The 54894-nt window shown below is 62.4% G+C and carries 54 protein-coding genes (1 of these 54 only partly in view); 21 read left to right on the forward strand and 33 right to left on the reverse strand.

Annotated features, from left to right (window positions below):
• Positions 1-485, forward strand: partial view of an NAD(P)H-quinone oxidoreductase gene (locus AC1RGE_RS20100; RefSeq protein ID WP_011062662.1) — the 3' portion only. The gene continues 478 nt to the left of window position 1, outside the view; 485 of the gene's 963 nt are visible here — the last part of the coding sequence; its start codon lies beyond the left edge, outside the window; the stop codon is at positions 483-485.
• A 106-nt stretch (positions 486-591) separates the two neighbouring features.
• Here the strand turns inward: AC1RGE_RS20100 and AC1RGE_RS20105 are convergent, their stop codons facing one another.
• The 6 genes from AC1RGE_RS20105 to AC1RGE_RS20130 all read right to left on the reverse strand — a co-directional run bounded on the left by AC1RGE_RS20105 (position 592) and on the right by AC1RGE_RS20130 (position 5899).
• Positions 592-1245, reverse strand: coding sequence for an HAD family hydrolase (locus tag AC1RGE_RS20105; RefSeq protein ID WP_011062661.1), 654 nt, complete (start codon positions 1243-1245; stop codon positions 592-594).
• Between the two features lie 40 nt (positions 1246-1285).
• Positions 1286-2275: an ABC transporter ATP-binding protein gene (locus tag AC1RGE_RS20110; protein ID WP_011062660.1), complete on the reverse strand. Its 990-nt coding sequence runs from the start codon at positions 2273-2275 to the stop codon at positions 1286-1288.
• A complete protein-coding gene (locus tag AC1RGE_RS20115) occupies positions 2272-3072 on the reverse strand; it encodes an ABC transporter permease (RefSeq protein WP_011062659.1) in 801 nt (266 codons plus the stop codon). Before AC1RGE_RS20115 ends, AC1RGE_RS20110 begins: the two co-directional genes overlap by 4 nt.
• Positions 3059-3904: an ABC transporter permease gene (locus AC1RGE_RS20120; protein WP_011062658.1), complete on the reverse strand. Its 846-nt coding sequence runs from the start codon at positions 3902-3904 to the stop codon at positions 3059-3061. Before AC1RGE_RS20120 ends, AC1RGE_RS20115 begins: the two co-directional genes overlap by 14 nt.
• Entirely contained in the window at positions 3901-4707 is an 807-nt protein-coding gene (locus AC1RGE_RS20125; RefSeq protein WP_492584888.1) for an alkaline phosphatase family protein, read from the reverse strand. The genes AC1RGE_RS20120 and AC1RGE_RS20125 overlap by 4 nt, the downstream gene beginning before the upstream one ends.
• 124 nt (positions 4708-4831) lie before the next feature.
• Positions 4832-5899, reverse strand: a complete 1068-nt coding sequence (locus tag AC1RGE_RS20130; RefSeq protein WP_072442800.1) for an ABC transporter substrate-binding protein — start codon at positions 5897-5899, stop codon at positions 4832-4834.
• A gap of 362 nt (positions 5900-6261) precedes the next feature.
• Between AC1RGE_RS20130 and AC1RGE_RS20135 the strand changes: the two genes are divergently transcribed.
• The gene (locus tag AC1RGE_RS20135; RefSeq protein ID WP_011062655.1) at positions 6262-6975 is read left to right on the forward strand and encodes a UTRA domain-containing protein; all 714 of its coding nucleotides are present in this window, start codon (positions 6262-6264) and stop codon (positions 6973-6975) included.
• Between the two features lie 39 nt (positions 6976-7014).
• Here the strand turns inward: AC1RGE_RS20135 and AC1RGE_RS20140 are convergent, their stop codons facing one another.
• The 7 genes from AC1RGE_RS20140 to minC all read right to left on the reverse strand — a co-directional run bounded on the left by AC1RGE_RS20140 (position 7015) and on the right by minC (position 13677).
• Complete coding sequence (locus AC1RGE_RS20140) at positions 7015-9171, reverse strand: mechanosensitive ion channel family protein (protein WP_492584890.1); 2157 nt, start codon at positions 9169-9171, stop codon at positions 7015-7017.
• Positions 9172-9249: 78 nt separating this feature from the next.
• A complete protein-coding gene (locus AC1RGE_RS20145; protein WP_011062653.1) occupies positions 9250-9426 on the reverse strand; it encodes a hypothetical protein in 177 nt (58 codons plus the stop codon).
• Between the two features lie 111 nt (positions 9427-9537).
• Positions 9538-10827 carry a M18 family aminopeptidase gene (locus AC1RGE_RS20150; protein ID WP_041119454.1) on the reverse strand — a complete coding sequence of 430 codons (1290 nt, stop codon included), beginning with the start codon at positions 10825-10827 and terminating at the stop codon, positions 9538-9540.
• Positions 10828-10947: 120 nt separating this feature from the next.
• Positions 10948-11583 (reverse strand): RluA family pseudouridine synthase, encoded by a 636-nt coding sequence (locus tag AC1RGE_RS20155; RefSeq protein WP_041119453.1) that lies wholly within the window; start codon positions 11581-11583, stop codon positions 10948-10950.
• Positions 11584-11675: 92 nt separating this feature from the next.
• A complete protein-coding gene (gene minE / locus AC1RGE_RS20160) occupies positions 11676-11930 on the reverse strand; it encodes a cell division topological specificity factor MinE (protein WP_007898843.1) in 255 nt (84 codons plus the stop codon).
• On the reverse strand, positions 11930-12742 hold the full coding sequence (minD, locus tag AC1RGE_RS20165) for a septum site-determining protein MinD (protein WP_011062650.1): 813 nt from the start codon (positions 12740-12742) through the stop codon (positions 11930-11932). Before minD ends, minE begins: the two co-directional genes overlap by 1 nt.
• A 200-nt stretch (positions 12743-12942) precedes the next feature.
• Positions 12943-13677, reverse strand: a complete 735-nt coding sequence (gene minC / locus AC1RGE_RS20170) for a septum site-determining protein MinC (protein ID WP_011062649.1) — start codon at positions 13675-13677, stop codon at positions 12943-12945.
• 122 nt (positions 13678-13799) lie between these two features.
• On the opposite strand from minC, the gene AC1RGE_RS20175 reads away from it, so the two are divergent.
• The 3 genes from AC1RGE_RS20175 (at position 13800) to AC1RGE_RS20185 (ending at position 19395) form a co-directional block, all read left to right on the forward strand.
• On the forward strand, positions 13800-14732 hold the full coding sequence (locus tag AC1RGE_RS20175) for a lipid A biosynthesis lauroyl acyltransferase (protein WP_072450669.1): 933 nt from the start codon (positions 13800-13802) through the stop codon (positions 14730-14732).
• Between the two features lie 50 nt (positions 14733-14782).
• On the forward strand, positions 14783-15949 hold the full coding sequence (locus tag AC1RGE_RS20180) for a patatin-like phospholipase family protein (protein WP_011062647.1): 1167 nt from the start codon (positions 14783-14785) through the stop codon (positions 15947-15949).
• 254 nt (positions 15950-16203) lie between these two features.
• The gene (locus AC1RGE_RS20185) at positions 16204-19395 is read left to right on the forward strand and encodes an autotransporter family protein (RefSeq protein ID WP_011062646.1); all 3192 of its coding nucleotides are present in this window, start codon (positions 16204-16206) and stop codon (positions 19393-19395) included.
• Between the two features lie 76 nt (positions 19396-19471).
• Here AC1RGE_RS20185 and denD read toward each other — a convergent pair whose 3' ends face one another.
• Together denD and AC1RGE_RS20195 are read right to left on the reverse strand one after the other, a co-directional pair.
• Positions 19472-20446, reverse strand: a complete 975-nt coding sequence (gene denD, locus AC1RGE_RS20190) for a D-erythronate dehydrogenase (protein ID WP_011062645.1) — start codon at positions 20444-20446, stop codon at positions 19472-19474.
• A gap of 15 nt (positions 20447-20461) precedes the next feature.
• Complete coding sequence (locus AC1RGE_RS20195) at positions 20462-21772, reverse strand: MFS transporter (protein ID WP_011062644.1); 1311 nt, start codon at positions 21770-21772, stop codon at positions 20462-20464.
• A gap of 160 nt (positions 21773-21932) precedes the next feature.
• Here AC1RGE_RS20195 and AC1RGE_RS20200 point away from each other — a divergent pair, with 160 nt between their 5' ends.
• The gene (locus AC1RGE_RS20200; RefSeq protein WP_019093447.1) at positions 21933-22718 is read left to right on the forward strand and encodes a FadR/GntR family transcriptional regulator; all 786 of its coding nucleotides are present in this window, start codon (positions 21933-21935) and stop codon (positions 22716-22718) included.
• A 56-nt stretch (positions 22719-22774) separates the two neighbouring features.
• On the opposite strand, the gene AC1RGE_RS20205 is transcribed toward AC1RGE_RS20200, so the two are convergent.
• The 7 genes from AC1RGE_RS20205 to puuE all read right to left on the reverse strand — a co-directional run bounded on the left by AC1RGE_RS20205 (position 22775) and on the right by puuE (position 30216).
• Entirely contained in the window at positions 22775-23560 is a 786-nt protein-coding gene (locus tag AC1RGE_RS20205) for an outer membrane protein OmpK (protein ID WP_011062642.1), read from the reverse strand.
• 638 nt (positions 23561-24198) lie between these two features.
• Entirely contained in the window at positions 24199-25557 is a 1359-nt protein-coding gene (locus AC1RGE_RS20210; RefSeq protein ID WP_019093448.1) for a nucleobase:cation symporter-2 family protein, read from the reverse strand.
• 168 nt (positions 25558-25725) lie between these two features.
• Positions 25726-27048 (reverse strand): urate hydroxylase PuuD, encoded by a 1323-nt coding sequence (locus AC1RGE_RS20215; RefSeq protein ID WP_492584892.1) that lies wholly within the window; start codon positions 27046-27048, stop codon positions 25726-25728.
• Between the two features lie 51 nt (positions 27049-27099).
• Positions 27100-27603: an ureidoglycolate lyase gene (locus tag AC1RGE_RS20220; RefSeq protein ID WP_011062639.1), complete on the reverse strand. Its 504-nt coding sequence runs from the start codon at positions 27601-27603 to the stop codon at positions 27100-27102.
• Between the two features lie 83 nt (positions 27604-27686).
• The gene (alc, locus tag AC1RGE_RS20225; RefSeq protein ID WP_103289480.1) at positions 27687-28682 is read right to left on the reverse strand and encodes an allantoicase; all 996 of its coding nucleotides are present in this window, start codon (positions 28680-28682) and stop codon (positions 27687-27689) included.
• A gap of 95 nt (positions 28683-28777) precedes the next feature.
• A complete protein-coding gene (uraD, locus tag AC1RGE_RS20230; protein ID WP_011062637.1) occupies positions 28778-29293 on the reverse strand; it encodes a 2-oxo-4-hydroxy-4-carboxy-5-ureidoimidazoline decarboxylase in 516 nt (171 codons plus the stop codon).
• A complete protein-coding gene (gene puuE / locus AC1RGE_RS20235; RefSeq protein WP_011062636.1) occupies positions 29290-30216 on the reverse strand; it encodes an allantoinase PuuE in 927 nt (308 codons plus the stop codon). The genes uraD and puuE overlap by 4 nt, the downstream gene beginning before the upstream one ends.
• A 423-nt stretch (positions 30217-30639) precedes the next feature.
• On the opposite strand from puuE, the gene uraH reads away from it, so the two are divergent.
• Positions 30640-30993, forward strand: coding sequence for a hydroxyisourate hydrolase (gene uraH, locus AC1RGE_RS20240; RefSeq protein WP_011062635.1), 354 nt, complete (start codon positions 30640-30642; stop codon positions 30991-30993).
• Positions 30994-31230: 237 nt separating this feature from the next.
• On the opposite strand, the gene AC1RGE_RS20245 is transcribed toward uraH, so the two are convergent.
• Together AC1RGE_RS20245 and AC1RGE_RS20250 are read right to left on the reverse strand one after the other, a co-directional pair.
• The gene (locus AC1RGE_RS20245) at positions 31231-32580 is read right to left on the reverse strand and encodes an NCS2 family permease (protein WP_015636600.1); all 1350 of its coding nucleotides are present in this window, start codon (positions 32578-32580) and stop codon (positions 31231-31233) included.
• 287 nt (positions 32581-32867) lie between these two features.
• On the reverse strand, positions 32868-33311 hold the full coding sequence (locus AC1RGE_RS20250) for a MarR family transcriptional regulator (protein WP_011062633.1): 444 nt from the start codon (positions 33309-33311) through the stop codon (positions 32868-32870).
• A gap of 82 nt (positions 33312-33393) precedes the next feature.
• Between AC1RGE_RS20250 and AC1RGE_RS20255 the strand changes: the two genes are divergently transcribed.
• Both AC1RGE_RS20255 and AC1RGE_RS20260 read left to right on the forward strand, forming a co-directional pair.
• Entirely contained in the window at positions 33394-34560 is a 1167-nt protein-coding gene (locus tag AC1RGE_RS20255) for an aminotransferase-like domain-containing protein (RefSeq protein ID WP_011062632.1), read from the forward strand.
• A gap of 10 nt (positions 34561-34570) precedes the next feature.
• Positions 34571-35173, forward strand: a complete 603-nt coding sequence (locus tag AC1RGE_RS20260; RefSeq protein WP_011062631.1) for a glutathione S-transferase family protein — start codon at positions 34571-34573, stop codon at positions 35171-35173.
• A 60-nt stretch (positions 35174-35233) separates the two neighbouring features.
• Here the strand turns inward: AC1RGE_RS20260 and AC1RGE_RS20265 are convergent, their stop codons facing one another.
• Positions 35234-36127 carry a LysR family transcriptional regulator gene (locus AC1RGE_RS20265; RefSeq protein WP_492584894.1) on the reverse strand — a complete coding sequence of 298 codons (894 nt, stop codon included), beginning with the start codon at positions 36125-36127 and terminating at the stop codon, positions 35234-35236.
• Between the two features lie 131 nt (positions 36128-36258).
• Here AC1RGE_RS20265 and AC1RGE_RS20270 point away from each other — a divergent pair, with 131 nt between their 5' ends.
• The 3 genes from AC1RGE_RS20270 to AC1RGE_RS20280 are packed head-to-tail and all read left to right on the forward strand — an operon-like array spanning position 36259 to position 39237.
• Complete coding sequence (locus AC1RGE_RS20270) at positions 36259-37554, forward strand: CitMHS family transporter (RefSeq protein ID WP_492584896.1); 1296 nt, start codon at positions 36259-36261, stop codon at positions 37552-37554.
• Position 37555: 1 nt separating this feature from the next.
• Positions 37556-38914, forward strand: coding sequence for an acyclic terpene utilization AtuA family protein (locus AC1RGE_RS20275; RefSeq protein ID WP_492584898.1), 1359 nt, complete (start codon positions 37556-37558; stop codon positions 38912-38914).
• Positions 38911-39237, forward strand: a complete 327-nt coding sequence (locus AC1RGE_RS20280; protein WP_011062627.1) for an AtuA-related protein — start codon at positions 38911-38913, stop codon at positions 39235-39237. Before AC1RGE_RS20275 ends, AC1RGE_RS20280 begins: the two co-directional genes overlap by 4 nt.
• 18 nt (positions 39238-39255) lie before the next feature.
• Here AC1RGE_RS20280 and AC1RGE_RS20285 read toward each other — a convergent pair whose 3' ends face one another.
• From AC1RGE_RS20285 to AC1RGE_RS20305, 5 genes are all read right to left on the reverse strand, one after another.
• Positions 39256-39627: a glutathione S-transferase N-terminal domain-containing protein gene (locus tag AC1RGE_RS20285; protein WP_011062626.1), complete on the reverse strand. Its 372-nt coding sequence runs from the start codon at positions 39625-39627 to the stop codon at positions 39256-39258.
• Positions 39628-39730: 103 nt separating this feature from the next.
• Entirely contained in the window at positions 39731-40276 is a 546-nt protein-coding gene (folE, locus tag AC1RGE_RS20290; protein WP_011062625.1) for a GTP cyclohydrolase I FolE, read from the reverse strand.
• A 77-nt stretch (positions 40277-40353) separates the two neighbouring features.
• The gene (locus AC1RGE_RS20295; protein ID WP_011062624.1) at positions 40354-40911 is read right to left on the reverse strand and encodes a Smr/MutS family protein; all 558 of its coding nucleotides are present in this window, start codon (positions 40909-40911) and stop codon (positions 40354-40356) included.
• 75 nt (positions 40912-40986) lie between these two features.
• Complete coding sequence (locus AC1RGE_RS20300) at positions 40987-41307, reverse strand: hypothetical protein (protein WP_011062623.1); 321 nt, start codon at positions 41305-41307, stop codon at positions 40987-40989.
• Between the two features lie 129 nt (positions 41308-41436).
• Positions 41437-42027: a cysteine hydrolase family protein gene (locus AC1RGE_RS20305; protein WP_011062622.1), complete on the reverse strand. Its 591-nt coding sequence runs from the start codon at positions 42025-42027 to the stop codon at positions 41437-41439.
• A 239-nt stretch (positions 42028-42266) separates the two neighbouring features.
• Here AC1RGE_RS20305 and prmB point away from each other — a divergent pair, with 239 nt between their 5' ends.
• Positions 42267-43175, forward strand: coding sequence for a 50S ribosomal protein L3 N(5)-glutamine methyltransferase (gene prmB / locus AC1RGE_RS20310; RefSeq protein ID WP_011062621.1), 909 nt, complete (start codon positions 42267-42269; stop codon positions 43173-43175).
• A 51-nt stretch (positions 43176-43226) separates the two neighbouring features.
• Here prmB and AC1RGE_RS20315 read toward each other — a convergent pair whose 3' ends face one another.
• Complete coding sequence (locus tag AC1RGE_RS20315; RefSeq protein ID WP_011062620.1) at positions 43227-44018, reverse strand: hypothetical protein; 792 nt, start codon at positions 44016-44018, stop codon at positions 43227-43229.
• A gap of 99 nt (positions 44019-44117) precedes the next feature.
• Positions 44118-45071 carry an alpha/beta hydrolase gene (locus tag AC1RGE_RS20320; RefSeq protein WP_015636592.1) on the reverse strand — a complete coding sequence of 318 codons (954 nt, stop codon included), beginning with the start codon at positions 45069-45071 and terminating at the stop codon, positions 44118-44120.
• Positions 45072-45212: 141 nt separating this feature from the next.
• On the opposite strand from AC1RGE_RS20320, the gene aroC reads away from it, so the two are divergent.
• The 3 genes from aroC to AC1RGE_RS20335 are packed head-to-tail and all read left to right on the forward strand — an operon-like array spanning position 45213 to position 48032.
• Positions 45213-46304 carry a chorismate synthase gene (aroC, locus tag AC1RGE_RS20325; protein ID WP_011062618.1) on the forward strand — a complete coding sequence of 364 codons (1092 nt, stop codon included), beginning with the start codon at positions 45213-45215 and terminating at the stop codon, positions 46302-46304.
• 34 nt (positions 46305-46338) lie between these two features.
• The gene (locus AC1RGE_RS20330; protein ID WP_011062617.1) at positions 46339-47487 is read left to right on the forward strand and encodes an MFS transporter; all 1149 of its coding nucleotides are present in this window, start codon (positions 46339-46341) and stop codon (positions 47485-47487) included.
• Complete coding sequence (locus AC1RGE_RS20335; RefSeq protein WP_011062616.1) at positions 47487-48032, forward strand: 1,2-dihydroxy-3-keto-5-methylthiopentene dioxygenase; 546 nt, start codon at positions 47487-47489, stop codon at positions 48030-48032. Before AC1RGE_RS20330 ends, AC1RGE_RS20335 begins: the two co-directional genes overlap by 1 nt.
• Positions 48033-48105: 73 nt before the next feature.
• Here AC1RGE_RS20335 and AC1RGE_RS20340 read toward each other — a convergent pair whose 3' ends face one another.
• The gene (locus tag AC1RGE_RS20340; RefSeq protein ID WP_019093389.1) at positions 48106-48384 is read right to left on the reverse strand and encodes a DUF3509 domain-containing protein; all 279 of its coding nucleotides are present in this window, start codon (positions 48382-48384) and stop codon (positions 48106-48108) included.
• Positions 48385-49065: 681 nt separating this feature from the next.
• Between AC1RGE_RS20340 and AC1RGE_RS20345 the strand changes: the two genes are divergently transcribed.
• The 5 genes from AC1RGE_RS20345 to AC1RGE_RS20365 all read left to right on the forward strand — a co-directional run bounded on the left by AC1RGE_RS20345 (position 49066) and on the right by AC1RGE_RS20365 (position 54842).
• Entirely contained in the window at positions 49066-50904 is a 1839-nt protein-coding gene (locus tag AC1RGE_RS20345) for a long-chain-acyl-CoA synthetase (RefSeq protein ID WP_492584900.1), read from the forward strand.
• A gap of 97 nt (positions 50905-51001) precedes the next feature.
• Complete coding sequence (locus AC1RGE_RS20350; protein ID WP_011062613.1) at positions 51002-51520, forward strand: ankyrin repeat domain-containing protein; 519 nt, start codon at positions 51002-51004, stop codon at positions 51518-51520.
• 109 nt (positions 51521-51629) lie between these two features.
• On the forward strand, positions 51630-52160 hold the full coding sequence (locus AC1RGE_RS20355; RefSeq protein WP_011062612.1) for a hypothetical protein: 531 nt from the start codon (positions 51630-51632) through the stop codon (positions 52158-52160).
• Positions 52161-52245: 85 nt separating this feature from the next.
• Positions 52246-52437 (forward strand): PLDc N-terminal domain-containing protein, encoded by a 192-nt coding sequence (locus tag AC1RGE_RS20360; RefSeq protein WP_011062611.1) that lies wholly within the window; start codon positions 52246-52248, stop codon positions 52435-52437.
• A 317-nt stretch (positions 52438-52754) separates the two neighbouring features.
• A complete protein-coding gene (locus tag AC1RGE_RS20365) occupies positions 52755-54842 on the forward strand; it encodes an LTA synthase family protein (protein WP_011062610.1) in 2088 nt (695 codons plus the stop codon).
• The last annotated feature ends 52 nt before the right edge of the window (positions 54843-54894 follow it).

Here is a 54894-nt window from a genome sequence, read left to right on the forward strand (position 1 = left end):
ACCCGTGCTGGGTGAGCGTTGGTTCAGCCGATCGCCTGGCCTACTGCGAGAGCCTCGGTGCCCAGGGCGGTGTGGTGCGTACCGATGGCATTGAGGCGCTGCGGGACTTTGGGCCTTTTGATGTGATTCTCGACCCGGTGGGCGCCAATTATGTGGCCAACAACCTCAAGCTGCTGGCCCTGGATGGACGTTGGGTACTGATCGGCTTGATGGGCGGGCGCGAAGCGCAGCTGGACCTGGCCCAGGTGCTGGCCAAGCGGATCCAGTTTCTGGGGTCGACCCTGCGCAGCCGCAATGACCAGTTCAAGGCCGACCTGTTGAGCGACCTTGGACAGAATGTCTGGCCGTTGTTCAGCGAAGGGCGTCTGAGCCCGCAATTGGCCAGGACCTTTGCGATCCAGGATGCAGAAGCCGCTTTTGCGGAGCTGGCGACCAATCAGGTCTCGGGCAAGCTGGTGCTGGTGATCGACCCCAGCCTGACCTGAGCCCTGCAGGAGCCGGCTTGCCGGCGAAGGGGGCGCCAGGCCTGGCGGTCTGTTCGCTGGCAAGCCAGCTCCTACACAAGCCAGCTCCGAGGATCTCTGGGGCGGGTCACTTCCAGTGGTGGATCGGCCAGCCGGCTTTCTGCGCATGTTCACGCAGCACCGGATCCGGGTTCACCACCTGCGGGTGGTCCACGCGCAGCAGCAACGGCAGGTCATTGCGCGAGTCGGAGTAGAAGGTCGCGCCTTCCAGGTTTTCTTCCTCGGCATCCAGCCATTGCAGCAGGCGGGTGATCTTGCCCTCGCGGTAGGTCAGGGTGCCAACGGTGCGGCCGCTGTAGACCCCATGCTGCACCTCCAGCTCGATTCCCAGGACTTCGTCGATACCCAGGCGCGCGGCAATCGGTTTCACCAGGTGGGTGCCCGAGGCCGAGATCACCAGGATCCGGTCGCCGGCCTGGCGGTGGGCGGCAATGGCCTTGCAGGCGTCGCTGAAGATGATCGGCTCGATCACCTCTTCGACCCAGGGTTCGACCAGGTGCGCGACCTCTTCCGGGGTGCGTCCGCTCATGGGTTCCAGGCTGAAGTCCATGAACTCCTCCATGGCCAGCTTGCCATGGCTGTAGGCGTCCATCAGCTCATGGTTGCGGCGCATGAACGACTCGCTGTCGACCCAGCCCAGGCGGCCCATCTGTTCGCTCCAGAGGGTGGCGCAGTCGCCGTGAATCAGGGTTTCGTCCAGATCAAAAATTGCCAAGGCCATCAGTGCCGCTCTCTCTTCAGGATCAATTGCGTGAATGCCATCAGGCTACCTCACACAGGGCTGTCGGATCGATGCTCAATGCCAGACGCTGGCCGTCGGCGTGCAGATCATCGGCCGAGCGGTTGAGTACATCCACCACCAGCTCCACGCCTCGGGCCTCGACCCGATAGCGGATCACGTTGCCCAGCAGGCTGTGGCTGCGTACCAGCGCATCCAGTGGGCCTTCCTTGCGCAGTTCGATGGCTTCCGGGCGGATGGCGATGCGGCCGCTGACCGGCCGCTGCAGCAGCTTGCTGGCGCTGTCGGCATCCAGCAGGTTGTAGTTGCCGATAAAGCCCGCGGCGAAGGCGTCCACCGGGGCGGTGTAGAGGGTTTCGGCATCGCCGCTCTGGACGATCCGGCCCTGGTTCATCAGGAAGATCCGGTCGGACATGGTCAGGGCTTCTTCCTGGTCGTGGGTGACGAAGATCGTCGTCAGGCCCAGTTCCCGCTGGATGTTGCGGATCTGTTCGCGCAAGTGCTTGCGGATCCGTGCATCCAGGGCCGACAGCGGTTCGTCCAGCAACAGCAGGCGCGGGCGGGTCACCAGGGAGCGGGCCAGGGCGACGCGCTGGCACTGGCCACCGGACAGCTGGTGCGGGTAGCGGCTGGCGAAGTCGTTGAGCTCCACCAGTTGCAAGGCTTCCTGGACCCGCTTGCGGCTGTCTTCGGCGCCGACCTTCTGCATGCGCAGGCCAAAGGCGACGTTCTGTTCCACGGTCATGTTAGGAAACAGCGCGTAGCTCTGGAACACCATGCCGATCCCGCGTTTCTGCGGGCTCAGGGGCACGATGTCCTGGCCGTCGAGGAGGATCTTGCCGCCGTCCACCGGGGTCAGGCCGGCGATGCAGCGCAGCAGGGTCGACTTGCCGCAGCCGGAAGGGCCGAGCAGGGTAACGAACTCGCCCTTGCGGATTTCGCAATTGATGTCGCTGAATACCGTGGTGCCCGCATAGTTCTTTTGCAGGTGTTGGACGCTGACGAAGCTCATTGGCTTTTGTCCTTGTTCAAGATGTTGGCGGCCCAGGTCAGAAGCAGCACGAAGAAGAAGTAGGAAATCACCAGGGCGCTGGTGAAGTGGCCGCTGCTGTTGCGCATGTTGTTCAGGTAGACCTGCAGGGTTTCATAGCGGGTGCCCACCAGGATGTTGGCGAACACGAACTCGCCGAACAGGAACGAGAAGGACAGCAGCAGCGCCACCATCAGGCCCTTGCGCAGGTTCGGCAGGACCACCAGGAAGGCCGCCTGCCAGGTACTGGCGCCCAGCAGTTGGGCCGCGTCCATCAGGTCCCGCAGGTTGATCGCCTGCAAGTTGTTGGTGATGGCCCGGTACATGAACGGCAGTGCCACGGTGAAGTAGCAGCCGATGAGGATCCAGGGCGTGCCGACCATGGCGAAGGGCCCCGAACCATAGAGTTGCAGCAGGCCCACCGAGGACACCACCGGCGGCACCGCGAAGGGCAGCAGGATCAGGATGTTCATCAGCGCATCGAGCTTGGGGAAGTGATAGTGCACCACGAACAGCAGCGGCAGGATCAGCACCACTGAAAGCACCAGCGCACCCACGCAGACCAGCAATGACTGGCCGAAGGCATTGAGAAAACGTGGGTCGCTCCACAGCTGCAGGTACCACTTGAAGGTGAAGCCGCTGGGCAGGATGGTCGCCGACCAGCTGCTGGCAATCGAGTAGACGAAGGTCCCCAGCAGCGGCAGCAGAAGGATGGCAAACAGCAGGTAGACCATCACTCGGTGGTAGAGCGCGGCGGAGCCGGGTTCAGCGCGAGACATGGTAGCTCCTCTTCAACAGCAGTTGATGGACGATGGTCACCAGGGTCATCAGCGCCACCAGCACCACGGCCAGGGCGCTGGCCATGTTCGGATCCAGGGAGATGTCCCCGGAGACCATGGCGGCGATGCGGATCGGCAGGACGTTGAAGTTGCCGGTGGTCAGCGCGTAGACCGTGGCGTAGGCGCCCAGGGCGTTGGCCAGCAGGATGACGAAGGTGCCCAGCAGCGCCGGGGTCAGCACCGGCAGGCCTATATGCCGCCAGAACTGCCAGCCGTTGGCCCCCAGCAAGGCGGCGGATTCACGCCAGTCCTCGCGCAGGGCGTCGAAGGCCGGGTAGAGCAGCAGCACGCCAAGGGGGATCTGGAAGTAGGTGTAGAGAATGATCAACCCGGTCTTGGAGTACAGGTTGAAGTCCTGAATGATCCCCGACTGCTTGAGCATGATGGTGATGGTGCCGTTGAAGCCCAGCAGGATGATGAAGGCGAAAGCCAGGGGCACCCCGGCGAAGTTGCTGGTCATGTTGGCGAAGGCATTGACGAAGTTGCGCAGGCGCGAATCCACCCGGCGCAGCGAGTAGCTGCCCAGCACCGCGATGATGATGCCGAACACGCTGGACCAGAAACTGATCTCCAGGCTGTACTGGATGGCCTGCAGGTAGAACTTCGAGCTGAAGATCCTGGTGAAGTTGGCCAGGCCCCAGCCGAACTCTTCCGATTGCAGGCTGTTGATCAGCACCCACACCAGGGGGGCAATCTGGAACACGATGAAGAACAGGGCGAAGGGCACCAGGCACAGGGCCGCCAGCCATTTGCCACGGGTGACTGAATTCACTTCAACAGCTCCCGGCAGAAAGGTTTGTCATGGGGCGCGCCCAGCAATTGGCAGACGGTGCCGCACAGTTCGGTCTGTTTCGGCGCGGCAGCGGGGTCGAGGCTGAAAGCGTCGCCGAGAACGAACAGCGGGATCTCTCGCTCCTCGGCCAGCAGGCCATTGTGCGAGCGGTCGTTGTTCATGCCGTGGTCGGCCGTCACCAGCACCTGGTAGCCGGCGTCGAGCCAGCCTTGCAGGTAGTCGGCGAGAATGATGTCCGCCGAGCGCGCGCTGTTGCGGTACTGCGAACTGTCCAGGCCGTGCTTGTGTCCGGCGTCGTCGATGTTCATCGGATGCACCAGCAGCAGGTTGGGCTGATGGCGCAGGCGCAGGTCCTCGGCGTCGGCGAACAGATGGGAATCGGGGTAATGATCGCTCCAGTAGAAGTGGCCGTACTGGATCGGCAGTTCAGGGTTTGCGGTGTGCCGGTCTTGCGGGGCGTTGAAGGGCGAACGGTTGTACAGCTCGCTGACCCAGTGATAGGCCGCGGCGGCAGTGCTCAGGCCGGCCTCGCGGGCGTAGTGGAACAGGCTGCGCTGGTTGGACAGGCGCGAGACCTGGTTGTGCACGATACCGCTGTCGATCGGCCGCACGCCGGTGAGGATGCATTCGTACAGCGGGCGGGAGAGGGCAGGTAGTTCGCATTGCAGTTTGTACAGGGCGGCGCGGCCAGCACCGACGTAGGCTTGCAGGTGCCCCATGGCGTGTCGGGCAACTTCGTGGTTGAGGCCGTCGAGCACCACAAGGATGACGTTGTGCTTCATGAGGTGGAGGACTCCGGGATCGGGTGTGCAGGCGCCAGCTTGTCGGCGAGTGGCCTGTGTGCGCTTGTCTGTGCAGCGCCTTTGAGCCATTCGCCGGCAAGCCGGCTCCTACAGGGATGCAGCCTTACTGCATGTTGATGATCACTTCTTCCTGCCACTTCTGCGGCAGGCCCTTGGAGGTTTTCTCCCAGGCATCGGCGTCCTTGATCGGTGTTACGTGCTTGTACTGCTCGTTGGGCAGCAGGTTGGCCTGTACGTCCGCTGGCAGGGTCAGGTGCTCGGCACGGATCGGCCGCGCATTGCCGCGGGCCAGGTTGGTCTGGCCGGCGTCGCTGAAGATGTACTCGCGGGTCAGCTTGGCGGCGTTGGGATGCTTGGCGTACTTGTTGATGATGGTGGTGTAGCCGGAGATCACCGAGCCGTCCGACGGGATCAGCACGATGTAGTCGTCCTTGTTGACCATCTTGTTGCGGTAGCTCAGGCCGTTGAAGTCCCAGACCACGCCCACTTCCACTTCACCCTTTTCCATGGTGGCGATGGTCGGGTTGGCCAGGGACAGGCGCCCCTGCTTGGCGATCTCGGCGAACATCAGCAGCGCCGGCTGGATGTTCTTCTCGTCACCACCCTTGGCAATGGCGGCGGCCAGTACGCCGTTGGCGGCCTGGGCGGCGGTGCTCACGTCACCGATGGAAACCTTGTACTTGCCCTTTTCCAGGTCGGCCCAGCTCTTAGGCGCTTCGGAGCCGTGCAGCAGCTTCTTGTTGATGATGAAGGCGATGGTGCCGGTGTAGGCCAGCGCCCAGTTGCCGTCCTTGTCCTTGGCCCAATCCGGGACCTGGGCCCAGGTGCTCGGCTTGTAAGGCTGGGCCACGCCCTGCTTGACCGCGATCGGGCCGAAGGCCGCGCCAACGTCGCCGATATCGGCGCTGGCATTGTCTTTCTCGGCGGCGAACTTGGCGATCTCCTGGGCCGAGCTCATGTCGGTGTCGATGTGCTTGAGGCCATAGGTCTTGGCCAGGTCTTCCCAGGTGCCTTTCCAGTTGGCCCAGTCATCGGGCATGCCGACGCTATTGATCGCGCCTTCTGCTTTCGCAGCGGCTTCCAGGGTTTTCAAATCGTTATCAGCAGCCATGGCGGCAGTGCACAGGGCAATGGTCGAGCCTAACAGTGATGCCAGGAAAAGCTGTTTCATCCGAAGCTCCTTTGGGCGTGTTCAACGCTGCGTTTTATCGACAGTCTTGCGGTGGGTTGGTCTAGGTCAGCAATACCTGAGCCAATTTAGGCGGGTTGGATGACACTTTGATGTCGGTGCCAACGATCGGCGCGTGGATTAGGGCGCAGGTCCGGGGCTGCGAAATAAGCGTAGACCATGGCCAAACACGCGCAGAACAAGGATCTGGCTGGTAATTTGCAAGTTGGTGGCAGGCCCGCTGAGCGCCTTTGTCATCTGTCAGTCATATGCATTGCCTAGGCTTTGGGCACGGATGCAGAGCACTGCCCCGGCCATTGCGCTGCCCTGAAACAGTGCTGGTCTAGTCCAGATAGGTAACGTTGATGCGTATTGATGCAACCAAAGCGGTGACAGCCATCGGCCAGGTCCTGCAGGAGCAGATCGCCCACGGGCTGTTGGCGCCCGGTAGCAAGCTGCCGGCCGAACGCAAGCTCAGCGAGCTATTCGCCACCACCCGCATCACTGTGCGTGAGGCCCTGCTGCAACTGGAGGCCCAGGGCCAGATCTACCGTGAAGAGCGTCGTGGCTGGTTTGTCTCGCCGCCGCGCTTGGCCTACAACCTGATGCAGCGCAGCCACTTCCACGCCATGGTCAGCGCCCAGGGGCGGGTGCCCTCCACCGAGGTGATTTCCGCGCGCCTGCAACCGGCATCGGCGGCGGTCTGCGCCTGGCTGCAATTGCCAGCACTGTCCAGCGTGATCCAGATCTGCCGCGCACGACGCATCGATGAGCGGCTGGTGCTGTATGTCGAGCACTACCTGAACCCCAAGTATTTTCCGAAGATTCTCGATCTGGACCTGAACCAGTCGATCACCGAACTCTATGCCCGGCATTACGACCTGCACTACGGACGGGTGCGCTTTGAAATCGTGCCCACCTCACTGCAGCCGGAAGCGGCGGCGGCCTTGAAGGTCTCGGTGGGCAGCCCGGGGCTGCGGATTGCCCGGGTGAACTATGACCAGCACGAGCGGCTGATCGATTGCGACCTGGAGTTCTGGCGCCATGACGCGATTCATGTCGGTGTTGACGTTCTTTAGGCGCCAGTGTCGTTAGCCGGCAAGCCGGCTCCTACAGGATCACTCCTTTTCCGCGCCGCCGCCTGCGGTGATCACCTGGATGCTCATGCGCGGCGTAGCCAGGTCCAGCCCGGCTTCGTCGAGGTGACGCTTGAGGGACAGGTTGAACGCCCGGGACACTTCCCACTGCTTGATTGGTGCGGTCTTGAAACGGGCCCGGAGGATGGCGCTGCCGGACTCGAAACTCTCCACCCCCTGGATTTCCAGCGGCGACCAGATATTGCGGCGCTGCAGGGGGTCGGTGCGCATCTTCTGGCCGACATCGCGCATCAGCTTGATTGCGTCGTCGATTTCCATGTTGTACGGGATCGCCACGCGGAAGATCGCGTAGCCGAACTCCCGGGAGTAGTTCTTGATGCTCTTGATTTCGCTGAACGGGATGGTGTGCACGATGCCGTCGATGTCCCGCAGGCGCACGGTACGGATAGTTAGGCCCTCGACGGTGCCCAGGTGGCCGCCGACATCGACGTAGTCGTCGATGGCCAGGGAGTCCTCGATGATGATGAACAGGCCGGTGATCAAGTCCGCCACCAGGGACTGGGCGCCGAAACCGATGGCCAGGCCGATGACACCGGCACCGGCCAGCAGCGGCGTGACGTTCATGCCCATGTTCGCCAGGGCAACGATGGTGGCAATGATGAAGATCGCCACGAACAGCACGTTGCGGATCAGCGGCATCATGGTTTGCGCGCGCGCGTTGGCCAGGCCCTTGCGCGAACGGGTCAGGGCGTGATGCACCGCGGTGTCGCTGAGAATCCAGATCAGCCAGGCAAAGATCAGGGTGCCGCCGAGGCTGAACAGCTTGACGCTGACTTCATGGCCATCGCCTTCGGTGAAGCGGATCAGCGACATGCCCCAGACCCGCAGGCCGAGCTCGATGAATGCCAGCCAGACCGCCAGGTGAGCCAGGGTGTAGAAGAAGCTTTTCAGCCGCTCGGAGTACAGCGCATGGCGTTTGTGCCCGCGCTGGGGCTTGAGGGCATGGCGGCGTACCAGGCCGTTGATCACCATGCACAGCACCAGCAGTACCGTGCACAGCAACGACTGGCGCAGGGCGGTGCTGGTGTCGCCGGCGGAAACGAAGGTGGCGAACAGCGAGATACCTACCAGCACCAGGGCCGGCAGGTACCAGAAGGTGCCAATGATCTCGATGGTGTCGCTCAGGGCCCGGCGGGTCAGGCGCCGTGACAGCGGCTGGTTGCGGATCAGGTGGGCGATGGGGCGGCGGAAACGCAGGATGAACACGCCGGTGGACAGCGCTGCCATGACATTGGCGAAGGTCGCCGCGGTATGGGCCAGGTGCTGGCCCAGGCTGGCCACCATGCGTGGGTCGCTCAGGGCCTCGCCAAAGGCGGCGAAGCTGCCGATCCACCACAGCGGGCGGAAGGCCTGGCGCCGCAGGATGTACAGGGCGCGATGGCGGTGCGGGCCATCGAGTACGGAGAACGCCACCACGCAGATCGCCGAGAAACAGGTGCCGACCACCAGGGCGTAGGCCAGGACCATGGCTAGGTCCTTGCCCAGGGAAGAGGGCAGGGAGTAGGTCATGTAGACCGTGATCAACAGGGCGATCAGCCAGGGGCCGAGCTTGCGCAGGGCAAAGCGCAGCAGGTCCCAGGTCTTGGGGTGCTGGGGCAGGTCTTCGGTCAGGCCGAAGCGCAGGCGCACCCGGTGGCTGAGCCAGATCAGCGCTGCTGCCAGCAGGCTCCAGACCATGAGGATCAGGGCAAAGGCAAAGATGATCGGCAGCCACTGGCTGGCTGGCAGCATCAGTGCCGAGAGTTCTTCCTTGGCCAGGTCGAACTCGTCGGACCAGCGGGTAACCGGGCTGTCGACCCCGGAGAATTGCTTTTCCAGGTTCGACAGAGTGCCGCCGATCAGGCCCAGTACGCCTTCTTCTGGCGTGGGCTGGGCTTTTTTCGTGGCATCCCGCAGTTTCTTCAGGTCCGCCAGCAGCTTGGCCCGTTGCTGGTCGTTCTCCAGGGACTTGATCACCTCGTCCAGGGATTGCCCCAGGGGTTCCTCAGCCTGGGGCTGCGCCTTGGTCTGGTTGCCCAGCAAACCAGGCAAGCCCACCGCCTGGGCGCTCCCCAGGGGCAGCAGGGTCAGCAGGCAGGCGAGCACATAGCAGGGCAGGGCAAAAAGACGAGCGAACACTGGGCGGTCAACCTCGGGGAAAATGGATCGACCGAGTGTACGAGGCCGCCAAATTCAATGCGAGGGTGAGTGCTGCATTTATTCCGCGAGCTTGGCCAGGATCTTGTAGACCACGGTGCCGAGAATCAGCAGCATGCCGATCCACATGCTGAACACACCGAGGTTCTTGTCCCGGAAGTTGAAGCCGATGGCCAGCAGGATCATGCCCGTGAGAATGGGGATGAGCATGGAGTGGAACGAAGACATCGAGATCATGGCGACAGCCTTGTCAGGAGGAGTAACTGTAAGTCTAGGTCGCTTTGTCGCGGCCCGGGTTGATGTGCATCAGAAACAGGCGGGCGTGTGTCCACGCGCCCGCCCTCTGCCTCATGGCAGTTCGTGGCTAGCGTAGAAGGCGCTCAGCACTTTCACCAGATGAGCCAGGTCATGGCTGCCACAGAGCTCGCGGATCGAGTGCATGGCGAAGGTCGGCAGGCCGATGTCCACAGTGCGTACCCCCAGATGGCTGGCGGTGATCGGGCCGATGGTCGAGCCGCAACCCATGTCGCTGCGCACCACGAAGCTCTGTACCGGCACTTCTTCGGCCATGCACAGGTGGCGGAAGAAGCCGGCGGTTTCGCTGTTGGTGGCGTAGCGCTGGTTGCTGTTGACCTTGATCACCGGGCCGGCATTGAGCTTCGGCCCGTGGTTGGCGTCGTGCTTGTCGGCATAGTTGGGGTGCACGCCGTGGGCGTTGTCTGCGGAGATCAACAGCGACTTCTGAATGGTACGGACGAATTCGTCACCTTCGGGCAACAGGCGGCGCAGGGTCTGTTCGAGCATCGGGCCGTCGGCGCCGCAGGCCGAGCAGGAGCCGACTTCTTCGTGGTCGTTGCACACCAGTACGCAGGTTTCATCGCTGTCGGCCGTCAGCAGGGCCTGCAGCCCGGCGTAGCAGGACAGCAGGTTGTCCAGGCGTGCACCGGCTATGAAGTCACCGTGCAGGCCTATCACCGCGGCGCTCTGGGTGTCGTAGAAGCTCAGTTCGTAGTCCAGCACCACGTCGGCGTTCAAACCATGCTCGCGGGCCAGTTGGTCGGTCAGCACCGCGCGGAAATCCACCCGCTCGTCACCGGCGAACTGGGCCAGGATCGGTGGTAGTTCGTTCTGCGCGTTGATCGCCCAGCCCTGGTTGGCTTCACGGTTGAGGTGAATGGCCAGGTTGGGAATGATCGCGATCGGTGCCTTGAAGTCGATCAGCTGGCTTTCCACCTTGCCGTCGCGGCGGAAGGTCACGCGGCCGGCCAGGGACAGGTCGCGGTCGAACCACGGAGCCAGCAATGCGCCGCCGTAGACTTCGACGCCCAGTTGCCAGAAGCCCTGGCGTTGCAGTTCCGGCTGGGGCTTGACCCGCAGGCAGGGGCTGTCGGTGTGGGCGCCTACCAGGCGGATACCGCCTTGCAGGGGCGAATGCCGGCCCAGTTTGAAGGCGACGATGGAGGAGTCGTTACGGGTGACGTAGTAGCGGCCGTTGGCTTCGGTGGTCCATGGCTCGCGCTCGTCGAGGCGCTGGTAACCCGCCGCTTCCAGGCGCTGAACGAGGCTGGCAGTGGCATGGAAAGGGGTAGGGGAGGCCTTGAGAAAGTCGATCAGGCCTTGGTTCAACTCTTCGCGCATAAGTAGCTCCAGACAGCAGTGGCGCGAGTTTAACGTATAGGAGTGCCTTGTAGGAGCCGGCTTGCGGGCAAGGGCCGCTGGGGCGGCCTTTGCCCGCAAGCCGGCTTGGGCGGCGTGCGCTCAGAACGGCGCGGGGCAGTCGAAGCGCAGGCGCTCGCCGGTCTGGGGGTGGGTGAAGCTGAGCATGCTGGCGTGCAGGCACAGGCGTGGCCAGGCCGCCAGCGCCTGGGGGTGGGCGTACAGGCCATCGCCCAGCAGCGGGTGTCCGATGGACAGCATGTGTACCCGCAACTGATGGGAGCGGCCGGTGATGGGGGTCAATTCGACCCGGCACCAATCGCCGCAGCGTTCCAGCACTCGCCAGAAGGTCAGGGCGTGCTTGCCGAATTCGTGGTCCACCACATGCCGGGGTTTGGTTGGCGGATCATAACGCAAGGGCAGATCGATGCTGCCGCTGTCCAGTTCCGGCTGGCCCCAGCACAGGGCGGTGTAGGCCTTTTCGGTTTCGCGGTCATGAAACTGTCGCGACAGTTCGCGATGGGTATCAGCGTCCCGGGCCAGGAGAATGATGCCCGAGGTTTCCCAATCCAGCCGGTGGACGATACGGGCTTCCGGGTAGCCGTTTTCCTGCAGGCGGGTAATCAGGCAATCCTTGTTGTCGTCGGCACGGCCGGGGACGGAGAGCAGCAGGGTGGGTTTGTTCACCACCAGGACGGCGGCGTCCTGATGCAGGATGTGGATATTCGACAACGGCATTGAAACAGCCTCGTAACAAACGCCAACGGCGGCTCGCCGACCTCGATGCAATGCATGAGGCCCGCGAGCCGCCGTGGCTCCCGTCGGATCAATCAGCGATCAGGCAGGGTGATATTGAGTTCCAGGATCGAGCAGCTGCCCTGGTTTTCCAGAGCGACGTGCACGTCGTCGGACCCGATATTGACGTACTTGCGGATCACTTCCACCAGTTCCTTCTGCAAGGCGGGCAAGTAATCAGGGGTGCTGCGCTGGCCGCGTTCATGCGCCACGATGATCTGTAGACGCTCTTTCGCTACCGACGCGGTGCTGACCTTTTTGCTGGCACGAAAGAAGTCAAAAAGATTCATTATCTACCTCCAAACAGGCGCTCGAAGAATCCCTTCTTCTCGACATCAAGGAACCGGTGCTCCACGGTTTTGCCCAGCAGGCGGTCAACCGCATCGCTGTAGGCCTGGCCAGCATCACTCTGGTCGTCGAGAATCACCGGCACGCCCTGGTTGGAAGCCTTGAGCACTGCCTGGGATTCCGGAATGACGCCGAGCAGGGTCACTGCCAGAATTTCTTTGACGTCTTCAACACCGAGCATTTCGCCATTGCTGACACGCTCCGGGTTGTAGCGGGTCAACAGCAGGTGTTCCTTGATCGCGTCTTCGCCCTTTTCGGCGCGACGGGATTTGCTGGCCAGCAGGCCGAGCATACGGTCGGAGTCACGCACCGAAGACACTTCAGGGTTGGTCACGACAATCGCTTCGTCGGCGAAGTACATGGCCAGGTGCGCGCCTTTCTCGATACCGGCCGGGGAGTCGCAGACCACGAACTCGAAGGTTTCCTTGAGTTCCATCAGGACCTTTTCCACGCCTTCCAGGGTCAGCGCGTCTTTGTCGCGGGTCTGGCTGGCGGCCAGTACGTAGAGGTTTTCCAGGCGCTTGTCTTTGATCAGGGCTTGCTGCAGGTTGGCTTCGCCGTTGACCACGTTGACGAAGTCATACACCACGCGACGCTCGCAGCCCATGATCAGGTCGAGGTTACGCAGGCCGACGTCGAAGTCGACGATCACTGTTTTGTGGCCGCGCAGAGCGAGGCCGGTACCGATAGCGGCGCTGGTGGTGGTTTTACCCACACCACCCTTGCCGGATGTAACCACGAGAATCTTGGCCAAGGTGTTTCACCCCTAAGGAAAAAGGACTTTTAGCCCCTGAAAAACATCTCTTGAAAACTACTGCAGTCGGACAGCCTTGGCTGGAGCTCGGTCAGCGACAGGGTTTATCGTCGATAAACACTGCTGATTGCCAATTTCCTACTTCGTTTGAGCCGTTTTCGCTACGTTTTAGAGATGCTTGGAAAATGCGGCAGTATCCGTTAAAGACGTGTGATGTTCAACACGTCACCTGACAGGCTGACCTGGACTCCGGAGCCCCACAGAGGGTCGCGTCGCAGGTCCTCGGAAACCTTGTACTGGCCTGCGATGGAGATCAGTTCAGCGCTCAATTGCTGACAGAAAATCCGCGCCTTGGTGTCACCCTTGACTCCGGCCAGGGCGCGACCGCGCATGGGGCCGTATACATGGATATTGCCATCGGCGAGAAGTTCCGCACCGGGGCTGACCGAGGACACCACTACCAGATCGCCACCCTGGGCATAGATCTGCTGCCCGCCGCGTACGGGCGAGGTGATGATGCGAGTCGGTTTGATGGTGGGTTCCGGCGGTTTTTCCGGCTTCTTGATTTCACTTTCCGGTGGTTCCAACGGCCGCTCCCGGGCGCCGGAAGGCGGCAGCACCGGCAGGTCGACGGCAATCGCCGCGGCAATGTCTTCGATGCGGCTGGCGCGGATCGCCAGGGTCCGCAGGCCGTGCTGGCGGCAGACGCGCATCAGCCCGGGCAGATCCACCGAGCCTTCGCCAGCAGGCAGCTTGTCCAGGGCCAGTACCAGCGGGGCGTTGCTGAAGAAGTTCGGCGCCTGGGCGACTTTCGCGGCCAGTTGGCGATCGAGGCCTTCTAGGTCGTTGCGGGCCAGTTCCAGCACGGTGATGGCGAGCATGCTGCCCTTTAACTGGAACACAGGATCTTGGTCTAGCGATTCGGTTTGGCTCATGGTCTGCAGAAGGCGGCTTGTCACTAAAAGTGCCGAGACTTATAACGAGATCGCCCGCGCCCCGCAAGCCAGGTCGAACCGATGTAGAATGCGCGACCTTGTTGTCTGTCCCGGAATCTGTAATGGATCGCCCGCGTTTTCGAGCTGCATTCTTGTCTCCACGTTTCTGGCCGCTGTGGCTGGGGCTTGGTGTGTTATGGCTGATTGTCCAGTTGCCCTATGCCGCACTGCTGCACATCGGTCGAGCCCTCGGGGCGCTGATGTACCGGGTGGCCGGTGAGCGCCGGCGAATTGCCAAGCGCAACCTGGAACTGTGTTTCCCGGAAAAGTCCGCCGAGGAACGCAAACGCCTGCTCAAGGAGAACTTCGCCTCCACCGGGATCGCCTTCTTCGAGATGGCCATGAGCTGGTGGTGGTCCAAGCCGCGGCTGGCTCGGCTGGCCCATGTCGAAGGGCTGGACTACCTCAAGCAGGCCCAGCGCGACGGTCATGGGGTGATTCTCATGGCCCTGCACTTCACCACCCTGGAGATCGGCGCGGCGCTGCTGGGCCAGCAACACACCATCGATGGCATGTACCGCGAACACAAGAACCCACTGTTCGACTTCATCCAGCGCCGCGGGCGCGAGCGCCACAACCTCGATTCCCTGGCGGTGGAGCGCGACGACGTGCGCGGCATGCTCAAGCTGCTGCGGTCCGGGCGGGCGATCTGGTATGCGCCGGACCAGGACTATGGCGCCAAGCAGAGCGTTTTCGTGCCGCTGTTCGGTATCCAGGCCGCGACGGTCACCGCTACTAGCAAGTTTGCCCGCCTGGGCAAGGCGCTGGTGGTGCCTTTCACCCAGGAACGCCTGGCCGATGGCAGTGGGTACCGTCTGGTGATCCATGCTCCCCTGACGGATTTTCCCGGCGCCACCGAAGAAGAGGATTGCCTGCGGATCAATCAGTGGGTGGAAACCGCTTTGCGCGCCTGCCCCGAGCAGTACCTCTGGGCTCACCGTCGCTTCAAGAGCCGGCCGCCAGGCGAGCCCAAGCTCTATAAGAAGCGCGGCTGATCCTCTGGCCTTGATGAGCGGCCCTGGTACGCCATGGATGGAGTGAAGCAATGAGTGCTGGACCGGTAACAGGTTTGATTCTTTCCGGCGGTGGCGCCCGGGCCGCTTATCAAGTCGGCGTGCTGGCGGCGATTGCCGAGTTGCTGGGCCCGGGGGCGCGCAACCCGTTCCCGGTGATCGTCGGCACTTCAGCGGGGGCCATCAATGCCGTCAGCCTGGCCAGTGGCGCCGCGGACTTTTCTGCGGCGATCCAGCGCCTCACGGCGTTCTGGCGCAATTTTCGCAGTGATCAGGTAATGCGCAGCGACTGGCCCGGGGTCATTCGCCAGGCCAGCCGCTTTGTCGGCCACAGCCTGCTGGGGCTGGGTGCCCAGGTGCCGGTGGCGCTGATCAACAACTCGCCGCTGCGCGAGCTGCTCAACGAACACATGCACCTGTCGGGCATCAACGACGCGATTGCCCAGGGCCAATTGCACGCTGTGGCGGTAACCGCGTTCGGCTACGAATCCGGCCAGGCGGTGACCTTCTATCAAGGGGGCGGGGTGATCGATCCCTGGCTGCGGCATCGACGGATCGGCATTCCCACCCATCTGACGGTGGATCACTTGCTGGCCAGTTCGGCGATCCCCTTGCTGTTCGCGCCGGTGAAGCTCGACCAGGAGTATTTCGGCGATGGGGCGGTGCGCCAGTCGGCGCCCATCAGCCCGGCCCTGCACCTGGGGGCCAGCCGTGTGCTGGTGGTGGGCGTCAGCGGCAACCCGCGGGGCAACGATCCGGAGAGTGCCGGGCAGCGGACCTATACCGGTCAGGAGCCGACCCTGGCGCAGATTGGCGGGCACATGCTCAACAGCACCTTCATTGACAGCCTGGAAAGCGATATCGAATTGCTGGAGCGGCTCAATCACTTCAGCCGGTTGCTGCCCGGCAGTGCTGCCGACCGCGCCCTGGGCATTGCTCCAGTGGAAGTGCTGGTGATTGCCCCCAGCCAGCCCATCGATGAGATTGCCGCTCGTCATCGGCATGAGCTGCCGGCAGCGTTGCGTGTATTCCTGCGTGGGCCCGGGGCGACCCGCACCAGCGGCGCAGGGGTCTTGAGCTATCTGCTGTTTGAAGCGGCCTACTGCAACGAGCTGATCGAGCTGGGACGCAGTGACGCCCTGGCCAAGCGCGAGGAGCTGGCGCGCTTCCTTGGGCTGGCGCGCGCGCCACGGGCCTGAATCCGCTTGGGAGCATGCATGCGCCTGCGTGCGGAACAATGCGCGTAGCCCTTCCTGCTCTCTATTGCCGGCGCTACCGAGTGCCGGTGCAGTCTTTTAAGATCAATCTGATTACAAAGGTTCGGGATCGCTTGGATGATGGTGGAGATCAATGTCGATCATCATCGCGGTTCCTCCTGCTTTCTACGGCCATTTGCTGTCAATTGTGGACATTGTCTTGAGGAGCCTGCGACGCAAATGTGGTAGGTAGTCTCATGCAACGATTGGTCCGCTCGACGCTGTCGGGCCTTTTTACGATGTCCCTCGTGGCTGTGTCGATCCAGGCGCGAGCTGCTGAGTACGGCCAGATTGATCTCTCCAATCCGGCTGGCGGTGATTCGATGAACCTGCATCCGGGCGACTCCGTGATCTATGACGGCCCGGGGGCGGCGATCAACATTTCGGCCAAGGGCAATAACCTGAATGCCGAAGGGGTTGATATCCAGGCCGGTTCCCCGGGCGGCAACTTCACGGTCGGGGTCAGCGCCAGCGATGGTGGACACGTGACTCTGGTGGATAGCCAGGTACTGAGCCACCGCACTTACGCGCTCGAGGCCCGTGGTCCTGGCAGTGAAATCGTCGCCACCGGCACCTCGCTCACTTCCCGGCAGTCATTTGGTGCCTACGCGTACGGTGGTGGCCGTATCACGCTTGACGGTGGCAGCATTACCACCCTCGGCATCTATGGCTATGGCGTGGTCGCCTCGGGTGCGGGAACGGCTCTGGACGCTCGTAACCTGAGCATCTCTACCAGTAATGCCAGCGGATATGGCGCCGAGGTGTCCCAGCGCGCCTCAATGACGCTGGAGGCGGTCACCATCAATACGGCGGGCGAGGACGCTTCGGTTCTGTATGTCAGGGGGGCCGGGTCAAGCCTGGCCTTCATCGACAGCCATGGCACTTCTGCCAGCTACTCCGGCGCCCGACTTTATGGTGGCAAATTCTCGATGCTTGGCGGCAGCCTCACCGCCCACGAGGACGCAGTATTTCTGGGGTACGACTTCGACGGCGTTGGCTCGTCAGCCGATATTCGCGATGCAACGCTGAGCTCCAGCAATGGCTATGGGCTCAACCTCAATGGCGACGCCGCCAGCGCCACGTTGAATAACGTCCGCATCAGCTCCTCTGGAGCTCAAGCAGGCGGAATATGGATGTTCATGCCCGAGACGAAGCTGGTGGCCGATCGCTTCAGCATCGACACCTACGGCGCCCAGTTTGCCCACGGGCTGGATAACCGGGCCGGCCAGGCGACGCTGAGCAACGGCAGCATCACCACTCATGGTGCGAATTCGCTGGGTTTGTACCTGTACAACCAGTTCGACAGCGATGCCAGCATTGAGGCGAGCAATATCAGGATTGAAACCTTTGGCGCCGGATCCTTCGGCGCCCTGGCACAAACTACGGGAGCCGACCTGCGCCTGGCACAGTCTGAGGTCGTCACCCATGGGCAAGCGGCCCATGGTCTGTTCGTGCGGGCGGACGATGCGCGTCTGGCCGTCAGTAGCACCGAGGTCATCACCAACGGCAACGGTGCGTCCGCCCTGGCACTGGGCAATGGTGCGGTGGCAACTTTGGAGAACTCCCGGCTGGCCACTCACGGGGACCTGGCGTCTGGCGTCTGGAGTTATGTCAACAGCGGGACGGCGAGCAATAGCCTTTCGCTGACCGGCAGTCAGATCAGTACCCAGGATGGCGCAGGCTTGCTGGCCAGTGGCGGCGATCATCAGTTCACTCTGATGAACTCGAGCATTGTTGCGCGTGCCGATGGGCAGGAGGCCCGGGGCATCTTTCTGCAGACCCGCCAGGCAATGTTGAACAATGTTCCCGTCGATACCGGCCAGGTCAGTGTCGAGGCCAGCGGCTCGACGCTGGTGGGCGATGTCTTTGCCCAGAACGGCAGTGTGGACCTGAGCCTCAGCGCCGGCTCGGAATTGACGGGGGCTCTGCGGGCCGAGAGCGGAGGGCGGATCAACAGCCTGCTGCTCGATGACAGCAGCCGCTGGAACATACGCGGTGACTCGACACTGGGCACCTTGACCAACAACGGTACGCTGGTGTTCGGCGCAGCCGGTTTCCAGACCCTGACCGTTAACGACTACATCGGTAATGGCACGATGGTATTCAACACCCACCTGGGCGACGACACGTCCCCCAGCGACCGGCTGGTCATCGATGGTGGAACGGCCAGTGGCCGAACCGCAGTGCGAGTGCTCAACGCTGGCGGTAAGGGGGGGCTGACGCAGGAAGGGATCCCCCTGGTGCAGGCGATCAATGGCGGAACCATCGCAGCCGACGCCTTCTACCTGGACACGGGCTCCAGCGGTTATCGTTGGAGCGTCGGCAGCCTTTCGATCAATGGCTATGAGTACAGCCTGGTGCAAGGTGGCATCTCGGGCAACACGAATGACTGGTACCTGACCTCAGAAGCCAGCCAGGTGGCACCGGAAGGCGGGGCATATATCGGCACCCAGCAGGCCACCAGGACAATGTTCGACCATGGCCTGCAGGACCGTGCAAGCAAGCGCAGCCTGGGGGCCGACCGCCAGGATTCGGGACTCTGGATGCGGGCCCAGGGGCGGCATGACAAGGGCATGCGCATGGCCGAAGGCAAGGTCGATATCGATTCCAGCAGCGATGTGGTGCAGATGGGCGGGGCGGTGCTGCGCCGGCCTGTGGGCGCGCAAGGTGCGCTCTATGCCGGGCTCATGGCGGGCTATGGCGACGCGCGCATCGACTCGACCTCCACATTGATGCGCCGCGACACCAATACTGCTGTTCGCGCGAAGGCCCATGGCAAGGTCTCGGGTTATTCGGCGGGCGTGTATGGCACTTTCTATGCGGATGACGTGAACCGGCTGGGCGCCTATGTCGACACCTGGTTGCAGTATGGTCGCTATACCAACCGGCTGAGCAGTGAACTGGGGTCCGCCGATTATGATTCGAACCTATGGTCGGCCTCCCTGGAGTCCGGGTATGCATTGGCGCCATTTGCCGCTGATTCTCCCTTCCGGGCCTGGGTGGTGGAGCCTCGCGGGCAGCTGATCTATAGCCGTTATACCGCCAGCGCCGCAGACTTGCGGGATACGCGGTTGCGCAATGGCACTGCCGATGCCTGGCGTTCCAGTATTGGCGTGCGGCTCTACCAGCAGCCTGGTCAGGCGGCCGATGAATCGGTGCTGCGACCCTTTGTCGAAACCAACTGGCTGCATAGCGAGGCGGTGCCGTCGGTACGGATGGGGAGTAACAGCTTCGATGCCAGGCCATCGCGGGATGCTCTGGAATTGAAGGTAGGAGCCCAGGTGCGGGTCGCTCGGGATGTGGAGCTATCCAGTCATCTATTCGGCCATTCGGGAAGCGCCAGCGAGCACGGTTACGGCGGGCAGTTGAACCTGAGCTACAGCTGGTAGTGCTTGCAGGTCTTGTGGCAAACCCAGCGAGGACGGCCTCCAGCTCAAGGAGGCCATCCTGGGGGCGGTCCGTTGTTCAACGATGCAGATAATCCCTGATGAACTGTCGGATCACGCTGGCAAAGTCCGGGTCTGCGGTGAAGCCCAGTTGGTTTGCATAAGGTGTGCTGAACGCTCCCGGCCAAGAGCCGACGATGCGCTCGATGGCTGCATCCGGCCGCAATTGAACCTGCCGGGCCACTGCGTCACCGGCCACCTCGCGCAGCGCATCGATCATCTGCTCCACTGTCTGTGACAAACCGGGCATGTTGATCACTCGGCCCTGGTTCAAGCGCTCGGCGGCCAACTCATGACCGTGAACCAGGTTGGCAATGGCCTGTGCCGGTGACATCAACCATAGCCGGGTGTTCAAGGGCACCGGGCAGACACTGGCCTGACCGTTGAGGGGCTCACGGATGATGCCGCTGGCAAAGCTTGATGCCGCCAGATTGGGCTTGCCGGGGCGCACGACGATGGTGGGCATGCGCAGGCTGCGGCCATCGACGAAGCCGCGACGGCTATAGTCGGCCAGCAGCAGGTCGTTCATGGCTTTCTGGGTGCCATAGGAACTCTGGGGTGACCAGACTTGATCATCGCCGACGGTGTCCGGCAGTTGCCCACCGAAGACGGCCACCGAGCTGGTCATCACCCACTTCGGGCAAGTACCCAACTGTCGCGCGCGTTCCAGCAGTCCCTGGGTGGCGCTGAAGTTGACGCGCATGCCCAGATCGAAATCGCTTTCTGCCTGGCTGGAGACCACTGCGGCCAGGTGAAAGATGCCCTGGGTGTTGGCGTCGATCAGGTTCGCCAGGACCTGGGGATCGGTGATATCCCCACCCTTGACCTGGACCCGAGGGTCGTCGAGGCCTTGCACGGGGTCGCGGTCGAACGCGGTAATCCGCTGAATGGGGTGCAACTGGCCGTGACGGTCGGTGAGTGAGCCGCGCTCGAGCAGGGCCTGGATCAGGCGGCGTCCGAGAAACCCGGCGGCGCCGGTGACAAGAATATTCATGAGTGACTCCAACTATCAGCGATTGACCAGTTTTCCGGGGATCTTGAAGACCAGCAGGGCTCCGACGAACAGCGCACTGGCCATCACGTACATGCCGATGGTGGTGCTCTGGGTCAGGTCCTTGAGAAAGCCCATCAGGTAGGGTGAAACGAACCCGGCGAGGTTGCCCCAGGAGTTGATCAGGGCAATCCCGGCTGCCGCTGCGGTGCCGCCGAGAAAGGCAGTGGGCAGGCTCCAGAACAGTGGCAGGGTGCTGAAGGCGCCCATGGCCCCCAGGGTCAGGCCGATCATCGACACTGTGAAGTTGTCGCTCCAGGTGGCGGAAATCATCAGCCCCACCCCACCCAGAACCGCGGTCAGCGCCAGGTGCCAGCGACGTTCGCGCAGGCGGTCGGCACTGCGGGATATCAGCACCATGGTCAGCGCCGCTGCGGCATAGGGAATCGCGGTGAGCATGCCGACCTGGAAGACGTCGCTGACGCCTGCCTGGCGAATCAAGGAGGGCAGCCAGAAACCGACGGTGTAGAAGCCGGCGATCATGCAGAAGTAGATGGCGGTCAGCAGCCAGATTCGCGGCTGCCCGAACACTTGGCGCACGCTGTGTACCTGGTGGCCGTCGGTTTCGGCCTCGATCCTGCTCTGCAGCAGGGTCTTCTGTTCCCGGGTCAGCCAGCCGGCGTCGGCGATCCGGTCGCTGAGGCAGTAGATCACCAGGCCGCCCACCAGAATCGAGGGCAAGCCTTCGAGAAAGAACATCCACTGCCAGCCGGCGAATCCGTGATGGCCATTGAGGGCGCTCATGATCCAGCCGGATAGCGGTGCGCCGATCAGCCCCGAAAGCGGCACGGCGGTAGCGAACAATGCGTACATCTTGCCGCGGCGGTTGGAGGGGAACCAGTACGACAGGTAGAGGATCACCCCCGGGTAGAACCCGGCCTCGGCGATGCCCAGCAGAAAGCGCATGACATAGAAGGAAGTGGGGGTGCTGACGAAGGCCATGCACGAGGAAATGAGGCCCCAGCTGATCATGATGCGCGCGATCCACAGCCGCGCGCCGACTCGATGCAGGATCAGGTTGCTGGGGATCTCCACCAGAAAGTAGGCAATGAAGAAGATCCCGGCGCCCAGGCCATAGACCGCTTCGGAAAACTGCAGGTCTTCGGACATCTGCAGCTTGGCGAAGCCGACGTTGACCCGGTCCAGATAGGCCACCAGGTAGCACAGCAACAGTAGCGGCAGGATGCGCCAGGCGACTTTACGGTAGGCCAGGTCCTCGAAGGAGGCGGTGACCGGGGCCGAGGCGGTTTGCGACAGTGATTCAGGCATGTCTTTACCCATCCTTGTTTCTTGTATTTGGGTGATTTTGTTTTTATCGGACTTGCTGACATGGCTTAGATAACATAATACATCATACGAATTCAATGGCGGGCTTCGGGCAGGACGGCGTGCCTGAAATGCAGTACCGTTAGCCAATTTGACTACCGAGATGCCCATGTCCAAGCCTGATAACGCTTTCCCCGCCGCCGATTCCCTGGCGACGCTCAAGGATTCGGCCAAGGGCACGCTGGCGGACCAGGTGACTGCGGCGCTCAAGGCACACATCGCCAATGGCGAAGTCCTGCCGGGAGCGCGCCTGCCCACCGAACCGGTTCTGTGCGAGCGTTTCGGCGTCAGCCGCACCGTCATCCGCGAGGCCATATCGCGCTTGAAGTCGGCGGGCCTGGTGGAGGTGCGCCAAGGCAGCGGCACCGTGGTGTGCGAGGGCGCCCATATCAAGGCGTTCACTATCGACCTGGACGTACGTGGCTCGATCGAGGCGGTGCTCAGGGTCACCGAACTGCGTCGTGGTATCGAAGGCGAGGCGGCGGCCCTGGCGGCCCAGCGCCATACCCCTTCGCAGTTAGAGGCGATTCATCAGGCGCTGCTGGCTATCGATAGCGCCGAGCAGGCGGGCCAGGATGGGGTGGAGCAGGACCTGGCGTTCCATCTGTCGATTTCCCAGGCCACCGGTAACCCGCTGTACCCCTCCCTGCATGAATTCATTGCGCAATTCATCAAGGAAGCGATTCGTATCACCCGCTCCAATGAGGAACGGCGCAAGGATCTGGCGCGCACGGTGCGTGCCGAGCATCTGGCGGTCTATCGGGCGATTGCGGCGCGGGATGTCGAAGGGGCGAGGCAAGCGGCGCTGAGCCACATCCACAACGCGGTGGAGCGGCTCAAGAGTGCCGATCCGGCATTCTGGCGGGATTCCGGTTCACGCATTGCCTGATGGCAAATACCGCCTGCGCCCCTCCATGGAGGGGCGCAGGCGGCATCAGCCAAGCATCAGAAGTGGTACTTGACCAGCAGGCTGGCGGTGTCCTGGTTGGTTTCGAAGTTGCGCGAGTCCTCGATACCGTACTTGTTCTTCCAGTAGTCGTACTCGAAGCCGACGTACAGCTGCTTGGCGCCCCAATTCAGCGCCTTGCCCAGGTCGTACTTGATCTGCGGGTTGAAGTGCAGGTTGGCGTGGTAGGTACCCTTGGCGTTCTGGTCGTTGTCCACCACCCAGTCCATGTAGCCGTCGATCAGGATGTCCGAACGGCCCACGGGAATGGTGTAGGACCACACTGGCGTGATCTGCCAGACGTTGTCGCCCGGGCGGCTGCCCTCGGTGTGGCGCTGGTAGAAGTTCAGCTGGAAATAGTCGAAGCCAGGGACTGCCAGGTCGAAGCCCGGGCCGATCAGGTAGGACTCGTTGTCACCTTCGCCAAACTCGTAGGTGAACGCCAGGAGCACGTCCTTGATCGGGCCGAATTCAAGTTTCTGGTCGAAGATCTTGCCGAACGACAGGCGTGGCGTGAACTCGCCGTAGTAAGTGTCCGGGCCGACGTTGCCGTCTTCCTTGCCGTTATAGAAGATGCGGTCGAGGAAGAAAAAGTTATCCCCGTACTTCCAGGCATCGGCATGTTCGAAAGTGACCGTCTGTTGAATCTGCGGGTTAACTTCGAAGTTCTTGCCATACAAGTAAGTCAGGCTGTTGTTCTGCCATTGCAACAGGTCGCCAGCCACGGCCTGCCCCCCGGCCAGCAAGCTGGCGGCCAACATCAGGCTCTTGCACATCGGTTTCATTCGGTTGCTCCCAAGTAGGTAGTTCCACGTTTTTTTGGCTTGGCGCTCTGGTTTGGCGCCTTTTTTCGTTGCTGCAAAAAACCATCCGATCGGTCAGCTTTGTTGCTGTTAGCAAGAGCTGAGCCAAGGCCGAAAAAAAGCAAAAAACTCCCGTCCGGCTGTAGCGATACCGCCGGGCGAGAGTGTTTTTCGCGATGTTTTCTTGCGCCTTGTTACCTGTCCAGGCCGGGATAAGTTGGCTCTTGGGTCAGGTTTTTCATCCGGGCTTTTTTTTAGACCAGACTTGCGCGGCCGCGGAGAATACTGGCTCTCACGGCAGGGCTCAAGTGCTCCGCAACGGCGCACTTGCAACCACTTTGGGGCGGGTATGCGGGCCATCTCAGGCAAGCATCCGCATTGAAGGGCAATAGAGTGCCAATGACTGGCGGCCGTCAGGGGGATTGCATGGCGCTAATGGCCGTCCAGCGGCCACCGCCAGGAAAGCCTGGGCAGGCTGCATAGGTGTTGCTCCCTGTTTGTTCTTATTTTCAAGGCGCAGCGTCTAATGGGCAGCGCTCGATCCTGAGTGGGCGAGCGCTGCGGTCAAGCATGAACGGTGAAGCAAGGTCAGGGCGCCGAACCGGCACCCTGCTGGTGACTCAGTGCTGATGGGCGTGTTGCGCATTGCTGGCCGCGCGCTCGCTGCCCCCGAGAATGTTGAACAGCAGGTTCAGCACCAGCGCACTCAAGGTCGCCATGGCGATGCCACTGTGGGTGATGGGGCTCATCCACAGGGGCAGGTGGGCGAAGAACTCGGGGCGCACCACGGGAATCAGGCCCATGCCGATGCTCACGGCCACCAGCAACTGATTGCGCCGGTCGGCGATGTCGGCTTCCTGGAGGATCTTGATCCCGGTCGCAGCCACCATGCCGAACATGGCGATGGCCGCGCCCCCCAGCACCGCCGGTGGAATCGACGCCACCAGGAACGCCGCCTTGGGCAGCAGGCTGAGGACGATCAGCAGGCCGCCGGCGACCATGGTCACGGAACGGCAGCGCACGCCGGTCATCTGCACCAGGCCGATGTTCTGGGCAAAGGAGGAGTGGGTGAAGGTGTTGAGGAAGCCAGCGAAGAACGATGCCCCGGCATCACACAGCAAGCCGCGACGCAGCATGCGTGGGGTGACCTCCTGGCCGGTGATCTTGCCCAGGGCCAGGAACATCCCGGTGGACTCGACGAAGATGATCACCACCACCAGGCACATGGAGAGGATCGGGGCCAGGTGGAACTGCGGCATGCCGAAGTGCAGCGGTGTGACCACCTGCAGCCAGGGCGCCTGGGCCATGCCGCTGAGGTCGACCATACCGATCAGGCCGCAGAGGATGTAGCCCAGGCCCATGCCGATCAGTACCGAGATGTTCACCCAGAAGCCGCGCATGAAGCGGTGGATCAGCAGGATGGTACCCAGCACCAGGGCGGCGATGGTCAGGTAGATGGGCGAGCCGAACTGGGCTGCGCTGCTGCCTCCGCCTGCCCAGTTCACCGCCACGGGAAACAGCGAGAGACCGATCGAGGTGATGACCGTGCCAGTGACCAGCGGCGGGAAGAAGCGCACCACCTTGGACATGAACGGCGCGATCAGCATGCCGAAGAAACCGGCGGCGATGGTTGCGCCGAAAATTCCCTGCATGCCGATGCCGGGCATGCCGGCCATGGCCACCATGCTGCCCACCGCGGCGAAGCTGGCCCCCATCATCACCGGCATGCGAATGCCCATGGGGCCGATGCCCATTGACTGGACGATGGTGGCGATGCCGGCAACCAGCAGGTCGGCATTGATCAGGAAGGCGATTTCTTCACGACTCAGGCCAGCGGCCTGTCCGATGATCAGCGGTACCGCGATTGCACCGCCATACATCAGCAGGACGTGCTGCAGACCGACCAGGATCAGTTGCAGGAAGGGCAAGCGCTGAATGGCGGGCGCATCGGGGACGCACTGTTCGGATGAATCGGACATGCAACACCTCGGATCTTTTTATTCTTGTGATTTAACCGCTGCGTCTTTACGCGCAACGTGTTTGAAACAGGCGAATCTTCTGACTGATGGCAAGAAAGCCCGCTCCTACAGACAATTGCGGTTCTGTAGGAGCGAGCTTGCTCGCGAATCAGCCGGGTACCAGGCTGATCAGTTGGTCTGGGCTCCCTGGTTAATCCAGGCACCGACCAGCTCGCGTTCCTGCTGGGTCATCTGGGTGATGTTGCCCAGCGGCATGATCTGGCTGGCGACGGCCTGGGCCTGGATCCGCGCGGCTTGCAGGCGGATCTGCTCAGGAGTGTCGAACATCACCCCTGCCGGTGCTGCGCTGAACAGAGGGCTGGTGGGCTTGGCCGAATGGCAGACCGCGCAACGCTCCTGGATCACGCTATGCACCTTGTCGAAGGACGGGCCGGCATTGGCCGCCTGCGCCGGGGCACTGGCCGGAGCCGTTGCCGCAGCGGCTGGAGCGGCCGGTGCCTCTGTCGCAGCCGAGGTTGCCGGCTTGCCGCCCAGGGCGGTTTCCGGCAATGGCTGGTACTGGGTCTGGGCCTTGGCCACTTCCGGAGCGCTTGGCGCTGGGGTCGGGCCGGTCACGTAGGCCAGGCAGATCATGCCCAGTGCCGCGACGGGCAGGGTCCAGGCGAACTTGTGGCTGTCATGACGGGTGTTGAAATAATGACGCACCAATACCGCCAGGACCGCGATCCCGGCCAGGATCAACCAGTTGTACTGGCTGCCGTAGGTGCTCGGGAAGTGGTTGCTGATCATGATGAACAGCACGGGCAGGGTGAAGTAGTTGTTGTGACGCGAGCGCAGCAGGCCCTTGGCCGGCAGGGTCGGATCGGGGGTGCGGTTTTCCGCGATCGCTGCCACCAGCGCGCGCTGGGCCGGCATGATGATGCGGAACACGTTGCCCACCATGATGGTGCCGATGATGGCGCCCACATGCAGGTACGCGCCACGGCCACTGAACACCTTGCTGAAGCCATAGGCAGCGCCGATCAGCAGGAGGAACAGGATGAAGCCGAGCAGGGCGGGTTTCTTGCCCAGTGGCGAATCGCAGAGGAAGTCATAGACGAACCAGCCGGCGATCAACGCACCGATACCGATGGCCACGCCTTCAGGGCCGGTCAGGCCGCTGCCGGGGGCAACCAGGTAGAGCATCGGGTTGAAGTAGAACACCAGGCATAGCAGGGCAATCCCGGACATCCAGGTGAAGTAGGCTTCCCATTTGAACCAGTGCAGGTTCTCCGGCATCGAGGGCGGTGCCAGCTTGTATTTTTCCAGGTGATAGATACCACCGCCGTGAATCGCCCAGAGGTCGCCGGACAGGCCGTCCTTGGGGTTGACGCGGTTGAGGTTGTTCTCCAGCCAGACGAAATAGAACGATGCGCCGATCCAGGCCACACCAGTGATCATATGTACCCAACGCACGCTCAGGTTGAGCCATTCCAACAGATGTGCTTCCACAGTCTTTACCTCTTGCCTGCCACCCTTGTTGTCGGGTGATCAGACCTTCTCTTATTGGTGGGGGGCGAGGATCAAACGCTCATCCTCTTTGAAGAAATGCTCATCGCAGTTATTGCCAGTGCCACTGCGATCAACCACCAGGAAGTCATCCCGCTTTTCGATCGTCAGCACCGGGTGGTGCCAGACGCCGCGATGGTAATTAATGCCCTGCCTGCCATTACTGACAAAGGCACGGACCAAGCCCGATACAGGTTCATCGCCAAGTGGCGCGACCACGATCAGAAAGGGATTGCCGAGCAGCGGGATGAAAGCCTGGCTGCCCAGCGGATGGCGTTCCAGCATGCGGATGGTCAGCGGCATGTCCAGCGCGTCGGCGCGGAAGATGCTGATGATGGCCTGGTCTTCCGGCTGAGCGGTCTCGACCGTTGCCAGGCGGTGGAAGCGCATGGTCGAACCGTTGTTGATCATGAAGTGATCGCTGCCGTCGGTCTCGATTACGTCACCGAAAGGGGCGAAGGCTTCTTTGCTCAGGGGCTCAATCACTAATGTGCGCATGCTGTTCTTCTTATCTCGAGTTCGTTGTTGTCTGGTCCGTGGCTACTGCGGGCAAACCGGTCGCCCGCGCGCTGCGCGACCCTTTATTTTTTGACCTTTCCCAGCAGCCGCAGGCGGCTGACGCCACCGTCCGGGAATACATTCAGGCGCACGTGGGTAATAGCCCCCAGTGCCCTGATCTGTTCGACGAAGCTGTGTTCGGCGTGCATTTCCAATTTCTGGCTGGGTAGCAGTTCACGCCAGAACAGGCTCTGGGTTTCGATCTGGCTGTCGGTGCCACCCTTGACGAAGGCGCCCTGGATCGAACAGCTGTCGGGGTAGTTGCCCTTGAAGTGCAGGGTGTCGACGATGATCTTTTCGATTTCACCGGCATGGCCCAGGGCGATGATCACCCAGTCGTTGCCGGGAGTACGGCGCCGGGCGGTTTCCCAACCGTCACCCATGTTGATGCCGCGGCCGGGGTTGAGGAGGTTGCCCATGCGCCCGAAGTGCTCGTCGGAGCAGGCCAGGGCGCGGCCGCCGTTGAGGGCGGCAGCCAGGTCGACCTGTTCGTCGTCGCCGATGGCCGACCAGTCGCGGTAGGGAATGCCGTAGACCCGCAGCCGTGCTACGCCGCCATCGGGGTAGATGTTGAAGCGCAGGTGGCTGAACGGCTGGTGGTTGTGGATCTCGTGGTAGTGGTGGCTGTTGCCCTGCAACTCCACCGCCGGCAGCACTTCGGTCCACTGGGTGTTTTCATCCGGTTCGCCTGCGGCCAGGAAGCAGGCTTCCAGGGAGGCCGAGGGCGGGAAGTTGCCGGTGAAGAATGAAGTGTCGATGTCCACGCCCTTGATCGAGCCGGCCACGCCGAGGCGGATGACCGCACTGTCGTAGCCTTCGAAGCGCTTGCGGCGTGATTCCCAGCCATCCATCCACTTGCCGTTGTCATCGAATATGCCTTCCTTCCACACCGCCGGAGTCGGTTGGAACAGGCGGTTGGCGTCGGCGAACCAGTCATCGGTGACCGAGATGATCTTGGTCCCCAGCCGGGCATCGGCCAGGTTGACGAACTTCTCGAAAGCTACGGCGTTGGTTTTCATTCTTCTTGTCTGCCTTGAATTCAGTGGCCGGGGTGCTCGCGAGGCCCTGGGAAATGCATCGATGCAGATGCTTTCTCGGGCCAGGCGGGCAATCGCTACAGGGTCAGCAAGCGGAACAGGGCGATCTTGTTGATTTCAGCCAGTGCGCATTTGAACTCGGTGTCCACCGAGTTGTGGATGCGGGTTTCGAATGCGGCGAGGATCTGGTGCCGATTGCTGCCCTTCACCGCCATGATGAAGGGAAACTTGAACTTGGCCTTGTAGGCGTCGTTGAGCTCGGTGAAGCGCTGGAACTCTTCGGCGGTGCATTGGTGAATACCTGCGCCGGCCTGCTCATTGGTACTGGCTTCGGTCAACTGGCCCTGGACGGCGGCTTTGCCGGCCAGGTCCGGGTGAGCGTTGATCAGTGCCAGCTGGCTGGCGTGATCGGCGCTCAACAGGATGTCGCTCATGCGCTGGTGCAGGGTCTCGATCTGGTCGACGGAGGCGTCGAGCCCCAGTTCGTAGGCCTTTTCGGCAACCCACGGCGAGTGTTCGTAGATGTCGGCGAAGGCCTTGACGAAATCTTCGCGGCTCAGGGTCGAGGGCTTGAGGCTCTGGAAGGCAGTCATTTCGCCGCTCCCTGGTAAGGGTGGGTCTGTTGCCAGTGACGGGCGATGTCCACCCGGCGGCTGAACCACACCTGCTCGTGACCCTTGACGTATTCGAGGAAGCGCTTGAGTGAGGCCAGGCGCGCCGGGCGGCCGATCAGGCGGCAGTGCAGGCCGATGGAAAGCATCTTCGGCGCTTCGGCACCTTCGGCGTAGAGCACGTCGAAGGCGTCCTTCAGGTACTGGAAGAAGTCGTCGCCCTTGTTGAAGCCCTGCACCTGGGTAAAGCGCATGTCGTTGGTGTCCAGGGTGTAGGGGATCACCAGGTGCGGCTTGCCGGTGGGGTTGTTGGGTTCCCAGTAGGGCAGGTCGTCGTCGTAGGTGTCGCAGTCATAGAGGAAGCCGCCTTCCTCCATCACCAGGCGCCGGGTGTTCGGGCCGGTGCGGCCGGTGTACCAGCCCAGTGGGCGTTCGCCGGTGATTTCGGTGAGGATGCGGATCGCTTCGAGCATGTGCTCGCGTTCCTGGGCCTCGTCCATGTACTGGTAGTCGATCCAGCGGTAGCCGTGGCTGCAGATCTCGTGGCCGGCTTCGACCATGGCGCGGATCACGTCCGGGTGACGCTGGGCGGCCATGGCCACGGCGAAGATGGTCAGTGGAATGTCGAATTCCTTGAACAGCTTGAGAATCCGCCAGACGCCGGCACGGCTGCCATACTCGTATAGCGATTCCATGCTCATGTTGCGCTCGCCCTGCAGCGGTTGCGCCGAGACCATTTCCGAGAGGAAGGCTTCCGATTCCTTGTCGCCATGAAGGATGTTGCGCTCGCCACCCTCTTCGTAATTGAGCACGAAGGACAGGGCGACGCGGGCATTGCCCGGCCAGTGAGGGTGAGGAGGGTTGGAGCCGTAACCGATCAGGTCGCGAGGGTAGTCAGCGCTCACTGCAGTCTTCCTTCTTATTCGTGATAACGGTGGCGTGGCGGAACCTGAAGCCGGAAAGCCAGGTGGGCGTCACTGCGATGGAATGATTGTATACAAGTTTGTCTTCACTTTGTAAGCCTGATTTTTTGCATTTTTCCGCTTTTATCGCTATGGCTGTCACCTGCAAGAAACTTGCCTGGATGGTCAGCTAATGGATGACAAGTCGTCTGTCGCTATGGCGTTCAGGCAAATCCGCTGATGCATTCGAAGGGTCGCGGGGCCGGGAATATTTGCGATTATTATTGTGTACAATTTTTTTGAAAAATGTCTTAATCTTGCTCTCGCCGCAGCTTTTCACCGGTCGAAACGCTGCGGTCTCCTTCAATTACTGACTCCGGGAGGCGCGAGGCCTGAACGCTTGAAGGCGCCAGGCACGCAGAATCAATGGGACGTTTGACTACACACGTTTTGGATGCCGCACATGGCTGCCCTGGCAGCGCTATCAAGGTCGAGCTGTATCGAGTGGAAGGGGCCCAGCTGGAATTGGTCGCCAGCACCCTGACCAACAGCGATGGCCGTTGCGATGCGCCGCTGCTGCAGGGTGATGACTACCGTTCCGGGGTGTACCAGCTGCACTTCCATGCCGGTGACTACTACCGTGCCCGTGGTGTGCAACTGCCGCAGCCGGCGTTCCTGGATGTGGTGGTACTGCGGTTCGGCATCAGCGCCGAGCAGGACCACTATCACGTACCGCTACTGATCTCGCCTTACAGCTATTCGACCTACAGAGGAAGCTAGGACTTTCCCCCCAAGAATCCTGCGCAAATAGCTTCTTTGGTCCTTGCCCGCCCACACTGCGGGCTTTTTTTCGTCTGGCATAAAGCCTTCACTGGTCGTCGGCTCCACTAGATCCCGCAGGAGCAGGCTCGCCGCCGAAAGGGCCCTGTGACCGCCCCGGACCTGCTGGCCACAGCCGATCATCGGCAATGAAAAAGCCCCATCCAGCGGGATGGGGCCTGTGTGGAGCAGGGCGTCCTAGAGGAAAATGAACTTGGCGATGAAAATCGCGCACAGCACATACAGGCTGATGGAGATTTCCTTGTACTTGCCGGTGCCGGCCTTCAGCACCACATAGGTGATGAAGCCCAGGGCAATGCCATCGGCGACGGAAAAGGTCAGGGGCATCATGATCGCGGTGACGATGGCCGGAATGCTGTCGGTGGCCTCGTCCCAGTTGATATGGGCCATGCCGCCCATCATCAGCATCGCCACATAGATCAGCGCGCCGGCGGTGGCATAGGCGGGGATCATGCCTGCCAGGGGAGCGAAGAACATTGCGGCAATGAACAGCACGCCCACGGTGACCGCGGTCAGCCCGGTGCGGCCACCAGCGGCGACCCCGGCGGCACTTTCCACATAGCTGGTGACTGGTGGTACACCGACCACGGCACCGAACACGCTGGAGGCACTGTCCGCCTTGAGTGCGCGGGAAAGGTTCTCGATCTTGCCATCGGCGTTCACCAGGCCGGCGCGCTGGGCCACGCCCATCAGGGTGCCGGCGGTGTCGAACATGTGCACGAAGAGGAACGCCAGGACCACGCTGATCATGCTGACGTTGAACACCCCGGCGATGTCCATGGCCATCCAGGTCGGCGCCAGGCTCGGCGGAGTGGACATGATCCCGTTGTAATGCACCAGGTCCAGGCCCCAGCCGGCCAGGGTCACGGCGATGATACTGATGAGAATCGCGCCGAAGACCCGGTGATAGCTGAGCACTGCGATCATCAAGAAGCAGACGGCCGCCAGCAGTGGGCCGGGGTCTCGCAGGTTGCCGAGCTTGATCAGGGTGGCCGGGCTGTCGACGATGATGTTGGCCGTCTTCAGGCCGATCAGGCCGAGAAACAGCCCGACCCCGGCACCCATGGCGAATCGCAGGCTCACCGGAATGCTGTTGAGCAGCCATTCACGTACCCGCGACAGGGTCAGGATCATGAACAGCACACCGGAGATGAACACCGCGCCAAGGGCAGTTTCCCAGTGGTAGCCCATGGTGCCGACCACGGTGTAGGTGAAGAAGGCGTTGAGCCCCATGCCCGGTGCGAGGCCCACCGGCCAGTTGGCGTACAGGCCCATCAACAGGCAGCCCAGGGCGGCGGCGATGCAGGTGGCGACGAAGGCTGCGCCGTGATCGATGCCGGCGTCGGCCATGATGTTGGGGTTGACGAAGATGATGTAGGCCATGGTGATGAAGGTTGTCAGACCGGCAATCAACTCGGTCTTCACCGTGGTGCCATGCAACCTGAGTTTGAAGATGCGCTCCAGCCAGCCGCTGTTCAGCGACGGCGAGAGATCGAGCGTAGAGGCTTCGGATTTGCGGCTTTCCACAGCGAGTACTCCTCAAGAGTTTTATTGTTTTTTCCAGAGCCGGACACGCAAGGGTGGGCAGCGGCTCTTTGAGGCAGGTAAGGCGTGCGGGTTTTGTTGACCTGTGGGTCAAGAACTCGTCGGGCGAATTATGCGTTTGTATACAAAGAAAGCAAATAATGTTTTTGGGGTTGTGTGCGAAAAATCCGCGAACATGGCTATATCGCGGCCCCGACGTTGCGCCGGGGTGTGCAAGGGGTTGGGGCAAGGCCGGGGCCGGCGCACCAATGAATGGCGCCCGCAGGGGCTCAGTCTTCGACGGGTTTGCCGGCCAGCGCCTGGTTCACCGCCAGCCAGCCATTGACCGCACTCTCGCCAGCTTCGCTGAAGGCCCGTTGCAGGAGTTTGACCTGCTCGCGGCGCAGGGATTGCTCGAAGCCTGTGCCATCGGCGGTCAACTGCAACAGGCGCTTACGCTTGTCGCTGTCCGGGGCGACGCTGTCCACCAGATGCATTTCCATCAATTGGCGCAACGGTGTGTTCAATGCCTGCTTGCTCACCCCCAGCAGATTGAGCAGTTCCTTGACGCTGAGCCCGGGATAGCGGGCGATGAAAAACACGATGCGCTGGTGCACCCGGCTCAGGCCCCGGCGTTCGAGCATTTCGTCGGCCTTGGCGGTAAACGCCTGATAGCCGAAGAAGAAAGCTTCCATGGCCGCTTGTTGCGAAGCCTGGTTTTTAAGGTCAAGCATATTGACGTATCTGCAAAGGTCGGCGTAATTTCGGTCAAGCAGTTTGACGTATTTTCCTCAGCCTTCGCTAGCGGTGATCTCCATGGCCTTCTCCGAACGTGTATCGCGTCTCAAAAGCTCTCTGATCCGTGAAATCCTTGCCGCGGCCCAGCGCCCGGAAGTGATGTCGTTCGCCGGGGGCCTGCCGGCCGAAGTGATGCTGCCCAAGGTGCAATGGCAGGACATGCCGTTGGCCATGGGCCAATACGGCATGAGCGAAGGCGAGCCGCAATTGCGTGAAGCCCTCGCGGCCCAGGCGCGCCAGCTCGGGGTGCCTTGCGAGGCGAGCCAGGTGCTGGTGGTCAGTGGTTCCCAGCAGACCCTCGATCTGGCAGCCAAGCTGTACATCGACAAGGGCACCCAGATCATGCTGGAAGCGCCGACCTACCTGGCCGCCTTGCAGATTTTCCAGCTGTTCGGCGCCGACTGCCTGACCGTACCGCTGCAGGCCGATGGCCCGGACCTGGTGCAGATGCGTGCGCGCCTGGAGCAGCACCGGCCGGCGTTCATCTACCTGATCCCGACGTTCCAGAACCCCTCGGCGGTGCGCTACAGCGAAGCCAAGCGTGATGCCGTGGCGGCTTTGCTGGACGAGTTCGGCGTGACCCTGATCGAGGACGAGCCCTACCGTGAGCTGACGTTCGATGGTGGCAGTGCCACGCCTATTGTCGGCCGCCTGGAAAAAGCCAGTTGGATCTACACCGGCACCGTGTCTAAAACCCTGTTGCCGGGCCTGCGGGTGGGTTACCTGATTGCCAGCCCGGACCTGTTTCCGCACCTGCTGCGGCTGAAGCAGTCGGCGGACCTGCACACCAATCGGGTTGGCCAGTGGCAGGCCATGCAGTGGATCGGCAGCGAGCAGTATCAGGCGCACCTGGATCAGTTGCGCAGTTTCTATCGCCAGCGCCGGGATGAATTCCAGGGCGCCTTGCTCACCCATTTCGCCGATCTGGCGGATTGGCAGGTGCCCCAGGGCGGATTGTTTTTCTGGCTGAGCTTGAAACAGCCCCTGGATACCCGCACTTTGCTCAAGTCGGCGTTGGAGCACGACGTCACATTCATGCCCGGTGAGCCGTTCTTTGCCGATCCGGAACGCAACCCTGGGCATCTGCGGTTGAATTTCAGCCATATCGATCCGGCGCGGCTGGACGAAGGCCTCAAGCGGCTGGCCACCGTGATACGTCAAGCACAGGCTGCACAGGCAGCCTAAGGGGAGGGCCATGTACAAGGTTTATGGCGATTACCGTTCGGGCAACTGCTACAAGATCAAGTTGATGCTCAATCTGCTGGGGCTGCCTTATGAATGGCAGGCAGTGGATATTCTCGGGGGCGATACCCAGACCGAGGCCTTCCTGGCAAAGAACCCCAACGGCAAGATTCCGGTTCTGGAACTGGAAGACGGCACCTGCCTGTGGGAGTCCAACGCGATTCTCAACTTCCTCGCCGACGGCAGTCAGTTCCTGCCCAGCGAACCGCGCTTGCGCACCCAGGTTCTGCAATGGCAGTTCTTCGAGCAGTACAGCCATGAGCCCTACATCGCGGTGGCGCGTTTCATCCAGCTTTACGAGGGGCTGCCCGAGGAGCGCCGCGAGGAATACCTGAAGTTGCACAAGCGTGGCTACAAGGCGCTGGACGTGATGGAGAAACAATTGAGCCGCACACCGTACCTGGTGGGCGAGCACTATTCGATCGCCGATATTGCGCTCTATGCCTACACCCACGTGGCCGATGAGGGCGGTTTCGACCTGAGCCGCTACCCGGGCATCCAGGCCTGGATGCAGCGAGTGCAAAGCCATCCTCGACACGTGCCGATGCTCGACTGAGCGGGTGCTTTTATCCCCACTGGACCGGCCTTGTGCCGGTTCAGTGCGTTGTGGGGCCCGCTAACGATGTTTGCCGGCCAGGTTCTGGCGTAGCAACTCATAACAGCGCTGCGCCGCTGGGCTCAGTTGCTGGCCACTGCGGCGGATCAGGCCGATCTCGCGGCTGACCCCCGGGTGTTTGATGGCAATCCGGCGCAGGCCCTCACGGCCGTCATCGGCGGATTCCGGCAGCAGGGTAATGCCCAGCCCCTGGCGTACCAGCGCCAGCACCGTGCTCATGTAGTTGGCTTCCATGGCTGGAAGCAGGGACAGTCGGCTGTCGTCGAACAGCGCTTCGACCTGTTCGCGCACGCTGCTGTCGCGGCCGGTGAGAATGATCGGCTGGTGGGCCAGGTCCTTCAGCGTCACTGACTGGCGCTGGGCCAGGGGATGATCGGTGGCCACGAACAGGCACAGGCGATCCTCCAGCAGAGGTTGGAAATCCAGCCCGTGGCTGAGCCGGGCGCGCCCGCCGATACCGAAATCCACCTCGCCGGCACGGACCTGGGCATGAATGCGGTGAGCCACCAGGTCCTGCAGGCGTACCTCGATTCCGGCAAATTGCTCGCGAAACTGGCGCAAGGCCGGCGGCAGCACCCCGGCGCAGACCGACGGCAGCGCGGCGAGGGTGACCACGCCCCGACGCAGGGCGGCCAGGTCCCGGGAGCCACTGACGATGTTGTCCAGGTCCAGCAGCAGTTTCTCCATCGGTCCCCGAGCCTGCAGCCCAGCAGCGGTCAGGCTGACATGGCGCGGGCTGCGATCGAGCAGGGCGACCCCCAGCCATTCCTCCAGTTGCTGGACCTGCACGGTAAGGGCTGATGGCGACAGGTGCAGCTCGGCGGCGGCTTTGCTGAAGTTGCCGCTGCGGGCCACGGCGAGGAAGGCCTGGATATGCTGGATCGAGTTCTTCATTTTGTTTTTCCGAATTCAAGGCGCCGAATATTCCAATTTACAAAGACTAGCGCGATTTCAATACTCCAGAAAAACAATAACCGTCCGCCTTCCGGCCCCGGCTTGAAGAGGCGGCACACTGGAGTTGCTCCATGCTCGCCACCCTGGGTGTCATCACCATTCTCTGCCTGCTCGCGGCCGTCATGAGCAAGCGCCTGTCGCCTCTGGTCGCGCTGATTGCGCTGCCGATCATCGCCGCGCTGATCGGCGGCTTCGGTCTGCAGACCAGCGCCTTCATCGTCACCGGCATCAAGAACGTCGCCCCCGTGGTAGGCATGTTCGTGTTCGCTATCCTGTTCTTCGGCATCATGACCGACGCCGGCATGCTCGACCCGATCATCGACCGCATCCTGCGCACCGTCGGCACCCGGCCGACGCGGATCGTGGTCGGCACGGCGCTTCTGGCGCTGCTGGTGCACCTGGACGGTTCCGGCGCGGTGACCTTCCTGGTGACGGTGCCGGCAATGCTGCCGCTGTATACCCGGCTGGGCATCGATCGACGGATTCTGGCCTGTGTCGCGGCGATGGCCGCGGGGGTCAATTTCCTGCCCTGGACCGGCCCGGTACTGCGCTCATCAGCGGCCCTGCATGTGCCGGTGGCGGATCTGTTCCAGCCGCTGATCCCGGTGCAGATCGTCGGCCTGCTGTTCGTCTTCGCCAACGCCTGGTGGCTCGGCCGCCGGGAGGAGCGCCGCCTGGGGCTCGGTGCCGATGCCACGGCCGGTGCAGGCATCCCGACCCGGGTATTGAGCCCCGCCGAAGAGGCGCTACGCCGTCCCGGGCGCTTCTGGATCAACCTGCTGCTCACGGTGCTGGTGATGCTGGTGATGATTGCCGGCTGGGTCGATCCGGTGGTGATGTTCATGGTCGGCACGGTGCTGGCGCTGTGCATCAACTATCCGGATGTCGAGGCCCAGCGGGCACGCATCGATGCTCATGCCAAGACGGCCCTGACCATGGCCAGCATTCTCCTGGCGGCCGGTGTGTTCACCGGCATCATGCAGGGCAGCGGCATGCTCAAGGCGATTGCCGAAGTGGCGGTGGCGCAGATTCCTGCCGGTCACGGCAAGCTGATTCCGACTGTGGTGGGGTTCCTGTCCATGCCCCTGAGCATGCTGTTCGACCCTGACTCCTACTACTTCGGGGTGATGCCGGTGATTGCCGAAGTGGGCAAGGCCCTGGGTGTCGACCCGCTGCAAGTGGCCCAGGCTTCGTTGCTCGGCGTGCATACCACCGGTTTCCCGGTAAGCCCGCTGACCCCGGCGACCTTCCTGCTGGTGGGCCTGTGCAAGATCGAACTGGCCGACCACCAGCGTTTCACCATCCCCTTTCTATTCGCTGCGTCAGTGTTGATGACCCTGACCGCGCTGCTGCTGGGAGTTTTTTAAGATGAAAAGCCTACGTATCGGCTCCGGCGCCGGTTACTCCGGTGACCGTATCGAGCCCGCCATCGAGTTGGCGCAACAGGGCGACCTGGATTACCTGGTGTTCGAATGCCTGGCCGAACGCACCATCGCCCTGGCGCAGCAGGCGCGCCTGGCCGACCCGCACAGCGGCTACGACCCGTTGCTGGGGGCACGGATGCGCGGGGTGCTGCCCTTTGTCGGCGCCACGGCCTCGGGGCGGCGTTTGCGCATCATCAGCAACATGGGGGCGGCCAATCCGTTGGCGGCAGTGGCCGAGGTGCAACGGATCGCCGCCGAGCTGGGCTTGCCTGGGCTCAAGGTGATCGCGGTGCTGGGGGACGATGTGCTCGAGACTCTGCGGGCCCGGCCGGAGTGGGTGCTGGACAACGGGCAGACCTTGGGCTCGCTGGGGCAGCGGCTGATTTCCGCCAATGCCTACCTGGGCGCCCAGGGCATCGTCGAGGCGCTGCGGGTTGATGCCGACGTAGTGATCACTGGGCGGGTGGCCGACCCCTCGTTGTTCCTGGCGCCGCAGATCTTCGAGTTCGGCTGGGCCGAGGATGACTGGCTGCGCCTGGGGCGCGGGACCCTGGTGGGGCATCTGCTGGAGTGCGCAGGGCAGGTCAGCGGCGGCTACTTTGCCGATCCGGGGGTCAAGAATGTGGCCGGTCTGGCGCGCCTGGGGTTCCCCCTGGCCGAAGTGGATGCACAGGGCGCGGCGCTGATCACCAAGGTCAAGGGCTCCGGGGGGCAGGTCAGCAGCGCTACCTGTACCGAGCAGTTGATCTACGAAGTGCATGACCCGGCGGCCTACCTGACGCCGGATGTCTGTGCCGACTTTTCCGCAGTGGGCTTTGTCGAGGAGGCACCGGACCGGGTGCGGCTGCAAGGGGCGGCAGGCAGCCCACGGCCTGAGCGGCTCAAGGTCAGCGTCGGCTACCTGGATGGCTGGATCGGCGAAGGGCAGATTTCCTATGGCGGCCCTGGGGCTGTGGCCAGGGCGCGGCTGGCCCGGGATATCGTGCTCGAGCGCCTGGCCCTGACCGGGGTACAGATGCAGGAAGTGCGCGCGGAGCTGATCGGCATCGATGCCTTGCACGGTGTTGAACTGGGCCAGCGAGCGCCTGCCGAGCCCTGGGAAGTGCGCCTGCGGGTGGCGGCTCGCTGCACGGACAAGGCCGAAGCGGTGCGCGTCGGCAATGAGGTGGAAACCCTCTATACCAATGGGCCCGCTGGTGGCGGCGGAGCCAGTAAAAGCCTGCGGCAGGTGGTGGCGGTGGCTTCGCTGTTACTGCCCCGGGAGGCCGTCAGGGTCACCTTGCATCAGGAGGTACGGGCATGAATGAGGTCAAATTGCGTGACTTGGCGCACTCGCGTACGGGGGACAAGGGCGACACTTCGAATATTTCGGTGATTGCCTACCGCGCCGAGGACTTTGCCTTTCTTTGCGAGCAGCTTACCGCCGAGCGCGTGGCGCAATATTTCGCCGGCTTGCTGGGGAGCGATGCGGCGCCGGTACAGCGCTATGTCCTGGAGAATGTGCGGGCCTTGAACTTTGTCTTGCCGGGCATCCTGCGCGGCGGAGTGACCCGCTCCCTGGCGCTGGATGCCCACGGCAAGTGCCTGGGCGCGGCCTTGCTTGACTTGCAGTTGGCTCGGGGCTGAAGAGCCCCGGGGAGGGCGTCAGACGGTCGCGAAGCGCTGGTTCAGGTAATCGATGATCACCTTGGATTCATACATCCAGGTGGTCTGGCCGTTGTCTTCGATGCGCAGGCACGGCACCTTGATCTTGCCGCCCTGCTCCAACAGGGCCTGGCGGTCCTGCTCGTTGTTTTTTGCGTCGCGCAGGGCCACCGGCACATTCAGGCGATGCAGGGTACGGCGGGTCTTCACGCAGAACGGGCAGGCGTGAAACTGGTACAGGGTCAGGCCCTTGGCGGCTTCCACGACTTGCGCCTGAGCGGCGGCGTCCCGCTGCTGCTTGCGTGGGCGGGTGATGAAGTCGATGAAAATGATGAGTTGGCCCAGGCCGACTCGCAGCGCTTTGACGATCACGGTTATTGCCTCTTGCCCATGAATGAAGGGGCGGCAGCTTACCTGATTTTTCCCGGGCGAAAAAAAACCGGCGATCAACGCCGGTTTTTTCGCCTGCAGCCTGTTACTTGATCAGGCTGAGGAATTCGCTGCGGGTCGCGGCATTCTCGCGGAACTCGCCCAGCATCACCGAGGTGATCATCGACGAATTCTGTTTCTCCACACCGCGCATCATCATGCACATGTGCTTGGCCTCGATCACCACGGCCACCCCGAGGGCGCCGGTCACTTGTTGGACGGCGTCGGCGATCTGCCGGCTGAGGTTTTCCTGGATCTGCAGGCGGCGGGCATACATATCGACGATGCGCGCGACTTTCGACAGCCCCAGGACCTTGCCGCTGGGAATGTAGGCGACATGGGCCTTGCCGATGAACGGCAGCAGGTGGTGTTCGCACAACGAGTAGAGCTCGATGTCCTTGACCAGGACCATTTCGCTGTTGTCGGAGCTGAACAAGGCACCGTTGGTGACCTCTTCCAGGGTTTGGGCATAACCGCGGCAGAGGTACTGCATGGCTTTGGCGGCACGCTTGGGCGTGTCGAGCAGGCCCTCGCGGGAGACGTCCTCGCCCAGTTGGCCGAGGATCGCGGTGTAATTCTGTTCCAGGGACATGAAACTACCTGTGGGATTTTACGCAAAGGGCAAGGGTACGGTGGCGGACACGACGCTGCAAGCGTGATGCAGCGGCTTTATTCGTCACGGCCTTCCATCATGGTGCGCTTGAGCATGACGTACAGCGCCCCGGTACCGCCATGCCTGGCCTGGCAGGAAGTGAAGCCCAGCACCTGCGGATGCTGGCGCAGCCAGGTGTTGACGTGGCTCTTGATCATCGGTCGCTTGCCGTCCAGACGCACAGCCTTGCCGTGGGTGACGCGCACGCAGCGGATTTCGAACTGGGTGGCTTCAGCGAGAAAGGCCCAGAGGGTTTCCCGGGCCTTTTCCACGGTCATGCCATGCAGGTCGAGGCTGCCTTCAAAGGGGATCTGGCCGATCTTCAGCTTGCGCATCTGGCTTTCCTGGACCCCGTCGCGGGCCCACATCAGCTCATCTTCCGGCCCCACGTCGATGACGAACTGGTCGGACAGCCCGTCCACCGTGGTGGTCTCGCTGCGTACGGTGGCCGCCTGGCGCAACTTGGCGATCTGCGCCCGGTCGCTCTTGGGTTTGCCTGTATCGGCACGATCGTGCTTGATCGGCTTGACGCCGCGGATCTCGTTTTTGAACAGGGAAAAATCGTCGTCTTGCATGTCAGCCTCCGCGAAGGGCGGCTAGTTTACCCAACTCGGAACACCTTAAGGCGCGCAAATCGCGCCTCGGGAATGTCAGTCGTGTTTTTTCATCAGGTGCGGCGCCATGTTCAGCGCCAGGGGCTGGCGCATGCGCCGCCGGCAGCGCCGCCACAAGCGTACGCCGACATACAGCAGCAACAGGCCGACCACCAGGATCACCGCCGAGCCCGCCGGGCTGGCATTCATTTCCCCCAGCGCCGGGGCACGGCCCAGCAGGCTCGCAGTACCGGCCATCGCCAGCAGCACGCCAAATGTCGCCAGTAGCGCGGAGAATCCCGCACCCAGGCGCAACCGCCAGTTTCGCGGGCTTTTGGGCCGCAATCGGCGTGCGTCAAAACCATCGGATATCTTCATTCCGACCTTCCTCAATGGGTATCGGCCCTTCGACCGGAAGTTGACCGGGTGGTTCCTGAGGCTAAGGCAATTGCTGCAAAGGCGAGGGGTTTATGGATGAGCGGCCCGCCAGCCGCTCACCAGGGCTGATCAGATCAGGCTTGCGGTCTGGGCGAGGGTGGCGAAGTTGTCGGCCATGATTGCCATTTCGGTTTGCTGAACGTGCTCGGCGCTGAGGATGCCACCCTTGTAGGGCAGGTCGCGGGTGGCGCAGGCGTCTTCTACCAGGGTGCAGCGAAAGCCCAGGTTCTTGGCCGCGCGCACGGTGGTGCTGACGCTGGAGTGGCTCATGAAACCGGCGACGATCAGGTCCAGGGAACCGAGGTCCTGCAGGCGCTTTTCCAGTTCGGTGCCGTGGAACGCGCTGGGCAGCAGTTTGCCGATGATGGTTTCGTCGCCTTGGGGTTCAAGGCCGGGAATGAACTCGCCGCGCTCGCCTTGTGGGTCGAACAGGCCGCCGACGGTACCGAGGTGGCGTACGTGCACCACTGGGCGACCGGCAGCCCGGGCCGCGGCCAGCAGTTGGCGGATGTTGGCCACTGCCGCGTCCATGCCGGACAGGGCCAGCGGGCCGCTGAGGTATTCTTTCTGGGCGTCGATGATCACAAGGGTCGCGTGGCTCAAATTGGCCGCTGCATAACCACGACCGCTGAGTTGAAACATCGTCTTTGGAACGGACATTCTGGGGCTCCTGTGAGTGGGGCTTTTGCGCCATTGTCCTCTGGCTGAGCGCTTCTGTGAATCGCTACTAACGTAAGGTGCGCCGTTGCTGGCCTGTAGCCTTGTCAAGTGGGGCAAGGTATGCAGCCTTCCCGAGAAAAAAACGCTTGAACACCATTGCCCGTCGCTGGTTTTTCATTCGTCGTCGGCAAGCGTTTTGGCTGTTAGAATCGCCGGTCGTTTTGTCAGGAGTCTGTGCCGTGATCACTTCCCGCCTGCGCACCTTGCGCGACCATATCCGCTGGGCTGTCAGCCGCTTTCATGGGGAGGATCTGTTCTTCGGCCATGGTACCGACAATGCCTGGGACGAGGCCCGTCAACTGGTGCTCGGCGCCTTGCACCTGCCTTGGGAAATTGCCGATAGCTACCTTGATTGCGCGTTGGAAGACGACGAGCTGGTCCATGTGCAGCACCTGCTCAAGCGCCGTATCCAGGAGCGCGTGCCTACCGCCTACCTGCTGGGCGAGGCCTGGTTCTGCGGCATGTCGTTCATTGTCGATGAGCGCGTGCTGATTCCCCGTTCGCCGATTGGCGAGCTGATCGAAAAACGTTTCGAACCCTGGCTGGGCAGCGAGCCGGCACGGATTCTCGACCTGTGTACCGGTTCCGGCTGCATCGGTATCGCTTGTGCCTATGAATTCCGTGATGCCGAGGTGGTGTTGGCGGACCTGTCCTTCGAAGCCCTCGAAGTGGCCAACCAGAACATCGAGCGCCATGGCGTCGATGAGCGGGTGTTCACGGTCCAGGGCGACGGCTTCGATGGCCTGCCCGGGCAGCGCTTCGACCTGATCGTGTCCAACCCGCCCTATGTCGATGCCGAAGACTTCGCCGACATGCCGGATGAATACCAGCACGAGCCCGAGCTGGGCCTGGCCTGTGGCGAGGATGGCCTGAACCTGGTACGGCGGATGCTGGCCGAGGCGGCGGACCACCTGACCGAGAAGGGTTTGCTGATTGTCGAGGTGGGCAACAGCCAGGTGCATGTCGAGGCGCTGTACCCGGAGGTCGACTTCGCCTGGCTGGACTTCGAGCGCGGTGGCCACGGTGTGTTCATGCTGACCGCGGAGCAGTGCCGCGAACATCAGGCGTTGTTCGCGTCCCGGGTCTGAGCCGATTGCCGGCCCGCGCAACGCGGGCCTCTGGCGGTCAGGCGTTGCGGCTCAGCGATGAGTCGCAATCCAGATCAGCAGCCCGGCCTGGAACACCGCAAAGGCCACCAGGCAGGTGATGGTGAAGCGCAGACCGGTGTCCTCGCGCTTGTACTTGGTGACTTTCTCTTCCTGCTTGCGCAGCTTCACTTCCAGTTCTTCAAGATTCTGTTCGGCCTGCTGGAGCATCTGCGCCGCTTCCAGAATCTCCACGAACTGCAGCTTTTCGCTATTCCACTGGCCCAGCAGTTCACCCACCTGGACATCCTTGACGCTGCCCTTGAGGTGCTGGGCATCGGCATACACCACATCGAAACCCTGGGTGCGCAGCACGTGGTCACGACGCAGGCGCGTGTCTTCGTTGAGGGCATCCTTGTTCGCCAGATCGAAGCCGTCGACCCGGTAGTGCGGCCACTTCTTCTGGGCCCACTGCGCTGCCTGGGCCAGCAGGAAACGGCCGATTCCGCGGTTCAGCGGTTCGACCTGCAGGCCGCCTTCGGGCTCGAAGTGCACCCGGCGAGTGTCGTGCTCGACCCACACATCCAGGTGATTCTGTTCCTTGCGCACCCGTTGGCCGGGGAGGCTGATGGTCATGCGCAGCAGGCTGTGCTCTTTGTTGTTGCGTTCGGCATAACCGAACTCGACAAAGCGCAGAGGCCGTCCGCCCGTGGCGCGATCGGTCTGCAAGGGGGCCAGGCGCAGCATCTTATGGTGCTCGGCCTGCACATCGGCCCACGGCAGCGGCGGCGCTTCCGGGGCGGCGGCTTCCTGCTCGGTGGCGGGTGAGTTCGGGGTATCAGTCATAACGGCGAGATCCTGTCCAATCGCTGCGCGCCGACAGCAATTGAACGGCCGGCAAAGGCTTATCGGCCGTTTTTTTCAGGACTGGAGGGCAAAAACAGCCTAACGGGTGTGAAGTCCGTCAATAAAATCGATGATCGCGCTGCCCAGTTCCGCTGCCAGCGGCAATTGCGGGTCCTTGTAGGAGGCCAGCTGGCGCTTGAGGTCATTGGGCACGATGCGCATCACATGGTTCATGCCTTCGATCAGTGCCAGTTGCGCATCCGGTTTGGCGGCCTTGAGGACCCTGGCGTCATCGACGCTGACCTGGATGTCGTTGCTGCCCTGGATGATCAGCGCCGGCATCTTCAGGCGGGCGAAGGCCGCCGCCGGGTCTTCGCGAAACAGGGTGATCAGGTAAGGCTGCACGCTGGGGCGAAAGATGACTTGCAGGGCAGGGGGCACATCCGGGTCGACCTTGCCGGCCTTGAGGCTGTCCAGCAGCTCATTGCTGCGCAGCATCAGCGCCGGTGGCAGGCGGTAGCTCAACTGCTGGCGCAGGATCTGGTCCACCGGGCGGGCGGTTCCGGAGATCGAGATAACGCCTGCGGCATTCAGCTGCGGTGCCGCCAGCGTGGCGATCAGTGCGCCTTCGCTATGCCCCAGGACTATCAGTTGGCCCAGGCGTGGATCGGCCTTGAGCTTGTTGCCCCAGGCCACGGCATCCGCGACATAGGCGTCCAGGGTCAGGTTGCGTTCGTCCGGGGTCGCGGCGAGGCTGGCGGCCACGCCGCGCTTGTCATAACGCACGCTGGCGATGTTGTGCTTGGCCAGTACCCAGGCCAGGCGCTTGAGGCTGTCGTTGCGCCCGCCATCGGGGTTGTTGCCGTCGCGGTCAGTGGGGCCGGAGCCGGAAATGATCAGCACCACCGGCACCGGCTGCTCGGACTTGGGTAGCAGCAGCGAGCCGTACAGCTCACCGTGCCCGGTGTCCAGGCTCACGGGGCGTTGCAGGACGGCCGCATGAACCAGGCCGGTGAACAGGGAAAGGCTCAAGAGAAGAACTCGCAGCATCATCGCGCCATCATGGATAAGGTGCCGGTTTGACTCGGTAACAGGCAGAAGGTTCGAGGATGAACTAGTTGGGTAGCCTGCGTATACTGGCGCACGCGCTAATCCAGATTGAGTTATTTCGGCTGATTTCACGGAGCTCCCTGCATGTCCGGCAATACCTACGGCAAGCTGTTCACTGTCACCACCGCGGGCGAAAGCCATGGTCCGGCGTTGGTCGCCATTGTCGACGGCTGCCCGCCGGGCCTGGAACTGACGCTGGAGGACCTGCAGCGTGACCTGGACCGGCGCAAGCCTGGCACCAGCCGCCACACCACCCAGCGCCAGGAACCCGACGAGGTCGAGATCCTCTCCGGGGTGTTCGAAGGCAAGACCACCGGCTGTTCCATCGGCTTGTTGATCCGCAACACCGATCAGAAGTCCAAGGACTATTCGGCGATCAAGGACCTGTTCCGCCCGGCTCACGCCGACTACAGCTATCACCACAAGTACGGCATCCGCGACTACCGTGGTGGCGGCCGCAGCTCGGCCCGGGAAACCGCCATGCGCGTGGCGGCCGGGGCCATTGCCAAGAAGTACCTGGCCAGCCAGGGCATCGTGATTCGCGGCTACATGAGCCAGCTGGGCCCGATCGAGATTCCCTTCAAGACCTGGGATTCGGTAGAGAACAACGCCTTCTTCAGCCCTGATCCGGACAAGGTTGCGGAACTGGAAGCCTATATGGACCAGTTGCGTCGAGACCAGGATTCGGTCGGAGCGAAGATCACCGTGGTGGCCGAAGGGGTGATGCCGGGCCTGGGCGAGCCGATTTTCGATCGCCTGGACGCCGAGCTGGCCCATGCGCTGATGAGCATCAACGCGGTCAAGGGCGTGGAGATCGGCGCCGGTTTCGCCTGCGTTGCCCAGCGCGGCACCGAGCACCGTGACGAACTGACCCCGCAAGGTTTCCTCAGCAATAACGCCGGCGGCATTCTGGGCGGCATCTCCTCGGGGCAGCCGATCGTCGCTCACCTGGCGCTCAAGCCGACCTCCAGCATTACCACCCCCGGGCGCTCCATCGATATCGACGGCAACCCGGTGGACGTGATCACCAAGGGGCGCCACGACCCGTGCGTGGGCATTCGCGCCACGCCGATCGCCGAGGCGATGATGGCCATCGTGCTGATGGATCACCTGCTGCGCCACCGCGGCCAGAATGCCGACGTGCGCGTCAGCACGCCGGTGCTGGGCCAGCTGTAATGCCGGTCCTGCCAGTCGCCACGGTCTGAAGGCCGTGGCGGCACTTCCCTACTGGCGGCTTTCCAGTTTCTACCTGTTCTATTTCGCGCTGCTGGGCTCGACCGCGCCATTCCTGGCGCTGTATTTCGATCACCTGGGGTTCTCCAGTGCGCGCATCGGCGAACTGGTGGCCATTCCCATGCTCATGCGCTGCGTGGCGCCCAACCTTTGGGGCTGGCTGGGGGACTACACCGGGCGGCGCCTGGCGATCGTGCGTTTTGGTGCGTTCTGCACCCTGGTCTGTTTCTCCCTGATCTTCGTCGACAAGAGCTATGCCTGGCTGGCCATGGTCATGGCCCTGCATGCTTTTTTCTGGCACGCGGTGCTGCCGCAGTTCGAAGTGATCACCCTGGCGCACCTGCAAGGCCAGGCCTCGCGCTACAGCCAGATCCGCCTCTGGGGCTCCATCGGCTTCATTCTTACCGTGGTGGCCCTGGGGCGTTTGTTCGAGTGGTTGAGCCTGGACATCTACCCGGTAGCGCTGGTGGTGATCATGGCGGGCATCGTCCTCAGCAGCCTGTGGGTGCCTAACGCCCAGCCGCGGGTGCAGGGGCCGCGGCACGCCGGGGAGGGTTTTGTCAGGCAACTGCGCAGCCCCGGTGTGCTGGCCTTCTACCTGTGCGTGGCACTGATGCAGATGAGCCACGGCCCCTATTACACCTTCCTGACTCTGCACCTGGAGCGCCTGGGCTATACCCGCGGGGTGATCGGCATGCTCTGGGCCCTGGGTGTGGTGGCCGAAGTGTTGATGTTTCTGGCGATGAGCTGGCTCCTGGCGCGCTTTTCCGTGCGGCGGGTGCTGCTGGCGAGCTTCCTGCTGGCAGCTCTGCGCTGGTTGCTGCTGGGCAGCCTGGCGGAACACCTCGGGGTGCTGTTGTTGGCTCAGGTGCTGCACGCGGCGACCTTCGGCAGTTTCCACGCCGCCGCCATTCATTTTGTGCAGCGCAGTTTCGGTGCCCGCCAGCAAGGCCAGGGCCAGGCGTTGTACGCGGCCCTGGCGGGAACCGGGGGCGCCCTGGGGGCCCTGTATTCGGGTTATAGCTGGAATGCCCTGGGCCCTACATTGACCTTTAGTATTGCCAGCGTCGCAGCCTTGGCCGCAGCCGTTATCATTGCCACCCGCATGCAAGAGGAGTTGCCGTAATGAGCAGCCTGTCCGTCTACCACGTATCCAGTCCGGACCTGCCGAACAAGGTCCTGACCCACTTCGACGATATCGCTGCAACCCTGGCCGAGCAGGGGATTCGTTTCGACCGCTGGCCTGCCACCACGCGTGTTGCACCGGGCACCAGCCAGCAAGAAGTGATATGCGCCTATCAGGAGCAGGTCGATCGCCTGATGACCGAGGGTGGCTACGCCAGCGTGGATGTCATCAGCCTCGATGAAGACCATCCGCGGAAGGCCGAGCTGCGCGCCAGCTTTCTCGATGAGCACCGCCACAGCGAGGATGAAGTACGTTTCTTCGTTGCGGGCCGGGGCCTGTTCAACCTGCACATCGATGACTATGTGTACGCCGTACTGTGCGAAAGGAATGACCTGATCTCGGTGCCGGCGGGCACCGCCCATTGGTTCGACATGGGCGAGCGGCCGAACCTGGTGGCCATCCGCATGTTCAACAACCCCCAGGGCTGGAACGCCAGCCTGACCGGCGACGCGATCGCCAGCCAGTTCCCGCGCCTGGACGATTGAGCGGGGAGCACAACGTCAACGGGCCGGACCCACGCAAGGTGGGGCCGGCCCGGACAGGTGCAGCTCAAGCGGCTTACGCGGAGTGGTAAGTCGGCAGGGCAAAGCGGTTCTGGCTTTGCAGCATGGAGATCTGTGGCAACTCACTGGCCTGTTCGGCCAAGTCCCGACGAATTGCGCTGATGACCCACGACAGTTGGTCGGCGGCGTGCAACTGTGCGTAGGAGATCGAACGCTTGAACTGTTTGCCTTCGCTGTTGCGCAGGGTCAACAGGATGCCACCGTCAGGGCGTGGCTGGGTGGTCACTTCGAAGTTGGAGAACAGGGAAGAAAATTTTTCTTGGATCAGGCTCATGTCTATCAGCTCCGTTAGCTCTTGAAGGGCAAGCGTGGAGTGATAGGTGCAGCGATTGTGCCAGTATCGTTTTTTTAAAATATCCTTTAAAAACAACAACTTATAAAAATCAAAAAAGCGCCTGTTCGTGCAAATTGCATGAATGGCCATCGTGCATCCTGCATTTTGCAGGTCCGCAGGGGTTGTTGGCGGGTGCCGTGGCAGTGTTGTGACCGCGGGCCAGGGTGGAAAATTCAATCGTTGAAGCGGGGACAAGTACGCTGCGTGGGGAGACCGAGGGTAGATACAAAAGTTTGCAAAAACCCCGTGTACAGCGTCGCGAGAGCTGACGTATTTTCCAGCCAGTCACGTTGGTTCAACCTGGCCTCGACGGCCCCGCGAAAGTGGCTTGAACGGCGTTTCTGCGACATGGAATGTGTTGTGGCGCGATCTTGCGATCCCGCCCGACCAATAATAAGAACACAGGACGCTCTCCATGAACCTTTCCTGCGCCTCATCGCCGGTGCTCTTTGCAGCCCTGCGCTTGTCCTGCCTTCATCCCTTGGCGAGAGATATCCACAGCTCCCGCGTGCCGCTCGCCGCACCTTGGATCGCTACCCCCGGTTGAGCCTTGCGCCGCTGTTGCCAACGCCCGGCCGGCCAGGCCCGGGCCCAGATCCTTGCTGTGCAACCGGAGCAACCATGAACAAGCACAAGAGCGACATGATCACCTGGGGCATGATGCTGCGTAAGGTGCCCTCCATTGCCAGGGCACTGCCGCGGGTGGTGCGGGGCATGAAGGCGGGCAATATCGACAACCCGGACCAGCCCTGCGGCCTGGGCTGGAGCTTTGAGCAGGCGACCCTGCGCAACCCCGAGGGGCCGGCCTTGCTGTACGGTGACCGGGTGCTCAGTTATGCACAGGTCAATCAATGGGCCAACCGCATTGCTGCCTACCTGCAGGAGCAGGGCATCGGCAAGGGTGATGTGCTGGCGATCTTCATCGAGAACCGCCCGGAATTGCTGGTCACGGTGCTGGCGGTGGCCAAGCTCGGCGGCATTTGCGCGATGCTCAACACCGCGCAGACCCAGGGCGTGCTGGCGCACAGCCTGGCGTTGGTGAAACCGGCGGCGATCATCCTCGGCGGCGAGCTGCAGGCCGCTTACTCGGCGGTACGCGAGCAGGTGGGCATCGATCCGCAGCGCACCTGGTTCGTGGCCGATCAGGACACCTTTGCCGACCCCGGGCCGACCCCCGAGGGAATGCGCAACCTGATGGCCGAGAGCGTCGGTTACCCATCGGACAACCTGGCGCAGACCCAGCGCATCTTCCTCAACGACCCTTGCTTCTACATCTACACCTCCGGCACCACGGGGTTGCCCAAGGCCGGGATCTTCAAGCATGGTCGCTGGATGCGCACCTCTGCCGGCTTCGGCACCATCGCCCTGGATATGCAGCTCGGCGACGTGGTGTATTGCACCTTGCCGCTGTACCACGCCACCGGTCTGTGCGTGTGCTGGGGCTCGGCGATTACCGGCGCCTCGGGCTTTGCCATCCGCCGCAAATTCAGCGCCAGCCAGTTCTGGGATGACGTGCGCCGTTACAAGGCCACGACCGTGGGTTATGTCGGGGAGTTGTGCCGCTACCTGATCGACCAGCCGGCTTGCGCACGGGATACCGAGCACGGGGTCTCGAAGATGATCGGCAACGGGCTGCGCCCGGGCGTCTGGAGCGAGTTCAAGCAACGTTTCGGCGTCGGTCATATCTGTGAGTTGTATGCCGCCAGTGACGGCAATATCGGTTTCAGCAACATCCTCAACTTCGACAATACCGTGGGCTTTTCCCTGATCCCCTGGGCGCTGGTGGAATACGCCCACGATACTGGTGCGCCACTACGCAACAGCCAGGGCTTCATGCAGAAGGTAGCCAAGGGCGGCCAGGGGCTGCTGCTGGCGAAGATCGACGACAAGGCGCCCCTGGATGGCTACACCGACCCGGAAAAGAACCTCAAGGTGATTCTCAAGGACGTATTCGAGAAGGGCGACTGCTACTTCAACACCGGCGATCTGCTGCGCGATATCGGCTTTGGCCATGTGCAGTTCGTCGACCGGCTGGGAGATACCTATCGCTGGAAGGGCGAGAACGTTTCCACCACCGAGGTGGAGAACGTCCTCCTGGGGCACCCGCAGGTTGCCGAGGTGGTGGCCTATGGGGTCGAGATCCACAACACCAACGGTCGGGCCGGGATGGTGGCGATCACTCCGGCAGAATCCCTGGCGACCCTGGATTTCAGCGAGTTGCTGCAGTTCGCCCGGCAGCAGTTGCCGGCCTACGCAGTGCCGCTGTTCCTGCGGATCAAAGTGAAGATGGACACCACCGGCACCTTCAAGTACCAGAAGAGTCGCCTCAAGGAGCAGGCATTCGATCTGCAGCAAATCGGTGACGAGCCGGTGTATGCCTGGTTGCCGGGCTCGGATACCTACGTGCGGCTGACCCCGCAGATTCTCGCGGACATTCAGGGTGGGCGCCTGCGTTATTGATTCTGCCTATGGTGGCTCTCGGGAAAAAAGGGATGACAGGCTGGCGCCGGCTTGGGGAAACTAGCGCCTTTCCGAATTGCCGAACCTGGAGTTTCCGATGACCGACAAAAGCCGCCAGATGACTGAAGAAGAGGCCGCCCAGTTTGTCGAACAGGTGTTCAACGTGGCCCGCCAGGGCGACGCACAGATGCTCGACAAACTGGCTGCCAGTGGCCTGCCGGTCAACCTGCGCAATCACAAGGGCGACACGCTGCTGATGCTCGCCGCCTATCACGGCCATGTGGACGCGGTGCAGGTGCTGCTCAAGCACCAGGCCGACCCCGAGATCCGCAACGACAACGGCCAGAGCCCGATTGCCGGGGCTGCCTTCAAGGGCGACCTGGCGGTGGTCAAGGCGCTGGTGGAGGGGGGCGCCCAGGTGGAAGGCTCGTCCTTCGACGGACGTACCGCGCTGATGATGGCGGCGATGTTCAACCGCACGGAAATCGTCACCTACCTGATCAGCCAGGGCGCCGACCCCAAGGCCCGCGACAGCAATGGCGTGAGTGCCCTGGAAGCGGCCAAGACCATGGGCGCCATGGATACCACGGCGCAGCTCGAAAAACTCCTGGCCTGAGCCGGCGATGATCGGGGCGTGCAGGCGTCAGGTGCTGCCTGGCGTGATAGCTCGGGCACTTTAGGCTATCCTTCGCGCCCCTTGATTTCCTCGCTTCCAGGATGTGCCCATGAAAACCGCCCTTATCGAACTCATTAGCAAGATCAGCTCCGGGTGCATGGGCGATGCCGAGATCCAGCAGATCGCCGAGGAGGCGAGCCAGGCCTACGCCGACCCTCAGGGATTCCTGGCAGCCAACCCGGATATCAACTACGACGACAGCTTCCCCATTCCCCTGGGGGAATGGGTGGTGGTCGGCAGCCTGCCGGAAACCGTGTTGTTTCAGGCCGATACCTATGTCGACCTGTTCGCCCAGATCGTCGCCTCGTTCGGCAAGGACGTGGCTTTCAACATCAAGCCCAAGCAGTTGGCCAAGATCGAAGCCCTGACGGCCTTGAACCGCATCCAGATCCAGATGGGCAGCATGAACCCGGAAAACGGCGGCTATGTGTTGATGAACTTCAGCCAGTTGCTGGATGACGAGTTGCAGATGGTACTGGTCTACGGCAACGACGTGCCGCGGGTGCTGGAGCTGTGCGCTGAGGTCGGGATCGCCGCAGCGCCGGCCCTGGAGGCCTTGAAGGTCGCCGTTCATGTCTGAAGCCCGAGCGGCTGTGGAATAAAACGGAACCCTGATCCAGCACGGCTATCCTAAAGAGGCACGCCATCATTTAGGGAGCGACACCATGGGTTCCACCTTCAATGGCCTGGTTGGCCTGATCATTCTGGCCCTGGATATCTGGGCCATCATCAACGTACTCAAAAGCGGCGCCGAAACCGGGATGAAGATCCTCTGGGTGCTCTTGATCATTCTCCTGCCGGTGCTGGGGCTGATCATCTGGGCGATCGCCGGGCCGCGAGGCAATGTGCGGCTCTGAAGCTGGAGACGCAGGTTGCACAGGGAAAAGGGCCGTCAGGCCCTTTTTTGTGTGACTAAACATGCGTTGAACGAAATTTTCACAAACGCTCTAAGACAATTCGCCGGCGCTTTTTCCCCGGTATAACTCTCTGCAATCTCTTGTCCCAGAGCCGTTGGCAGTGGGTTTTTCGGTGCTGCCCACTAATCAATGGCAATGCCTTGAGTGATCGTGCAACATTTGCGCACCGCGAATTCCCCCGTCGCCCTGGCGGCAACAAGAGGGCAGAACGCAGCTTTATCTTTGCAACTTAAACTTCCAATGGGTCCTAAAACCACATGGCAAACTCGGATGCCCTGAGTCAGCAGCGATCCTCGAATCGCCTGCTGCAACCGACCGTTAAATCCCATCTGGCCTACACGCTGTTGTGCGCCCTGGTCATGATGGTGATGCTTTCCCTGTTGCGCGTCGCGCTGCTGATCTACAACCGCGAGATGATTCTCGACACTCCGGCCTCGACCTTCCTCGAAGCGTTTGCCAACGGGCTGCGTTTTGACCTGCGGCTGGTGGTCTACCTCAGCGTACCGCTGCTGCTGGCGCTGTTCAGCGCCCGGGCCATGGCGGCTCGCGGGGTGTTGCGCTTCTGGCTGACAGTCACCTCCAGCATCGCGCTGTTCCTCGGCCTGATGGAGATGGACTTCTACCGAGAGTTCCACCAGCGCCTCAACGGCCTGGTCTTCCAGTATGTGAAGGAAGACCCGAAAACCGTGATGAGCATGCTCTGGTACGGCTTCCCGGTGGTCCGCTACCTGCTGGCCTGGGCCGTGGGCACCTGGATCCTGAGCCTGGCATTCAAGGGGGCCGACCGCGCCACCCGGCCCCGCGGCCCGTTCAGCGGCGGCAATGTCGGCACCCGGCAGATTGCCCCCTGGTATGCGCGCATTGCGGTGTTCGTGGTGTGTCTGCTGATCTGCGTGGTTGCAGCCCGTGGCACCCTGCGCCAGGGCCCGCCGATGCGTTGGGGGGACGTCTACACCACCGAATCCAACTTCGCCAACCAGTTGGGCCTCAATGGCACGCTGCAACTGATGGCGGCGGCCAAGGATCGTCTGTCCGAGGACCGCACCAATATCTGGAAGGCCACCTTGCCTCAGCCTCTGGCGCAGCAGACCGTGCGCGACATGCTGCTGGTGCCGAGTGACAAGCTGGTGGATGCCGATATCGCCGCCGTACGCCGCACCTACACGCCGGATGGGGAAAAGACCCTGCCGATCAAGAACGTCGTGGTGATCCTGATGGAAAGCTTCGCCGGGCATTCGGTGGGCGCCCTGGGACGTCCGGGGGAGATCACTCCGTACTTCGACAAACTGTCCAAGGAAGGCCTGCTGTTCGACCGCTTCTTCTCCAACGGCACCCACACCCACCAGGGCATGTTCGCCACCATGGCGTGCTTCCCCAACCTGCCTGGCTTCGAATACCTGATGCAGACCCCGGAAGGCAGCCACAAGCTGTCCGGCCTGCCGCAATTGCTCAGTGCTCGCAACTACGATGACGTGTATGTCTACAACGGCGATTTCGCCTGGGACAACCAGTCGGGGTTCTTCAGCAACCAGGGCATGACCAACTTCATCGGCCGTAACGACTTCGTCAATCCGGTGTTCTCCGACCCGACCTGGGGCGTGTCCGACCAGGACATGTTCAACCGCGGCCTGGAAGAGTTGAAGGCCCGGGAAGGCAAGGGGCCGTTCTATGCCCTGCTGCAGACCCTGTCCAACCACACGCCGTATGCCCTGCCCACGCCTTTGCCGGTGGACAAGGTGACCGACCGCGGCAGCCTCAACGAACACCTGACGGCCATGCGCTACTCCGACTGGGCCCTGGGCCAGTTCTTCGAGAAAGCGCGCAAGGAGCCTTACTTCAAGGAAACCCTGTTCGTGGTAGTGGGCGACCATGGCTTCGGCAACGAGCAGCAGATCACCGAAATGGACCTGGGGCGCTTCAACGTGCCCATGCTGATGATCGCTCCGGGCATCCAGGAAAAGTTCGGCCAGCGTGACCACACCGTGGGCACCCAGATCGACATCGTGCCCACCATCATGGGCCGCCTGGGTGGCGACGTACTGCACCAGTGCTGGGGGCGCGACCTGCTCAACCTGCCGGAAGGCGACAAGGGCTTCGGCGTGATCAAGCCTTCGGGCAGTGACCAGACCGTAGCGCTGCTGACGGCGGACCGGGTGCTGGTACTGCCCAAGGAAATGCCGCCACGGCTGTACAAGTACGAACTGGGTTCGGCACCGGGGGGCGAACTGATCCCGGATTCTGCCGATGAGGCGCAGCTCAAGCAGAAGCTGGAATCCTTCCTGCAGACGGCGACCAAGAGCTTGCTCGACAACACCGCAGGCGTGGTCAACGGGAAACCGGACTAAACGCTGTAGCGCCGGCCCTGTCATGCGGGGTTGGCGCAAGTTGCCCGCGTGA

It is taken from the genome of Pseudomonas sp. GW823-FHT02C05, assembly GCF_058797595.1.

What these genes read in the sequence shown, in the direction of transcription:
- folE (WP_011062625.1), bottom strand. Translation starts at nt 40,276, where the DNA reads ATGTCCCTGGAACAGAATTACACCGCGATCCTCGGCCAACTGGGCGAG.
- AC1RGE_RS20200 (WP_019093447.1), top strand. Translation starts at nt 21,933, where the DNA reads ATGCCCATGTCCAAGCCTGATAACGCTTTCCCCGCCGCCGATTCCCTG.
- AC1RGE_RS20300 (WP_011062623.1), bottom strand. Translation starts at nt 41,307, where the DNA reads ATGAAGATATCCGATGGTTTTGACGCACGCCGATTGCGGCCCAAAAGC.
- AC1RGE_RS20340 (WP_019093389.1), bottom strand. Translation starts at nt 48,384, where the DNA reads ATGAGCCTGATCCAAGAAAAATTTTCTTCCCTGTTCTCCAACTTCGAA.
- uraH (WP_011062635.1), top strand. Translation starts at nt 30,640, where the DNA reads ATGGGACGTTTGACTACACACGTTTTGGATGCCGCACATGGCTGCCCT.
- AC1RGE_RS20345 (WP_492584900.1), top strand. Translation starts at nt 49,066, where the DNA reads ATGAACAAGCACAAGAGCGACATGATCACCTGGGGCATGATGCTGCGT.
- AC1RGE_RS20275 (WP_492584898.1), top strand. Translation starts at nt 37,556, where the DNA reads ATGAAAAGCCTACGTATCGGCTCCGGCGCCGGTTACTCCGGTGACCGT.
- alc (WP_103289480.1), bottom strand. Translation starts at nt 28,682, where the DNA reads ATGAAAACCAACGCCGTAGCTTTCGAGAAGTTCGTCAACCTGGCCGAT.
- AC1RGE_RS20135 (WP_011062655.1), top strand. Translation starts at nt 6,262, where the DNA reads ATGCGTATTGATGCAACCAAAGCGGTGACAGCCATCGGCCAGGTCCTG.
- AC1RGE_RS20220 (WP_011062639.1), bottom strand. Translation starts at nt 27,603, where the DNA reads ATGCGCACATTAGTGATTGAGCCCCTGAGCAAAGAAGCCTTCGCCCCT.
- AC1RGE_RS20265 (WP_492584894.1), bottom strand. Translation starts at nt 36,127, where the DNA reads ATGAAGAACTCGATCCAGCATATCCAGGCCTTCCTCGCCGTGGCCCGC.
- AC1RGE_RS20315 (WP_011062620.1), bottom strand. Translation starts at nt 44,018, where the DNA reads ATGACTGATACCCCGAACTCACCCGCCACCGAGCAGGAAGCCGCCGCC.
- denD (WP_011062645.1), bottom strand. Translation starts at nt 20,446, where the DNA reads ATGAATATTCTTGTCACCGGCGCCGCCGGGTTTCTCGGACGCCGCCTG.
- AC1RGE_RS20355 (WP_011062612.1), top strand. Translation starts at nt 51,630, where the DNA reads ATGAAAACCGCCCTTATCGAACTCATTAGCAAGATCAGCTCCGGGTGC.
- AC1RGE_RS20260 (WP_011062631.1), top strand. Translation starts at nt 34,571, where the DNA reads ATGTACAAGGTTTATGGCGATTACCGTTCGGGCAACTGCTACAAGATC.
- uraD (WP_011062637.1), bottom strand. Translation starts at nt 29,293, where the DNA reads ATGACTGCCTTCCAGAGCCTCAAGCCCTCGACCCTGAGCCGCGAAGAT.
- AC1RGE_RS20305 (WP_011062622.1), bottom strand. Translation starts at nt 42,027, where the DNA reads ATGTCCGTTCCAAAGACGATGTTTCAACTCAGCGGTCGTGGTTATGCA.
- AC1RGE_RS20295 (WP_011062624.1), bottom strand. Translation starts at nt 40,911, where the DNA reads ATGCAAGACGACGATTTTTCCCTGTTCAAAAACGAGATCCGCGGCGTC.
- AC1RGE_RS20125 (WP_492584888.1), bottom strand. Translation starts at nt 4,707, where the DNA reads ATGAAGCACAACGTCATCCTTGTGGTGCTCGACGGCCTCAACCACGAA.
- AC1RGE_RS20280 (WP_011062627.1), top strand. Translation starts at nt 38,911, where the DNA reads ATGAATGAGGTCAAATTGCGTGACTTGGCGCACTCGCGTACGGGGGAC.
- AC1RGE_RS20130 (WP_072442800.1), bottom strand. Translation starts at nt 5,899, where the DNA reads ATGAAACAGCTTTTCCTGGCATCACTGTTAGGCTCGACCATTGCCCTG.
- AC1RGE_RS20205 (WP_011062642.1), bottom strand. Translation starts at nt 23,560, where the DNA reads ATGAAACCGATGTGCAAGAGCCTGATGTTGGCCGCCAGCTTGCTGGCC.
- AC1RGE_RS20110 (WP_011062660.1), bottom strand. Translation starts at nt 2,275, where the DNA reads ATGAGCTTCGTCAGCGTCCAACACCTGCAAAAGAACTATGCGGGCACC.
- AC1RGE_RS20145 (WP_011062653.1), bottom strand. Translation starts at nt 9,426, where the DNA reads ATGATCTCGATGTCTTCGTTCCACTCCATGCTCATCCCCATTCTCACG.
- AC1RGE_RS20270 (WP_492584896.1), top strand. Translation starts at nt 36,259, where the DNA reads ATGCTCGCCACCCTGGGTGTCATCACCATTCTCTGCCTGCTCGCGGCC.
- AC1RGE_RS20335 (WP_011062616.1), top strand. Translation starts at nt 47,487, where the DNA reads ATGAGCAGCCTGTCCGTCTACCACGTATCCAGTCCGGACCTGCCGAAC.
- AC1RGE_RS20150 (WP_041119454.1), bottom strand. Translation starts at nt 10,827, where the DNA reads ATGCGCGAAGAGTTGAACCAAGGCCTGATCGACTTTCTCAAGGCCTCC.
- AC1RGE_RS20320 (WP_015636592.1), bottom strand. Translation starts at nt 45,071, where the DNA reads ATGATGCTGCGAGTTCTTCTCTTGAGCCTTTCCCTGTTCACCGGCCTG.
- AC1RGE_RS20195 (WP_011062644.1), bottom strand. Translation starts at nt 21,772, where the DNA reads ATGCCTGAATCACTGTCGCAAACCGCCTCGGCCCCGGTCACCGCCTCC.
- AC1RGE_RS20105 (WP_011062661.1), bottom strand. Translation starts at nt 1,245, where the DNA reads ATGGCCTTGGCAATTTTTGATCTGGACGAAACCCTGATTCACGGCGAC.
- AC1RGE_RS20255 (WP_011062632.1), top strand. Translation starts at nt 33,394, where the DNA reads ATGGCCTTCTCCGAACGTGTATCGCGTCTCAAAAGCTCTCTGATCCGT.
- minE (WP_007898843.1), bottom strand. Translation starts at nt 11,930, where the DNA reads ATGAATCTTTTTGACTTCTTTCGTGCCAGCAAAAAGGTCAGCACCGCG.
- AC1RGE_RS20155 (WP_041119453.1), bottom strand. Translation starts at nt 11,583, where the DNA reads ATGCCGTTGTCGAATATCCACATCCTGCATCAGGACGCCGCCGTCCTG.
- AC1RGE_RS20180 (WP_011062647.1), top strand. Translation starts at nt 14,783, where the DNA reads ATGAGTGCTGGACCGGTAACAGGTTTGATTCTTTCCGGCGGTGGCGCC.
- AC1RGE_RS20365 (WP_011062610.1), top strand. Translation starts at nt 52,755, where the DNA reads ATGGCAAACTCGGATGCCCTGAGTCAGCAGCGATCCTCGAATCGCCTG.
- AC1RGE_RS20210 (WP_019093448.1), bottom strand. Translation starts at nt 25,557, where the DNA reads ATGTCCGATTCATCCGAACAGTGCGTCCCCGATGCGCCCGCCATTCAG.
- AC1RGE_RS20115 (WP_011062659.1), bottom strand. Translation starts at nt 3,072, where the DNA reads ATGTCTCGCGCTGAACCCGGCTCCGCCGCGCTCTACCACCGAGTGATG.
- AC1RGE_RS20175 (WP_072450669.1), top strand. Translation starts at nt 13,800, where the DNA reads ATGGATCGCCCGCGTTTTCGAGCTGCATTCTTGTCTCCACGTTTCTGG.
- AC1RGE_RS20360 (WP_011062611.1), top strand. Translation starts at nt 52,246, where the DNA reads ATGGGTTCCACCTTCAATGGCCTGGTTGGCCTGATCATTCTGGCCCTG.
- AC1RGE_RS20185 (WP_011062646.1), top strand. Translation starts at nt 16,204, where the DNA reads ATGCAACGATTGGTCCGCTCGACGCTGTCGGGCCTTTTTACGATGTCC.
- AC1RGE_RS20250 (WP_011062633.1), bottom strand. Translation starts at nt 33,311, where the DNA reads ATGCTTGACCTTAAAAACCAGGCTTCGCAACAAGCGGCCATGGAAGCT.
- AC1RGE_RS20350 (WP_011062613.1), top strand. Translation starts at nt 51,002, where the DNA reads ATGACCGACAAAAGCCGCCAGATGACTGAAGAAGAGGCCGCCCAGTTT.
- aroC (WP_011062618.1), top strand. Translation starts at nt 45,213, where the DNA reads ATGTCCGGCAATACCTACGGCAAGCTGTTCACTGTCACCACCGCGGGC.
- minC (WP_011062649.1), bottom strand. Translation starts at nt 13,677, where the DNA reads ATGAGCCAAACCGAATCGCTAGACCAAGATCCTGTGTTCCAGTTAAAG.